The following is a 57,671-nucleotide window of genomic DNA, read 5'->3' as shown; positions in this document are numbered from 1 at the left end:
GCGCCGTCGCCGTGCAGCGATTGAGCCCGCGCGCTACGGGCGATCTTGGCCTGAACTCTTGCGCGCCCGCGGTCCCCGATTTCACCGACGGCACTGCGTGTACCAGGTCGCAGCCGCCGCTTGGGGTCGAGCGCGCTGCGCGCCCGGAACCGTACTGATCTGTCCCAGCCATGCGCGGGATCGGCCCGCGTCCCCATCAGAATATGAAGGAGTTGGATCGATGTCTGCCCCACATAAACCCTCCACGCACGGCGCCCGGAGGCGCAACTCTTGGGTCCCGGTCGCTGCATTGCTCGCCGTCGGCATCGCCGGCTGCAGTCGTTCGGCGCCGCAGCTCCCGGTCGTGCAGGTCTCGGGCAAAGTCAGCGTCGACGGCGAAAAACCCGAGGGTGCGCAAGTCACGCTGCATCCTTTGAGCGGTCCGGCTGCCGACGCTCAAGTGCGGCCCCTGGGCAAGGTCAACTCCGACGGCACTTTTCGCCTGACCACATACAAGTCGGGCGACGGCGCTCCGAGCGGCGAGTATGCCGTGACCGTGCAATGGCAAGTGCTGGAGTACCCCGACGGCGAAGATGCCGACCCGAAACTCGGGCCGAATCTCGTCGACGAAGAATACGCCAATCCGCAACAGACGCCGCTCAGGGTAACCGTGGCCGCAGGCGCCGGCGAACTCGCCCCGATCGAAGTACCGCGTCAACTCGCCTCCGCTCGGCGCTCCAATCGCAGCTACGAGGAATAACCGTTTGGCTGCGTTCATTTCACCGTTTTTTCGCTTTCATCGCCTGCTTTTTTTGAGAAGGAACCGTCCCATGCCCGTTTCCAGGAAAACGCCGAAGCCCGGCTTCACGCTGGTGGAGCTGCTGGTCGTGATGGCCATCATCGCGATCTTGATTGCCTTGCTCTTGCCCGCCGTGCAGCAGGCTCGCGAATCGGCCCGCCGTTCGTCGTGCACGAACAACTTGAAGAACATCGGCCTGGCCGCGCACAACTTCCACGACTCGAAGGGCTATCTCCCGGCCAGCACGCGCCCGCCTGGCCTGACCTCGCTGCCGCGCATCAGCGGAATGACGTTCATGCTCCCCTATATCGAGCAACAGAACGTCTACGACGTTTACGACCAGACGCTGAACTGGAATCACGACGACAACCGCGCCGCCGTGCGAATCCGCATGCCCATTCTGCAATGCCCCTCGGCGCCCAAGCCTGAGCGGCTCGATGGCCTGCCGGAAGCCGACCCGTGGGAAGCGAACATCTCGGTGTGCCTCGACTACTCGCCGACCATCGGCGTCGACAGACGGATGAAAGAAGCCGGGTTGATCGACGTCTACGGCACGGGCATGATTCCGAAGAACATCAAGTCGACGTTTGCCGACGTCATCGATGGCCTGTCGAACACGATCATGTACACGGAATCGGCCGGTCGCCCCTATCTCTACCGCGACGGTAAGCTCGTCGACGAGGACCTGACGAAATATCGCGTCAACGGCGGCGGCTGGCCGCGCCCGGCGAGCGATTTCAGCATCGACGGCTCGTCGAGCGATGGCACCACGTTCCCCGGACCGTGCGTCGTGAACTGCACCAACGGCGAAGATTTCGGGCAGACCGACTTCCCGCATCCGTTCTACGGCACCGAGGGTTCCGGCGAGGTTTATGCCTTTCATCCCAGCGGCGCCAACGCGGCTTTTGGCGACGGCTCGGTGCGGTTCATCCAGGAAAGCGTCGACACGCGCGTCTTTACCGCGATGGTGACCCGCGACAAGGGCGAAGTCCCCCAAGGGACGCCGGCGCCGCAGTAATGCGGCAACCGGCAACCGCCGTGCGTGGCCTCGCCACCACATTTCATGCGGCGGCACTACCAGGCCCGGCGTGGCACGAGTCGACCGCAAATCGACGGACCCACGCCGGGCACCGCCGCTAAATCCGGGCGAGCGTCACTGCGCCTGGCAGGATTCGAACCTGCGACCTGCGGTTTAGGAAACCGCTGCTCGTCGAACCCAAGCAGCATACAACAAAAAGAGTTACGTCGCGACGACGATTATGGTTGCAGTCAGGGTTGCAGGACTGAGTGGCGTGAGGTGTCACCCGGCGTCATTCCGACGTCTGCAGTCGAACTAATCACAATAGCGAGAATCTGGTCGCATCTGACCGACGCCGTAAGGACTGCAATTCTCACATTGGCCCGCGCTTCGGCGGAACCGGGGGCGGGCAGCTAGCTCGCGTTGCGGGGCTCGAACCCATGCATTGTGCCTTTTTCCAGAATCTTGACCGCTAGCAGCGATTAATACACTGGAAGAAGGACCTTCTCCTTTTCGAGCGGCTTTGGCCGCGGGAGAAGTCCGATGTCAGCATTTTGGAATCGGCGCTGGGATTCGCAAGCGGATCGTGCATGCACTGGTGATGGCTCGGGACCGAGGCCGATCGAGCCGGCGCAGCCAGGCGGTGAACCGTCCGCCGAGGTAGATGGCGATCAACAGGCAACCGACGAAGTCGGGGGCTCGGAGTTGGATTCGCCCGAGGAACCCTGGAACGACGAAGACACGTCGGTCGTCAACGGGAATCACCCCGAAGCATTTCCGGCCGAGGATCTTCGGTCAGATGATGACTGGGAGCAGCCGGCACCCACCCCGGCGCCATGGGCCGGTACAAGTGCGCGGGACTTCTCCTCAGGTACGAGTCGTCCCTTGGGCTGGAACGGCCGGCCCCGAGGGCGCTCGCTGGTCAAGCCGGACGAAGTCCGGCAGGCCTTCTCGCCGCACAAGCGATTGCTGATTCCCGATACCTGGCAACGCAGTGGACTTCCGGCGGGAGGCTTGCCCGCTCCTGGGGCTGTCGAAGCACACGTTAAATTTGTGGAGGAAGCGCTTCGGCGAACAGGGGCCGGCCGGGCTGGCCGGGCCACCTCAGGGCGCGAAGACCCGCAGCAAGCTGTTGGAGTTGACCAAGCGCACGATCGTGATGCTCAAACAGGCGCACGCCGAGTGGGGCTGCCAGCGGATCCCCGATGAACTGGTGCGCGGCCCCGCACTGGCGGCAAGCCCGGGTGCGGTCGCCCGGGCACTGCACTTTGCCGGTTATCAACTCGAGGAACAGGTGACACGTCCGCATCCCGACAAGGTGCGGTGCTTCGAACGCGCCCGCCCCAATCAGCTGTAGCAGACCGACCTGTTTACGTTCGTGCTCAAGCGCCAGAACCGGCGACTGCACGTGGTCGGCTTCTTGGACAACCACAGTCGGTTCGTGGTTGGCTATGGCCTGCATACCACGGCCAGTAGTGCCATGGTACTGGAAGTGCAGGGCGCCTGCCCGACGGCAGGCGGCGGTCATCTTGGAGGTACTGGCAGGCGTTCGGCGTCCGAGCGAAGCTGCGCACGTGCTGGGGACCAGCTTGCCGTGGTATTATCAGTTGGAGCGGCGGGCGCTTGTCAGACTGCTGCGAGCCTGTGAACCGGCCCCGCTGATCGTGCTGTGGTTCGGTGCAGGACGGACATCGCAGTTACCGCCCTCTCAACCGCCCGTGGTACTCGACCTAGGCCGAACCCTCGTTCGCCGACATGCTGAGCACTGTGCGGCGTTCGAGCCTTCGCGAACAGGTTTCGTCATCGGGACTCGGCGGCCAGGAAGTCCTCGAACTCCTGGAAAACACGGCCGCCCTGGCGGCATAAAGTGCGAAACTCCAACTAAGTTCTGCTGCTAGGTTCGTTCAAGGCTACCTGAAAGCAGAAGCCCTTCGAGCTCGGCTTCGCTGGTGCGAAGCGTGCGGAGCGATTCCAGGTACGCCAGATTGGCTTGGAAGAACGTCCGCTGCGCCGTCAAGAAGACAATGTAGTCGAACTCACCTTGCTTGATGGCCAATTGGACCATGTCGAGAGCCTCCTTAGCGTTTGGCAAGATGTCTTTGTCGTAGGTCTCGACTTGGTGTTTGGCATTGGCATATCGCTGAAAGACGATCGCCAGGCGTTGTTGCAAGTCAAGCTGGATTCGCGAGACATCGCTTTGTGCTGCGGCAAGTTCCCCCTGCGCCGCGCGTACTCCCCCCTGATTGCGGTTGAGGATTGGCAATGGTATGCCGGCCTGGAGATTGGCGATGTCGTAGCCGCTGGAATTGTCATGTTGCACGCCGGCTTGGACGTCAAGATTGGGGATCTTCTCCACACTTGCGCGAGCAAGGGCCTGCCTGGCTCTAACCACCCGTGCACCGGCCGCTGCCAGCTCGGGACTTGACGTGAGAAGCCGTTGCATCACGCCGTCAAACGTGAACTCCTGTTGCATTGCCTTCAAATCAGCTTCGACGGGCGTCAGTGCCAATTCTGGCATGCCAACCACAGCCGTCAGGCGACGCCACGCGGCTTGGAGATCGTTGTGCGCGTTCTGCGTGACGATCTTTGCCGAGTTGGCCTCGACTTGTGCCTGCAGCAGCTCGTACCGGCTTGCCTGCTGGCCTCGAACGAGCGCATCGGTCGAATAGACGGCACGGTCACCGATGTAGAGCAGCTCTTGTGCGATCTGGACGCGTCTTTGGGCGATCACCACATCGACACAGGCCATGCGCGTGTCGGTGATGACGCGTAATCGCTGAGCCTCGAATTGTCTTTGAGCCTCGGCGACCTCAGCGTCAATCACAGTACGGTTCAGCCGCAACTTACCCCCAGTGACAAATTCCTGGCCGAAGTAGCCGCCTACCTGGCCGGCAGTTCCGTTATTGCCCATCTCGGAACCTGAGAATCCTGCTGTGGGATTCGGCGGCAGGCCGACTTGGACCCAACGACCTCGTGCCGCTTCTACTGTTGCGGCTGAACGAGCCAACGAAGGGTTGCGTTGCAACGCCAGCGCAACCAGCTCCTCAGGTGTGAATTTCCCAACAGGCTGGACGACGGGCTTGCCGACTGGCACGGGTTCGGGTATCCCACCTTGCGCCTGCGCATTGGGCGAGGGCAGCGTGGTCCGCTGGTCGGGTGGCATGATGAACCCTGGTCGCTTGCCTGACTCTTGAGCTGGCAAGCGCGAGCTGAGTACACCCAGCAGTGCGATCGCGATGGTCTTTTTGAGCACTTCCATGGCTCATCTCTCGCATTGAAAATCGTGGGCTGACTGCCGTTGAGTCAGCATTGGTTACATATATTGCGCTTCGGTGGCTACCGCTTGTCCCGGACCAACACCGTTGAGTAATCGCAATCCGTTGAAAATGACGACCAGTGACGCCCCTGTGTCTGCGGCGATCGCTGACCACAGCGATGCCATGCCCAGGAGTGTCAACACCATGAACACCGCCTTCACCGCCAGTGATCCAAAAATGTTCTGCCGGATCACACGCAACGTGCGCCGGGAATGATCGATCAACCAAGGGACAGCCCGCAGATCGTCACCCATGAGCGCTATATCGGCCGTCTCAAGTGCCGCATCGCTACCTGCAGCTCCCATGGCGATGCCGACTGTCGCCCGCGCTAGGGCCGGCGCGTCGTTGACGCCGTCGCCGATCATGGCCACATGCTGAAAGTCGCTGACCAGCTTTTCCACCGCGATGACTTTGTCGTCGGGCAGAAGTTCGGCTCGCACCTCGTCCACGCCAGCTTTCTGGCCGATCACCTCGCCTGTTCCGCGATTGTCGCCGGTAAGCATGACAATGCGTTCAATCCCAGAGCGGCGCAACTCGACAATCGCTTCGCGGCTCTCTGGACGAATCTGGTCTGCCAAGGCGATCAAGCCGCAAACATGATCGTCTTTGCCGATCACGATGACGCTGGCACCCTCCTGTTCAAGCTCCAGCAACCGACTGTGCATCTCGGGCGTTTCTTGACCTCGTTCTTCGAGCAAGCGGTGCGATCCCACCCACACCACACCATGTGAAACGCTCGCGGTCGCACCCTTTCCTTGAACCGCTTGGAAGTTGACCGCGGGCAACGGCTTGATTCCCTTCGCCGCCGCCGCTCTCAGCACAGCATTGGCAAGTGGATGCTCGGAACGAGTCTCGACGGCCGCGGCGATCGCCAAAACTTCCTCTTCCGAATGGCCCGACATTCCAATCACATCGCGAACCTCGGGACGCCCGACTGTCAGTGTGCCGGTTTTGTCGAGGGCGATTGCCCGCAGGTGCGCCGGAGCCTCCATCGCCGGTCCGCCCTTGACGAGCACGCCTTGGCGGGCCGAGGCGGTCAGGGCTGCGACGATGCTAACCGGCGTAGAGATGACGAGTGCGCAGGGACAAGCGATCACCAACAGCACAAGCCCCTCGTAGAACCAGCGCGACCAGGCACCGTCAAACAGTAGTGGCGGCGCCAGCATGATTAGAATTGCGAAGGCCATCACCGCCGGAGTGTAGTACCGGGCAAAGCGCTCGACCCATTGTTCGCTGGGTGAACGCTTGCTCTGGGCGTCGCCCACCATCCGGATAATTCGGGCGAGTGTGGTGTCTCCAGCAGGCTTAGACGTTACGAATTCGACAGCCCCCTCTTGATTGATGGTGCCGGAATAAACATCACTGCCGGGCGATTTTGCGACCGGCACCGATTCGCCGGTAATGGGAGCCTGGTTGACGGTCGTCTCGCCCTTGCTGAGCTTGCCATCCAAGGGGAATTGTTCGCCAGGCAGGACAACCACCGTACTGCCGACGGCTACTTGCGAGGTGTCAACCATGGTCTCGCTGCCGTCGGGCAGCATAATCCGTGCTTGCGTCGGACTCAGCGACATCAGCGCCGCGATCGCCCGCCGCGCCCTTCCGACGCTCCACGCCTCTAAGCTCAACGACAGGGCGAAGAGAAACGCGACCGTGGCCGCCTCCAGGTATTCTTGGATGACGATTGCCCCCAGCACGGCGACCATCATCAGCAGATTCATGTCAGGTCGCAGGCGAGCCAGCGACCGCCATGCCTTGGGCGCAACGAACCAAGAGCCCGCTACGATCGCCGCGACATAGAGCAGTCGTGCCACCCAAGGCACGGCCACGGTTTCGTCAGCGCCTACCACCGCTTGCCAACCCGTGCGAATTGCTTGCACCGAGGCGCCTGCCATGAGCAACGCTCCGCTCGTGGACATCAGCACGGTTCTGAGCGTGCGCTCTTGCGATTCGGCCCCAGGCCGGACGTCCTGCCATGGCTCAGCCTTCAGTCCTGCTCGACCGACCGCTAGTATGAGCTGCTGCGGAGTGACCTGTGCGGGAGAGAACGTCACGGTCATCTTGCCATTGAGTACCTCGAATCCAAGCTTCTCGATTCCCGGCATAGGCGCAAGCTCAGCCTTGAGCGCCGCGACTTCTTCGGCGCAATCCATGCCGTGGATTCTGAGTTCGATCTGCTCTGACATATTCGGCTCAGGCCGCGCGACGCGGCCGTCGTCCCTTCTTACGCTCGATCCCAAATTCATCCGCTATCAAAACGAGAGTCTGCACGGAAACGGACCACGGCGCAACGTCACGAGCTCCTCGAATACCGTGCTCCCGAACTAACTTGGCCAGCAGGGCCCGCCGATCCGGGCCATAAGTCGGAGGGCGTCCGCGCCGGGGCTTTTGCATGGCCATATCTCCTGTCGCTTTCACGAAATGACCTAGGCCGCATTCCTCCTCGGCGCCTGCGAGTCGGCGACAATCGCACCGTCCGCCAGCGTGATCGTTCGGCTAGCTCGCTGGGCCGCGGCGACGTCGTGGGTCACCATGACGAGCGTCCGCCCGTCGCGATGCAGTTCGTCGAAGAAATCCAGCACACACCCACGACTGTGCGGGTCGAGGTTGCCTGTCGGCTCGTCCGCCAGAATCACGGCCGGCTGATTGGCCACCGTGCGGGCAAGTGCCACACGCTGTTGCTGCCCAACACTCAGTTCGCTCGGTTTGTGGTGCAGTCGGTCACCTAAGCCGACTCGCTGCAAGAGGCTCGTTGCCAGCTCTCGCTGCTCGTCTCTGGCCATTCCCGCGAGATAGAGCGGCAACTGCGCGTTCTCCAGGGCGGTCAGATATGGCACCAAATTGAACTGCTGAAACACAAATCCAATGGACCGCTGGCGGAGCTTGGCGCGGTCAGCAGGCGACAAATCGTAGACAGAGGTGTCGTGCAGCATGATCTGACCACCGCACGGTGAGAGCATTCCGCCAAGTATCGACAGCAGCGTGGTCTTGCCGCTGCCGCTCGGTCCAATCATGGCCACGTACTCACCCCTAGCAATCTGGAGAGACTCCAATCGGAGTGCGGTGACTTTGTGGCCGCGACGTTCATAGGTCTTAAGGACATCAGTAAGGACAATCACGGCGTTAGACCTCCCGGAGGCAGAGACAGGGATCGAGATGAGCGGCCCGCCGGGCCGGCCAGTAGGCGGCAACGACAGTCAATGCGACAGCCGCGCCAACAGCAATCAAGATAAGACTAAACAACGGCTGAATCGTGACGCCGGCCCATTGAGGGCCCAGCACCAGCGCCACCGTCATTCCGCTGAGTCCCCCGAGGAGCGATCCCGCTAAGGCAATCCAGACGGCCTTGAGCAAGAACATCTGCGAAACTAGCCGCGGTGACGCGCCCAGAGCGATCAACGTCCCAATCTCACGACGTCGTTCCCGGGCATTGGCGGCAATCGTGCCGGCGACGCTTGCACCGGCGACGAGCGCAAACACGACCAACACAAAGAGCGACAACCGCCCCAAGAGTCGGTTGACCCCGACCTGCGTCTCGACCACTTGCGAAACGGTGACGATCTTAGCCTCGGGCAGCAGCTTTCTTAGCTCCGGGACCAGGTCGCCGGCGGCGTCTTCGCAGCAGCCCATCACTTCGATGGCACTGACCACTTCGCCGGTGTTGGCCAGGCGCTGTATGGTGTGCAGATGGGCAAACAATCGTCCGTCGTCAACGGTCCCTGTTGCAGGCAACAGGGCGACGACGTGAAAGGATTTGCCCAACAACGTGAGCGAATCGCCTGGCTCGACTTGCAACAGTTCCGCGGCATCGCGGCCGGCGACGACGTCGAATTCGCCCAGCTTGTCGATCGACCGCTGTGTGGCCAAGGCTTCGGGACCAGCATGTTGCGACTTAGGGGCACAGTTCGCGCGTTGGCAGCCCTTGGGCTGCTTGCTGAACATCGAGGCCGTTTGCCAGGCCGCTTTGGCCTCAAACTCGGCCTGCGGCAGGATGCCGGTGAGCGTAATCTGGCAGTCGCTGATCGTCACAGGTACGGTCAGCTTCGGAGACAGTCGCTCAACGCCGGTCAGGCCGGAGAGCAGAATCTGCGACGCAAACTCCTCGGGTAACGTGCCCGAGGTCTGATCGGCCGCGTAGTAGTTTTGCAGCATCGAGTCTTTCGGCAATATCAGGACGTTGGCTCCCAGTTCCGAGAGCTGTTTGCCGATCTCCCGCTCCGAAAAGTACGTGATATGCCGAAGGGCGACGATTGCAGCCACGCCCAGCACGATAGCCGTCGCACTCGTGAGGAGTGCAGTCGGCCGTTCGCGCATTTCTTTCCAGACTAGAGTTCTGAGATTCATTGTGTCATCCTTGACATTCGGTGCTATGAATCGCGCTTATTTGTTGTGTTTGCAGTTAGGATCGTCACAACACTTGCCGGCCTTGTGCAGGGCGGCCGCTAGCTGCTCCTTCGTGGTCGTGTTGGCAAACTGCCCCACCAGCATTCCCGGCGGTGCGAGCATGACGATTACGTCCCCGGTCTTGGCAGGCTCAATCTTCATTTGAGCAAGGAACCGCGCCTCAGCCTGGTCGTTGGCATCAAGCAAAATGACGGCCGAGCGATCGGCGTAGAACGCATCCTTCTGGAAGTCGCTCGCACACTGCGGCACGGCGGGCTCGGCCGTCCTATGTACGCACACCAGCACGATCTTTCCCTCCTGCATCGACTTCATGCAGCGGGTCATCACCGGTGTGACGAGAGCATCGACAACCAACTCGGGCGTCAGCTTCGTATTGAAGATGCCCGTGATCGCGCCGTTGGGGGCAACGGCTAGAGTCATCGGCATTGGAGTCCTTTCCAGGCCAAACTTCTTGACCAGCGCCTGCTCCTCAGGCGAAGTCACCTGCGAATATGTGATGACGGCCTCGTTCTCATGACCGGCGAGCCCTTGCTGGACCGTTTTGGTCATCGCTTTGGACGTAGCGTCATACTGCTTGTAGAAGACGACGTAAGTGAATTTGTTGTCTTTGGCGGAACTCGCAAGGACTGCCTCGGCGCGCTGGGCAGGTTCGGCCGCATGGCAGCGACCTGCAACCTGAACCCAAGCGCAGAAGGCCAACAGCATAGTCAACGAGCCATTGCTGACGAAGCGCTTCATCGTATCGACTCCATTCGATGTTGACGGTTGATGCTCAAATCTTGCCGACGAGGCTAGGACTTTTTCTCTTCATGTTCGTGATCGTGCTCGTCTCCGCCTTCGAGCTTCGGCTTAGGCGGCTTCTTACCGTACTTGGCTTCATACTGAGCGGCGAACTGGGTTTCCTTCTCAGGATGGCAGATAAAGCATTGCGAGTCAGGTCGGTCGTGCTCCTTGCACCAATCCCCTTTCGCCTTGAGATCGTTGGCAACTTCGATGCTGCACTGGGCGCAGATCTCCTCAGGTACGCCGTGCTCGTCGCACCACCATTCGCCATGAACGTGGCCGTCCGCCTCGGACGTTTTACCGGCCGGGGCGCCGGTCGGCGCTTGGGTCGAATCCGTCTTGTTGCAGCCGACAGAAACGCCTGTGGCACCACAGGCAACGAGCAAAGCCAACCAATAGTTTTTAGACATCAGGAACACTCCGATGGGATCAGGGGGAACCAGCTTCGACGAACTGCCACTGCTCCTCGGCTCGATGGCGCTCTTGGCGCCGCTCGAAAGGAGAAGCGAAGAGGATATAGAGGACGCGCAGCACCAGGAGCGACATGATCATGGCGCCGATGACGCCACCAATCACGACCGTGGCCAAGGGGCGCTGCACTTCGGCACCCATGCCGGTGCTGAACGCCATGGGCAAGAAGCCCAGGCTGGCAACCAGCGTGGTCATCAAGACCGGGCGCAGTCGCGTGACGGCGGCCTCGGTCACAGCGGCATCTAGCGGCACGCCCTTGCTGCGCAGCTTTCGCACATACGACACGAGGATCATGTCGTCCAGCACGGCCACGCCCGAAAGCGCGATGAAACCGATTGCGGCGGATATTGAAAATGGCATATCGCGCATCCACAGCGCGAAGATGCCGCCGACCCAGCCGAAGGGCACCCCTGTAAACACGCGCAAGGCGTCAACGACGCTCTGATACGTCAAGTACAATAATGTGAAAATCAACACACCGGCCACAGGCACGACGATCATCAACCGCGTTCTGGCCCGCTCCAGATGTTCGAACTGGCCGCCAAATTCGTAGAAGTATCGCCCAGGCGGCAGCTTGAGCTGCCCGCGTAGTTCGCGCTGTGCGTCGGCTACGAAACTGCCGATATCGCGATTGCGCACATTCGCCGAGACGGTGATCCGCCTCTGGCCCGCCTCGCGCGTGATCGTTGACGGGCCTTGAACGACGCGAATCTCGGCCAATCGCTCAAGTGGCAGCCGCTCGCCGCTGGGCGTTGTGATGAGAATCGACCGCACACCGTCCACTCCGTCGACCAGGCTCTCCGGCAAACGGGCCACAAGCGGAAAGCGGAGTTGTCCTTCGATCACATCGCCGATCGGCTTGCCGCTGATCGCCTCGATCACGTCGGTGACAGTTTTGGCAGGCGCGCCATAGCGGGCCAATTCATCCTGTTTGAGCTTGATTTGCAGCACGGGCTGGCCCGTGAGCTGCTCGGACCTGACGTCGGCGCTGCCGGGAATCTGGCGGAGGATGCGCTCGATCTCCATCGCCTTGGCCCCCAGCACGTCGAGGTCGTCACCGTAGAGCTTCACCGCTAAGTCAGAGCGTACGCCCGAGGTCATTTCGTTCATGCGCATCTCAATGGGCTGCAGAAACGCTAGCCGCTGGCCGGGCATTCCGCGCAGCCGTTCCTCGATCAGCGTCGTCAGGTCGGCCTGTGTCTTGGCCTTTGTCCACTGGCCGCGAGGCTTGAGCGTGATGAACATGTCGGTGAGCTCGGTCCCCATCGGATCGGTCGCTATTTCGGCAGTCCCGACGCGGCTCCAGACGTGCGCGACCTCGTCGGGGAACGAGCCGAGGATGGCCTGTTCCATCTTCGTGTTGTAGTTCACCGTATCCGCCAGGTCCGTCCCGGTCAGACGAATTACGTTGATGACGATCGCCCCTTCGGAAAGCCGGGGCACGAACTCGGTCCCCAGATTGGGAGCAATCATGCCGAACGCGATGACCAGCACGCAGGCGGCGAATCCAATGATTGTGGCCTTGTGGTTCATCGAGAACCGCAAGATCGGGTTATGGATGGCATGCGCAATCCGCATCAACAACGGCTGTCGCTCGCTGACACGCTTCGGTAGGAGCAGGCTTGCCAGGACCGGCATCAACGTGAGCGAAAGGATCATCGATCCGATCAAGGCAAAGATGACGGTCAACGCCATTGGCCTGAAAAGTTTCCCCTCGACCCCTTCAAGTGTGAGGATCGGCAGGTAGACGATCATGATGATCAGCTCACCGAACATCGTCGGCTTGCGGACCTCGATCGCCGCTTCGCGGATCACGTCGATCTTCGATCGCCGGCCATCAGATTCAGACAAGCGGCGGACGCAGTTCTCTACCATCACGACCGAGCTGTCGACGATCATGCCAAAATCGATCGCGCCGAGGCTCAATAAGCTAGCCGCGATGCTGAACCGCAGCATGCCCGAAAAAGCAAACAACATTGACAGCGGTATCGCGAGCGCCACGATGAGCGCCGCTCGCAGATTGCCCAAGAAGGCGAAAAGGACCGCAACGACGAGTAGCCCCCCTTCGAACAGATTGTTTTTGACTGTATCGATGACGTGCTCGACGAGCTCAGTCCGGTCGTAAACCGGCTGGACTTTGACGTTCGGCGGCAGCACTGTCTTGATCTGGTCGAGCCGGTTCTTCATGGCCCACGTCACCTCATGAGTGTTTTCGCCCATGAGCATGAAGCCCAGCCCCATGACGACTTCGCCGCGGCCGTCGGCCGTGACGGCGCCTCGGCGGACTTCGGAGCCGATCTTGACGTCAGCAACGTCGCTCACCCGAACCGGAACTCCGTGGACGGCCGTGACAACAATCGAGGCGATCTGCTGTGCGCTCGTGGTCCGGCCGAGCCCTTGGACTAGTAGCGACTGCGAGCCCTCCCGAATGCTCCCGGCGCCGACGTTACGATTGTTCTCCTGCACGGCCCGAACGACGTCGTCGAAAGTGAGCCCGAACTTGATCAACCGGGATAGGTCGATCCGCACCTGGTATTGCTTCTGGAAGCCGCCCCAGCTGTTGACTTCGGCCGTACCTTTGACGGTTTGCATTTTCGGCTTGACGACCCAGTCGTGGATCGTGCGCAGTTCCGTCACGTCGTTGCCGGTCCCCGTGACGACGTAATGGAACACTTCGCCCAGGCCGGTCGAGACCGGCCCCGGCTTGGGGCGGCCAATGCCCTCGGCGAGCTCGACCGTCGCCAGCCGCTCGTTGATGAGCTGGCGGACGAAGTAGATGTCCATGCCGTCTTCGAAGGTAACGACAACCTGGGAAAAGCCGAACTTGGAGACGGAACGGACGTTCTCCAGTCCGGGAAGACTGCCCAGGGCCCGTTCGATCGGGAACGTGATCTGCTGTTCGACCTCTTCGGGCCCGAGCGACGAGGCAACCGTGTTGATCTGGACCTGGACAGGGGTCGTATCGGGGAACGCGTCGATGTCGAGATGGCGGAGCGACACAGCGCCGACGAAGGCGCTGACCAGGACGGCACCAATCACCGCCAAGCGATGCCGCAACGAGATGTCGATGATCCAATTCAGCACGATCGCGCTCCGGCAGCGAACTGTGTTTACTTTTCTTTCTTGGGCGCGCACGCTTCGCAGCACCCTGCACCCAGATTCGCCTTAAGCAGCTGGGCTTCGAGCACGACGCTGTTGCGTGTCGCAATCACTTCGCCCGGCAGCAAACCGGCAATGATCTCCGTCGTGCCCGCCTCCTTCACGCCCAGGCGGACTTTGCGAACGTGGAAGAACTTCGGCGCGTTGGGCTCGAAGTAATCCTTGTCACGCACGAAAACGACGTGGCAACAGCCATCCCAATGGACAGCGTCGTCCGGCACCACGATCGCCGTCGCTTCGTCGCGGAGCACGATTCGGCCAACGCCAAAGGTGTTCGACCTCAGATTGCGATCGGCGTTGGGGATCTCGGCTCTTACTTCGACGGTCCGAGTTTGCTCGTCCGTCTCGGTACTGACCCACCGCACCTGGCCTTTCAGCTCTCCCGCGGAAACGGTCGTTTGGAAAAGCACGCTCTGACCCGGCCGGACGTACTGCGCGTCTTCCTGCCGGACATGCAGGATCAGCCACATCTGGCTGTCATCGGCAACCGTGAACAACTGCGTCGTCGTGTCGATTACTTCGCCAGCGACAACTTCGCGCTCGACGACAGTGCCCGCGATTGGAGAACGCACGGGAAACAAGTTCGACGTCGTCACGCTCGCGCTGATGCGATCCACGGCGTCATCCGGCAGACCCAGGAACTGAATGCGGCGACGGATTTCTGCGGTGTCAGCGTCGCCGAATCCAGGAACATCAACCGGCAAGCCATAGTTGGCCAGAACCTGCTCGGCAGCCTGAAGGTTGATTTCGGACTGCTGCAACTCGGCTTCAGCTTCGCGGAATTTGCCGACAGGGATGATTTGCTGATCGGCAAGCGGCCGCAGGCGATTGATGGTGGCATGCTTCAAGCGGCTCTCCGAGATCGCACGCAGCAATTCTGATTTGGCTCGACCAACATCAGCGGCTTCAACGAGTGCTAGGAGTTCACCCGCGGCAACCCGATCACCGACTTGTTTCTCGACTTGCCATGCCGTACCTGCTACGCGGCTGGAGAGATGAGCCACGCGCGACTGGTCGTAAACGACTTCGCCGTTTGTGCTAATCGCCTCGACGAGCGGCGCCTCTTGCACGACTGCCACTTCAATCCCCAATTGGTCGATGACCTCCGGCGACTCGAATTGAATCCGTCGCTTGTGCGAACCACAACGGCTGTTGTTCTCAGCGCGCGGCTTCGTTGCCAGGGCTCGTGCGGCACGCTCACGCATGGCGTCGGTCGGCTTGACAGGCGAGCTGCTCTGTGCCAGGTCCGCATGTTCGAGCGGGCAATTGGCGATGCCATGGACCTTGCACCAGCCGTGGTCGGCCGCGGCTGACCACAGGTCCGGCTTACACTCGATGCAAGATGCCTCGGGCACGTTATGGTCCTCGCACCAGGGCGTGACAGCCTGCTCAGTCTCGCCGATCAGAGCCGAGAACTTCGGAAGCTTCCAGCCGGTGGAATGCCCCCATGCCGCGACACCGGCTAGTGCCGCGACAACGCCCAGGGTGGGCAGCGTATGCCTTGCGCGCTGTCGCCATCCGCGTCCTGCACTCGACGAGCGGGGCTTCAAATCCGCCGGCTCCGCCGGAGACGCAATGGTTGATCTGGGAATGCTCGCAGACATGGAAGAACTCCGCGCCAACAAACGCGCACGACAATGGAATCGAAGACCAATGGGAATGGTGCCGAGCGCAACAACTCGCCCGCGTCACCAGAGTGGTAGGATGAGCGAAGAGTCGCTCAGCCAATCAAATCAGAAGGATTTGATGAAGAAGATGGAGGCGCAATGGCGGATGTGGGATAGAGCCATCTGTCGCGCGGTCAATCGGCATCGCGGACAATGCCGAATGCGAGAAATCCAGCGTCAGCACAACGTCGAGCGTTGAAACGTGCTGATCGACATCGATTTGGGGTGCCGAGCTCGTAACGTAGACGCAGGCACCTTGACACTGATGTGCATCGTTTCGCGTGGGAGCCGACGGCCCATCACTCTGGACTGGCTGTCTGCAATGCTTGCAGCAACCCGTCGAGGCGACCGAATCGGTCTGCGACGCAGAGAAGGCGCGCGGACCGTGACAGCACCAACCAAAAATGGACAGCGCCAGCATCCAGACCGCCAGCAGATTTGCCGCAAGTGCATTCATCGTGGAGACCGTCAAAGCCTATCGTACTATCTCTCTCATCGACACCGGCGTCAACGGAGCTTACGGAAAAGCCGGGAAAACCCCATCATTCTGCAAAGCAAGCTGACAATACGCTTGGCGCAATGCCGGGCGTGCGCTCAAGTTCCGCGAGATTCGGGCTCGGCTCTCTAACGATCTGCTGCACCCAATGACTTGGGATTGGTCGGCGGGTATCTCGAAGCCAGCTTCGGCAACCAGGCGGAGATCTGCGGTCAGTCGTTCTGCTTCATTCGCATGGTAGAAGACTTTCTCCACGTGTGAGTATCTGAGCCAATCCTTATCATGCGCCGATGGCAGCCCTTTGTAGAGCCAGATTCTACTTCGATTGGGACGCAACGCCCATTTGCTTGCCAAAAGCCAGCCGCTATCATCGACCAGCTCGCAGTATAGAACGATCAAGTCCGGCGAGGAGGATTGGCGTTCGTCTTTTGCCGATTTCGCACTCTTCGCCTTCCGCACTGCGAATCCGGCATCCGCCAGCGTACGCTCCACGGCCAAAGCGAAATATCGCGATGGTCTACGATCAAGACGGACAACGCTCGGCGCGATTGACCAGCTTTCTGACTGATTACGGGCAACATGATCGGATCTTTCTGAATTGCAGATTCCGTGAGTTACCTACAGCGATTGCACCCCGAATCTCGGCAACCAGAAACGCCGGGATTGTCCAGCCGGTAGCCGGCCGGCAATATGTCTCGCGCCTGCTCTTCATTTGACACGGGCACTACCGCAGGCTCGACCGCAGCAGACGGCATCATCACGGCCTCGTTCGTCGCAGGCGCATTTGATGCCAAGCTGGTGGTCGGTACTGGGTACGCGCTTAGCGTGGGGCTCGCCGGACTGCCTCCGCTGCTCGGATACTCCGGTGAGGAAGCGGGTGTTGGTCCGACGGTGCTGACAGACGAACTTTCCCGGTTACGTCCCGAAGCGCACCCAACGCATGCCATCAACATGGTTAGCGACAGCAAGATCAGGGCAGGCCTTGAAGAGTATGCATACAGCGACATTGTAGACCTTCCTATTTCATGAAGACCCAATCGACGTGATCGCGAAACGGCATCGCATCCGCGAAACTCGTGTCCGTCCGCACACGAACAAAACGGTAAGCCATTTTGGTAGAGCCAGGCAATTCACCATCGTCGTCGGGTGATTATCTGATCCGACGCTTAGTTCGGATCTGCCGCGGCATGTGGCGACGGAAGCTGGTTCGATTCAAAGGTTGACAGTTGGGCAATCGCAGCATCAATTTGAGGGCCAATTGTGTCATAGCCTGTGGTTTCATCGCGGTCCAAAGCGTCGTGCAGAGCATCGAGCTGCGTGTCGAGTTCTTTGGCGAGCAAATTGATGTCCTTCCAATGTGTCTTCGGCACACCGCTATCGCGGGCGATCGAGGTGAGCTTACCAGCCAGAACTACAAGCTCGTCTACAGGTGCGTGGGCCTTATGCACGTCACCCAACTTGATCGCAGCTTGAAGGCTTTCGTTGCAGGTCTTGAGCCGAGCGACTGCCGCCGGAAATTCGGCCGGCATTAAAATCTCGGCCTCGGTTAAGTGAGCGTGCTCATGGTCAGTGTCGTCATGGTCATCATGCGCCGCACCGTCTTTGCTGTGATCGTGTCCATCGCCCTCAAAATGCTCACCCTCGTGTTCGTGGCCGTCCCCTTCGTGATGTTCTTCAGCCGGAGTTCCAGTATCGGACTTCGAGCATCCGGCGAATCCACCGATGGCCAAGGCGAGAACGATCAAGGAACCAAACCATAAAATGTGGGTACTCATCAAAATGACTCCTTTAAGGATTTCGAGACAACTCTATCGATTAGTGGTGCGCCGCGACCGGTTCCAGGCGGGCCTGGCCGTTTGCGGGATCGTGGGAGGTTGAGGGCGGATCGGATGATCCGAAATTGTCGTCGCCATCCTCGGTCAACTGCTCGGCCTCATTGCGACCGAACGTCCAGAACAAGGCCGGCCGGACAAAGAAGTCCAACAAGGTGCAGCTCACAAGGCCGCCGAGGATCACCGTCGCTACCGGATAAAGAATCTCTTTGCCCGGCTCACCGGCCGCAAGCACGAGAGGGATTAAGGCGATGCCGGCCGTCAGCGCCGTCATGAGCATCGGGGCCAGCCGTTCCTTGCCTGCCCGCTCAATCATGGCCGGCGTAAACCTCTCGCCCTCGTAGCGTACGAGGTGCAGGTAATGCGCAATGAGCAGAATGCCGTTGCGCGAAGCGATCCCAGCCAGAGAAATGAATCCGACTAGGCTGGCAACCGTCAGCGACTGGCCTGTGATCACCAGCGCGGTTACTGCACCAATCGCTGCCATCGGCAGTGCGGCCAGAACTTGGAGAGCCAGATTCGTCGAGCGAAACAGCGTGTACAGCGTCAGGAACATGCCCGCGATGGAGAACAGGCTCAGGAATCCGATCATTCGCGTGGCCGAGGCCTGAGCTTCGAACTGCCCACCGTACTCGATGAAATACCCGGTAGGTAGCGAGGCCTGGATCGGAGCGAGCCGCTTTTGAATGTCGGTCACCACACTGGCCAAATCGCGATCCGCCGTATTGCACTGAACGATGATCCGGCGGCGGACATTTTCACGATTGATCGTGTTGGGTCCGCTACTGGCGAGCACATCGGCGACCGAACTGAGCGGCACGCGGCCGCCTGTCGGCACGTTGATGGCGAGCCGCTTGATCTTTTCGGGATTCTGTCGATAGGGCTCGTCAAGCCGGACCACCAAATCGAACGTTCGTTGGCCGAGAACTACCTCGGAGACGATCCGGCCGTTCATGGCGGTTTCTATGAACTCATTGACATCGTTGGATCGCAGTCCGTAGTTGGCGAGCCGCTCGCGATTCAAAACGACTTGGAGCTGTGGAATCTCAATTTGCTGTTCGACCATCAGGTCCTTGACGCCCGGCACCCCCTGGATCGCCGCCTTCATCTCGTCGGCCTTGCGCCGCAAGATGTCGAGGTTGTCGCCGTACAGCTTGATCCCGACCTGAGCCTTGACGCCGGAAAGCATGTGCGAGATCAGGTGCGCCAGCGGCTGTTCCGCGGAGACGACAACCCCGGGAACTTGGCTCGCCACTTCTCGAATCTCTTCGAGGATCTCCTCGCGCGAGCGATTTGCCTTCGGGTCGAACGAGACGATGGTCTCTGACACGTTGACCCCCTCGGCATGTTCGTCCAGCTCCGCGCGTCCTGTGCGGCGTCCGATCGCCAGCACGCCGTTCACCTGCTTCAGCTTGTCGTCGACCATGCCAGCCAACTTGTTCGATGTCTCCAGTGAAGTCCCTGGCGGAACAAAGACATTTACTTGGACCACTCCTTCATTAAAGGGCGGCAAGAAATCGCGTCCGAGGCGGGTCACGACAAATCCGCTGACAACGACTGCGGCGCTCACGGCAGTCAGAATCGGCCACGGGTGACGGACGCTCAATCGAATGGCACTCCCCGCGACCCGCTTCAGGATGCGCAACACGAGCCCGTCGCGGTCGTGGCCCATGATTCGGGCGTTGGGCAGCAGCCAATACGATAGGACCGGCGTGACCGTCAGCGATACCACAAGCGAAGCGAGAATCGAGACGATGTAGGCGACGCCTAGCGGCGTGAAGAGCCGACCTTCCATGCCGCCCAAGGCGAACAGCGGCACGAAGACCAAGACAATCAGAATTGTGCTGAAGACGATCGAATTGCGGACCTCAGTGCTCGCCTCATAGACGACTTGCAGGGCCGGCTTCGGCCGGGCCGCATGGCGATTCTCGCGCAGTCGGCGGAAAATGTTCTCGACGTCGACAATCGCGTCATCCACCAGTTCGCCGATGGCCACCGCCAACCCACCCAGCGTCATCGTGTTGATCGACATCCCGAGCCACTTGAACACCAGGCCCGTTACGACGATCGAGAGCGGAATCGCGGTCAGAGTGATGAAGGTCGTGCGAAAGTTAAGGAGGAAGATGAACAGGATGATGACGACCAGAATGCCGCCGTCGCGGAGAGCTTCGATGACGTTGTGGATGCTTAGATCAATGAACGACTTCTGCTGATAAACGGCCGGATTGATGCGAATGTCCGCAGGCAGTGACGGTTTGAGTTCTTCGAGTGCCTTGGTAATCGCAGTCGTCAGGCTCCGTGTGTCGGCGCCCGGCTGCTTGGCGATCGTCAACATAACCGCAGGAGAGCCGTCAACGGCCGCATCGCCGCGCTTGACTTGCGCCGCCTCGGTGATGCGCGCGACCTGACTCAAGACCACGGGGCGGTCGCGATTGGCTTTGACGACGACATTCTCGAGTTCGCGGATGTTCTGGATCCGCCCCAGTGAACGGACCAGGAATTCCTTCGAGCCTTGGTTCAGATACCCGCCTGTGGCGTTGGCATTGCTGGCCCCAACTGCCTTTTCAACATCCTCCAATGTCACGTCGTACTTCAGCAGTTCCTCGGCGTTGACCAGGACTTGATACTGCTTCCGACCGCCGCCCATGGTGACGATTTGCGCAACCCCCGGGATCGTGAGCAGGCGCTGTCGCACCACCCAGTCGGCCAGTGTGCGAACTTCGATTGGATCCGTCTTCCCGCCTTCGCTCCACATGCCGACGTGCAGAATCTGTCCCATGATCGACGCAATCGGAGCCAGCACTGGCCGAACGCCTTCGGGCATTCTGTCGGCTGCAAGCGCAACCTTTTCCGCAACCACTTGCCGGTCGACATAGATGTCGGTTCCCCAGGCAAACTCGACATAGATGACCGAAAGCCCAACGCCCGAAGAGCTGCGTACGGCCTGCACGCCCGTCGCCCCGTTGAGTACCGATTCGAGCGGGAAAGTAATCAGCGTCTCGACTTCTTCCGGAGCGAGCCCAGGCGCTTCAGTCATGATGGTCACGCGTGGGCGGTTTAAGTCCGGGAAGACGTCGATCGGCAGCTGGTAAAGCGTGATGCCGCCGTATACGAGCGCAACCAGGGCCAACGCAATCGTCACCATCCGGTAGCGGAGTGAGAGGCGAATGATGGCGTTCAACATGCGAATGACCTCCTCAAGATCCCTGGAGCGAGCGTCTTAGTGGTTATGCCCAGCGTGGGGATCGATGCCGCCGCCTGCTTTGCTCTTGAGACCTAACTGCAGCTGAGCAGCGCCAGAGATGGCGACTTTGTCGCCCGGCCAGATCTTGTCATTGCTGTCGGACAGCACAACGCCGCGGCCGTCGCGGTACTCGACGTGGACGGGACGACGATCGAAGTGATCGCCGTTCTGCACAAAGACGTACGATTCCGGTCCCTCCTGCACCACGGCTTCGACCGGCAGCACAATTCGTTCTTTCCAGGTTTCGACCGGGACTTCCAACTGTACTCGCTGACCGGGCTTGAGCTTCCAGCCGATCACCCGCCGGCCGTCGGGCATTTGTTCGTTGCGAACAAGCTCGTTGTTCACCTCGGCCTGGACGGTGAAGGTACGCGATTCTGGGTCAACACGATTACCCACCAGCAGAATCTTGAGGCCAGGGATCGTCTCTGTCTGTCCTTCACCGGTTTCTAACGCAGCTCGCACTTCCCAGCCCTTCCGAGTCGCCTCGTTGAGGAGCTTGGCATCCTGTTCAAACGCCTTCCCTTCGATGAACAATTCGCAATGGTCCGCCAATTCGCAGAGAGGATCGCCTGCGGTGACGTGTTGGCCAAGTTCGACGCGCAGGTCTTGTAACTGTAGCAGGCAGGCGTCCGACGCTCCTCCTGGGCTCGTGTGGGCGGATGCAGGGGCAACGACCGTCAAGGTGCCGAGCAACTGGCGATCGCGGCGGATAGATTCGACTTGTTCCTTGGAGAGGCCGTGCAGGACGAGTGCCTGCTCCTGGGCCAAAAGAATCGCTTCCAGCTTCTCTTTCTCATACTGTCTTTCGAGCACGACTTTGCCGGCAACCGCCCCGCCCGCCACGATTTTGTCCAGCCGTGCAATTTCCCGATTGACGACATCGAGCTCTTGGAGAGCCCGCAAGAAATCGCCCTGCGCTTGAACAAGCTCTTCGTGCGTCAACCGCAACTCGAATAACGGATCGCCTGGCCGGACAGCTTGGCCCAGAATCGGGTAGATTCGAGTCACCACGCCGGTCAGAGGCGCCGCGACGTCGATTTGCGATTGCCCAGGACGCTCGACGATGATCGCGGGCAGCGATACGGTGCGCTCAAACTCTTGGAAGTCGACGGGCGCGACTTCCAAGCCGATATTCCGCTGTGCCTCGGCGGACAACTCAATCGATGTGGCTTCATCGTGGCCCGGATGGCCATGTTGGTGGTCGTGACCACCATGGGCGGCATGATCGTGCTCGCCGGCATGTGCCGTTGCCTCTTTGTCCGTTGGGACATTCGCTCCAGGCAAGCGAATGTAGCCAGCGCTCCCGAGCCACGCGCCTGCAGCGCCCGTCAAAAGCACGACGACGATGGCCAACGCAAGCGGCAACCGGGACTTCTTGCTTAGACGCGCAGCAGAGGTTGTTGATGGCGCAACGGTGGACATGATCTTCTCCCAGCAAAGGCCAGCGCGACGGGTGCCTGGATCGCACCCACGAATCGCAACACGTGAAATGGGCGCCGCGACGGCTCCCAATCCACAGGGTGCAAGCGGTATAACTGCGCTACTAGCGCGCAGCTACCGAGAAGAAATCAGATCAGCAGAGTGCTGAAGAGAAGGTGCAGGCGCACCCGCGCTATAGGCCCGGCCTCACCCTGCCAGTCTGCGGTTTGATGAGCCCGGACCACCTCAAGATGTGCGGGCGTCAACGCATCGATGAGCATCGCGCAAAACGCCCAATTCTCCCCCGCGTCCACTCCTCGCTGCGGTGCCATGCGAGTGAACTTGCATTCTTGATCATCGCAGGATGGAGCCGCCGGCGTAGGCAAGCCGTCCTCGCCCCCTGGCGGCCCGTGCTCGTGGCTATGCCCGGAACAGCACCGAGCGACCAGTCCCAAATCCTTTACGGCCTTCATGGATCGGTTCGTATGCTCACAGCCGCCATGCGCGTGGTGCCAGCTGCATCCCACTAGCATGTGGCATGAAAGCAGAACGGCCGTGATCACGGAAACGAACCGGTGCATCGGAGACCCGGAAATTGGAATTAGTGTCCCATTCATCATTTCGGAAACACCGGCCGGGGTCAATCCGAGAAGTTCAATTCAGCGCACCCGAGCAAAAGGGCGGCATTTCTCGGGCTGGATTTGTCGCAGAAAGGCACTTTTGAATTCAACACAACTCCGCTCTCTACGTTCGACCGTCCGCCTTCAAAAGTTGAAGCCAAATAGCAAAGGCTAGTGCACTGTCAATCCATAAGAATTAGTGTTTCCGGTGGACGACCGCTCAACACGTAAGTGGGTCGGCGGCAAGTGATTACTAAGTGCTCTGGCAACTCCGCATAATCCAAGCTTGCGGCGTTGAGAGCCCTTGGCAGCAACGATCCGTCAATAAGAAAGTGCCGCATACCGCTTGAGTTGGCGACAACCAATTGCCTGTCGGCCCTGGCACATTTCTTGGAAATGCCGCTCCCAATTCATCTTGTTCCGTGAACGCCAAATCTCGCTGGGGCCCGGGGCTCACGACGGCCTGCCCCGGTGCTGCTTCGGCTTCCTGCCTCGCGGCCCGTCGCTCGCCGCCCAGCGAGCTTCGGGGAGGAGGGGATTCGCACCCTGGCCGCCCGTTGGGCCTTATGCAACACGCCCAACGACTCCGGCCATAACCCTCGCAACCTGTTGACCTTCGCGCTTGCTGTTTGCAGCGGAAGGGGTCAAGGAGCGGCTTTTACCCGGCTGGCGTATTGGCGCCGGTCGGCTGAGGGTCGCGTGGGCCAGCGTGCGTTGCTGTACGCAAGGCGGCGCAACGTCTCTCGATCCTCGCAGGGGTTTTTTCTGGTTCTTTGGCAGCATTTACTGCCCAGGAGGATTGCCGTGTACTTCGTTCAGTGTCCGCAGTGTGGGGCCAAGGTCGAGATCCCGGATGATGCGGTCGGGCCGGATCGTACCGACCTGTACAACATCGCCGGCTGCCTCGATTGCGACACGGGGTTCGACTATTGGGACGACGAAGTCCAATTCGAGCCCGATCCGACCGAGTCCGCTTGAATCGAAGGTTTTCCAACAACCCAATGCCCGCCGGAAAGGAGCGGGCATTCTTCATCAGGATGATTCCCACCCAAGGGACGCGGCTCGGGGGCGATAGGCGACGCGGAACCCTGAGGACCGCATATCTCTCATCAAGGTGGCGGCGCATCGCGCCGATTCTGAATCAACGACTCGCGCAGGGGAGGGGAGTGCGCTTCCCTGCGGGAGATCGGTGGTGCATGCAAGGTTATCAGGCTCGTAGACGATTCGCTGGAGCAAGAGCGCAGCAGCCGAGACCGACTAGATCGCCGTAGCCACGGCGCCCTGGTCGGTTTCGTGTTGTTTGTTTTCTTAGTCCCAGGAGTTCGGTCATGCAGAACCTGACCCAAGCTCATCGCGAACTCTTCCAACGTTCGCCGGACGAGACGTTCTCGTCCTTGACGGCGTTGCACGAGCATTGTCTCGCGCAGCGCGCTGCGTCCCAGGAACATTGGGTGCCGCCCGTGCGGCTGTCGACGCGTCCCGGTTTGACCCAGCGGCTGCTCTTGGCCACGGGAAACCAGGACGGCAGCGACGGTCCAGGGAGTAGCTCAGGCGTCCTGGAGATGAACGACTGGAGCTTTACCCAGTTGTGCCGGCTGGCCGGTGTCGGCAAGGACACGGTCAATCGGCTCTCGGCCGACACGGCCTGCCGCGTGTTCGGCGAGATGCTGCCTCGTGAGGGCAAACCGTTTCAGTTGTTCACCGCCGGTGACCAACTGCGGTCGATCCACACGACCAGCTACACGCGGCTGTACAACGCCGACGTGCTGTCGATAGTCCGGGAATTCGCCGTGGACTTCCAACCCCCACAGGTTGGCTTCAACGGCGCCACGGGCCTGTATGCCGGGGAGCAGGACATGTTCTGCTTCCTGATCGACCCGACCGGTTGGACCGAGATCGAAGGCCAGGCGTTTGCGCCGGGGTTCTTCGTCTGGAACAGCGAGGTCGGACGACGCACGGTCGGCATTTCGACCTTCTGGTTTCAGGCGGTGTGCCAAAACCACATCGTTTGGGACGCCACGGAGGTTGTTGAGTTCACCCGCAAGCACACCTCGCGGGTCGGGGAGGCGCTCGGAGATATCCGCCGCATCCTTGCCGAGTTGGTGGCCAAGCGGGACGCACGCCGGGACGGGTTCGTCCAGGTCGTGCGGAAGGCGATGCAGACTTCGCTCGGCGACGACGCCGAAGAGGTCGAGCAAGTGCTGGGCAAGCAGGGGATTACCCGGGAGCTGGCCAAGCGTGCGCTCAAGCTCGCCGAAGAACACGGGCGCTTCACCGTGTTCGCTGTGGTCGATGCGCTCACGCGCTTGACCCAGGAACTGAAGCATGCCGGGGATCGCAACGAGGCCGATCAGAAAGCCGCGCGGCTTTTGGCTTTGGTTGCGTAGTTCTGTGACGTTGGAGGAAAGTTCGATGAGTACGACGAAAACGAAGCCTGTCCACGAAGTTCGCTTGGGTCGCATTAAGGCGGCCGTGTGGGCGAACGAGACCGAGAACGGCGTCCGGCACAACGTGACGCTGGCTCGGATCTACAAGGATGGCAACACCTGGAAGTCGACCGAGAGCTTCTCGCGCGACGACCTGCCGTTGGTGTCCAAGGTGGCCGATTTGGCCCACACTTGGATCTTCGAGCAGCAAGGTGCGGCCACATCGGAAGACAAGGCATAGGTTGAGGGGAGGGGACGCGACACGAAGTCGGCATCCCCATCCCCTCCAGAAGGCCCGCTGGTGCACCACCGGGCCTCCTTCTCATCCCGAGCAGTTGCGTCGCGGCACAGCCGGCTAGCGGCGCGGCTCATTCTTCTTCGCCACTTGCTTGGTGGCTGGGGATTTCTTGGGCGCCGGCTTGGTGGTCGGCTTGCGGATCAGGGGAGAATCGTGGTGTCCGTTGGTCATCGCAGTCGCTCCTTTCCGAGCTTTCCAAGGTGCCCAGAAGACGACTCGTCTTCCGGTAATACTTTTGCAGGGTGTCCCGGGCACTGGCGAGCAACACGCCCTCCAGCATCAGAACCCCCACCCAAATCCAAGCGGTTCGCTCCGCGGCGCCTGCCGGTGCAGCGGCCCAGGCCGTCGCCGTCAAGGCCAGGGCGATAAAGCCATTGGCGTAAAACTGGTAATAGCGATAGTGGTTCTCGACCAGCGCCTCGAAGGCCGGCAGGTTGGCTTGGAATCTCGAAAAATCCCACTCGGGGGCCGACAGTCCCGTCCGATGCAGCAGCGTGTCCACCACCAACCACCGCACGGCGCTGACCGTCATGCCCACGGCGAGCGACGCCAGCAGGACAAACAGAAAGCCGCCCACCGACGGGGAGGATGGCTGAGTGGCGGCGATCCACGCCGCGATTGTCGGTGAGAATTGGCCCAAGCCCCAGAGGGCGACGAAGCCCGGGAGGACGTAGGCGATCAGGATGCCAAAGTTTCTGCCGTTGAATGTGTCCAAGGCGCCTTGCGGCCAGCCGGCGGCAGGGCGGCAAGGATCGGGCGGAGCATGCGTTCATCGTCATTTGCGCCAACCGATCGAGCCGGGTCCCGAATAACCTTATATCCGCTTTTCGACTATCCGTTTTTGGAATCTACGATCGGCGGCCCCGGCTGACAAGGGCCACCATGCGAAAAACGACGTTTACCCGTGAATACACCGTCTTGTTGGAGTCGCTGCGGCAACGCCGCGAACAAGCCGGCCTGACTCAAGCCCAACTTGCCAAACGACTTGGGGAGCAGCAGTCGTTTGTCAGTAAGTGCGAGCGGGGCGAACGCCGCTTGGATGTGGTTCAGTTGCGCGTCTTTTGCCGGGCCCTAGGCATGAGCTTGGCCGAGTTTGTCGCGGAATATGAGGCGCGACTGTCCGGACCCAAGCGGCGCTAGACTTATGGATGGCCGTGCTGCCGACTGCGGTTCATGGTACGGCGCCGAGCCATCCTCCTGGCCTCGCTCAGCGCAGCTTGCGCCAGTCGGGTAGGCCGCGTTGCATGGCCTTGGTGGCGGTCGCAGCCGCGAACTTCTCGGGATCGAAGCGGCCGCCAATCCACTCCCGCATCTCTCTATGTTCTTGGTGCTTGGGATTGCGCAGCGCTTCCAGACAGTCCGCGTAGCCCCAGGGGCCGCCGACATCTTCCGGAGGACAAGCCCGGGCCCCATCGACACAGCGCGGATACTTCACGTTCGATTCGGCAGGCAAGGCGCCTTCGTAGACGATCTCGTGCCGCCAGCCGTCACCGAAGTCGTATTCGTAGTAGAAGCGAAAGGATTTTCGCTTCTTGTCCAGTAGCCGGCTCAGACGCAGCTTGGTCGAATCGACGAAGTCATCTTCCTCCCAGCCATTATCCAGCAATTCGGGATCGCCGTAGCGCCGGCCAGCGATCTCGAATTGATGCAGGTGCGAGTTGGTCCAGCCCATCGCGGTTTGAATGTGCTCGTGCAGCTTGTCCAGCGTGCCGTCGGGCACCTGGACCCGCCGCCAGATGAGCGGCTGCACTTCCAACAGCGTGAGCTTGAAATGAAAGACGAGCGCCGATTTATTGGCTTCGGGTTTCGATGCGCGGGGCATGACGAGTTCCTTGCTGGCTCACACCGGACGCAATCCAGACGACCATTTTCTCGGCTTAGGTTCGCATCGCAAGAGCGCGCAATCCGCGCGGTTCGCAAGGACGGATCCGGCCGCCTCATAAAGGACGTTATGCGGCTTTGGGGGCTTGCGGGACGGCGGCAACCGAGACATCGTTCTCAAGTGACGGATCAACCCGAACTGTCGACGATCCCTGGGAATGCAGCCCTGCCGCTGCCACGGTTGATCGCTACGGCCGGACCGGCCGCCATGCGGCGGTTCGTCGAATTCTTTGCCGCTCAGATTCGCAATGCCAACACGCGGGACGCGTATGCCCGAGCGGTGGCCGGCTTTTTAGACTGGGCCGATGCCCGCGGCGTCCAATCGCTCGACCAGGTGCAGCCGATCGTCGTCGCCGGCTACATCGAGGATCTGGCGACGGCCTATGAGCCGCCGACCGTCAAACAGCATTTGGCGGCGATTCGCATGCTGTTTGATTGGCTGGTGGTCGGCCAGATCGTGTCGGCCAATCCGGCCAGCTCGGTCCGCGGTCCCAAACACGTCGTCAAGCGCGGCAAAACGCCCGTGCTCACCGCCGACCAGGCCCGGCAGTTGTTCGAGTCGATTGACTTGGGCACGATTGTTGGCCTGCGCGACCGGGCCTTGATCGGCGTGATGGTTTACAGCTTCGCCCGCGTTTCAGCCGCCGTGTCGATGCGGGTGGAAGACTATTACAGCGAGGGCAAGCGGTGGTGGTTTCGGCTCCACGAAAAAGGCGGCAAGCGGCATGAAGTGCCGGCTCATCACTCGGCCGAGGCCTATCTCGACGCCTACCTGCAAGCCGCAGGCATCGGCGCCGACAAGCGGTCTCCCCTCTTCCGCACCATCGATCGCCATGGTCGGCTCACGCTCCGACCCATGTCACGTGGTGACGCCCTGCGGATGATCAAGCGCCGCTGCCGGGCGATCGGACTACCGGCATCCATCTGCTGTCACTCGTTTCGCGCCACGGGCATCACGGTTTATTTGGGAAACGGCGGGACCATTGAGGGTGCCCAAGCCATCGCGGCTCATGAATCGCCCCGCACAACCAAGCTCTACGATCGCACCAGCGACGAACTGACCCTCGATGAGATCGAGCGGATCGTGATCGGTTAGCGGTGCATGCCTCTTCAGATTCGCCACACCGTCGTCGGGCTTTCTCGGGCAGGCGTCGCCTACGCCGCCTTGTCGAGCGGCCATTCGGCAAACGGCTTCACAATCCGCCGCTTGTAGCGCAGCACCGAGTAACGCAGCTTTTCAAAACCGGCTGCCTGTCGGGCCGTGTTCACGGCTCGCAGGATGTTGAGCAGTTGACGCCGAATCGGCGCATAGGGTTCAAACGGCACCGACCAGAACTCGGCCGCAAGTTTTTCGGCCGTGCGATGGGTGGCCAGGCCCGTGAAATAGTCCTTCAGTTCCCTGTACCGCCGGGTCTCAATTCGTACGTGGGCCCGATACTTCAGGTCAGGGCTGCCGTCTTTGCGGCGCCCGCCGGGTCGATAGCTGATCGAGTACCCGGCATGCTTGATCGGCACCTCGCGCACGTCCTTGATGACGGCCCGCTCCTGTTCAAAGAACGGGTGCCTGCCCGGCGTGGCCAGGATCACAAAGAACCGGCCGTGGCGCAGGTAGCGGAGGTTCGCCTGCCCTTGTTGCTTGCGTCGAGCCCGAGTCCACTTGGTCGCTTGGATTGCGTAGCGCTCCAAGAGCTTGGCGTCGACGGCGCGCGGATCCTTACCGGCCGGGATCGAGCCGGTGACAAAATATCGATAACCGTGCGTGATGTACTGCACCACCTGCTGGACGAAACCTTCCACGCTCGTGGCCTCGACCATCCACCCCTGTCGCACATTGTCTGTTATGGGCCAGCCGGTGGGTTGAGTTGCCTGGCGCACCTTGCGGCTGGCGGCCGCAAGGGGATCGAACTTCCGAATGGCCATTCGGTGTCCTGCATCAACAACAGCCCCGGCGCAGCGAATTCTGGACGCCATGTGGCAGGCTGTGTCAGAATGACACCATGCAGCAACCCGACCCTCGGCCTAAGAGCGTTTCACCGGAGACCCCTGCCATGACCGAAGACGAAGCCCTCACGCGAATCACGGTCGATCCGGCCATCTTTGGGGGCAAGCCGATTATCCGCGGGATGCGGATGGCCGTCGAGCATGTGCTGGGGATGCTGGCCGCCGGCGAGACGCCCGAGAAGCTGTTGCAGGAGTACCCATTTCTGGAACCCGCCGACATCCAGGCCTGCCTGGCCTATGCCCACCGCGCCCTGGCCGGTGAGCAGGTGCATGAGCGGATCGTGAGGGCCAATGCGTCGTGAAGTTCCTGCTCGACGTGTGCGTTTCGTCCCGCTCCCTTGAAGCCTTCTTAATCGGGCGCGCCCACGATGTCGTGTCGGCCCGATCCATCGATCCCCAGGCCAGCGATCAACGGCTTCTGGACCTGGCCCTGGCCGAGGGGCGGATTCTCATCACCGAAGACAAGGATTTTGGCGAACTGGTTTTCGTCCGTCACCTGCCCCACGGGCCGATCGTCCGGCTGGTCGAACTGACGATTGACGACCAGACCCAAGCGCTCGCTGAGTTGCTCGATCGGCATGCCGATGCCCTGACCGGTCCTGTCATCATCACGCTGACCCGCGGCCGCATCCGGATTCGTCTCCGCTCCTAACGCGTCGCGACGAACCAAGGTGTGGGGACTTGTTTCCTGGAACGAGCCAAGTCCCCCAAGCTCACCTTCAAAATCAACATCTTCAACAATCGACGGCCGCGAGCCTCGTGCTCGCCGCCCAGCTACGTCCCATCCTCGCAAAAACGCCTCTGGAAACCCCGCAAAAAACCTCCGCGGATTTAGCTCTGGTTTCACCATCGATCGCAAGCCAATCGGCCTGTAAGCGGACCGCCACGGGCGGCAGCTACTAGATTCCTAGCAAGCTGCCGCCTAATTCATAGGCGGTCCGCTCCTCTAACCTCACGACGAACCCTCCCGGTGTCCAAGTACACCCGTCGGGTGCGTCGTCATTTCGCTGCCATAAGTAGTCCGACCTCCCGATCGGTCCACTTGTGGAGCGAACTCCCTCTTCCAGGACCAAGGATGAATGGCTGCCTGTGCGCAAGCCGGTCCAGCCGTGAGCCTCATGCTCACAACCGGCCGGCCTTCATGCGCCGCGCACACCACCACCCCTGGCACGTCATGCCAGACGAGCAATACCCGTCGCTGCTTTCGTCGTCGCCCTCATCCGGGGAGCCCACTCCCCGGACGCGAACGAGTCGGCCACTGCCTTGCAGCGCGACTCGCGGCCTCCCGGCCTCTCCTACTTGCAGCCCACTCCCCCACTACGGCGTTTGAAGCACCTCATTGACAAGCGAACCAACATGCAGCGGCAAAGTCGGGGAACGCATCCCCTTCCGCGCCGGTCCACGGGGTTCTTCGTTGAGGCACCGGTTACCAGCCGGCGGCCATAGTGGTTCCCACGTTAGCTTCAGTCTTCGCAATGCAGGTCACGTCGGTCAGAGTCGAAACTCAGGCGAATCGTTCCATGTACGGGAGTCCCCTCCCGCCACAGTCGCAGCCGTGCCCATCGGCACGGCCCTTTCTCCGGATCGAATCTAGAAGCGTCCGGTTATCCCTGAACGATCGCTGTTCCCGGTTCGGCAACCCGTCTCCTGCACGGCTCACTGGCAAGCCCTTCTGATGGGCCTTTCATAGTTGAGCTTTTCGCCGTCTGGTGTTTAGCCAGATCGCCGAGGATGGTCAGTCCCCGGTTCCTGATCGTCGCCGATCAGAAAACTCCCTACGCCAGCCAGGTTGAAGGAACCATGTCGAGCATGGCCCGTCATCCCCCTGGACGGGATTTGCACCCGCTTTGAACTGAAACGGCCTCGATTCGCATCAGCGGTCGAGGTTGTTCCGTGTCGCCCAGATTTTTTGGTTCTGCGCCGCGCTGCGCGGGGAAGGTCGCTGGGGGCCGAAGCGGCGGGCTCCGCTGGCCAACGGCCGAGGGGTCCCGGGGCAGGCCGTCGCGAGGCCGGGGTCCCAGCGAGCTTCCCGCGTCACGTGGAGAAACGTCTGTTCTCACGGGCAGCGGCGAAGAACCAAGCTCGATTGGGCTCGCGAAGCGCCAGCGGCTCGGCATTGCAGGGCGTCGTGCGCCCCCCGCAGCGTCGGGCCGGCGTGGATCTGCGAACGCCAATCGCCATGGGATAGAAGTGCTGGATTACTCCATCCGTGGGTCCCTTCTCCCTTACAAGGGGAGCATGGAACCGATGGGATTACTCAGCACAGCCTCCCTCGAACCGGACAAGCACGATCTCCATGCAATCCGGCTCTACGGGCGTGGGCGCAATCATGCGAAGTTGGTGGCTTCGCGGACCCTTAGCCTGGTGGGCACCAGGTTTACCGGGCGCGCCCCGCTGTCTGGCAGACGTCAAGCTCAGCTTTTCTCAAGCGTCCCTGACGACCGCAGGACCTATCCGTGTCCTGCACGGGCGAGCATAGCGCAGGGGGGTGGGGTTACTCAAACGGGCATTGCAAACGCGACCAGCGTTTGCATCGGTCGATGTGACCGGGACGCGTAATAATTCAGCACATTCTGCGTCGAAAGGCTGACGGTATCGCGACGCACGTGTGATTCACGCCGCGAAGTTGGGCTAGAAAGCCGGGAACCGGCGTCGGCACGGTCCTACTCGTCGACCTGCACCTCGATCTCGGCTTCGATCTCGGCTTGCAGCTCTATCACCGCCGTCCGCAGCGGTTCATAGATGGGGATTTCCTGTCCCACGATGTCGAACGTGACCACCAGCGCGTAACGGGCCACGGCATCGGGATCACGGCTCCAGCCCTGATGGCCGCGCACCGCGATGCAAAAGTCCTCTGGAAGGGCGTTCGATTTGACGCTCGCCCAGTCCTTTTGAACGGTGCCGACGTTGCGTCGAATGTCGCGAATCGTTCCCCAGTTGCTACGGGATTCGATGGTCCAGCCGATGGCACCGGGACTTTTCGGCGGATCAACGTCCCGTTTGACGGCGCGATCACGAAAGTCGGAGAAAGGCTCTCCGCGGCCGTTGCTGATCCAGTCGAGCCACGTTGCAAGATACCCCTGCGGGGTGCGACGGGTCCGGCGCGGTGCGGCGGCGTACGAGAGCGTGACATCGATGCGGACGTCGTAGTCCTCCGCAGGCGCGCGGAGCATCGCCGGAATCGGCACCTGGTAGATGTGACAGTCGCCGGGGCCAAGCGTCTGCTCCTGGTGCGTGATGAAAGTCGTCCGAAAGTTGGTATTGGTCGTGGCTCGCTCGATGTCGGGAATTCCGAATCCGATTCGCCGAAGCAGGTTTGTCTGTTCTTCGGCGCTCAGCTCATTCGACCACTCCGGCCAGCGCGCCGATTGGACGATCAAGGCCCGGTAGAGCAGACAGGACTCTTCTGGCAGGATTGACTGCAGGCGGGTGGCAATCCTCGTGACTTTGGGCGCTGCATAGGACGTACCGACCTCGTCGCGATCAAACGCCGGTCCGCCGTGTATGGTCGACCGCACGAGTTCGGGATAGCAGTCGCGGCCGACGGTTGGCGTGTCCACCGTCGGCGGATTGCCACCGCTGATTAGCGAGTCGCCACCATACTCGACGACCTCCGGCTTGATCGAATCCCAGATGCCGAGCCCGGCTCGACTAAAGGCGGACGGCTGACCGTTTTCGGAAGCCAGACTCCGCCAGCCGTTGCCTTCAAAGGCGCCGTACGCGACGGAGCCCACCGTGATGGCCTGGAGACTCTGAGCAGGATTCGCCACCCGGCAGGCGCTCTCGGCAAGATAGGTCGGATAGTGCCTTCCGCTGGCAAGATGTTCGGCGATTCCGGGTCGAGGAACCGGCCGAGACGACTTCAGATTGCCGGAGCTTTGAATGATTAGAACGTCATAGTCGTTGCAAAGCAGATCAATCTCGGCCGCCCACGCTGACATGTGCCGCATGCGGCACGGCGCATCGGCGTTGATGGAGTGGTTAAAAATCCGCGTGTGGCGTTTCCCTTCGTGGTAGCGCCTGACGACTTCCCGCAGGACCGCCGGCGGGAACATGGCTTCGGGCATTCGGCAGCCATTGTCGAGGACACGTGCGTTCTGCACCCAGCATTCCAGCAGCACTTCACCCGATTTCGGAACGCCTTCGCCGTGCAACACAGCACCGGCGACGCGCGTGCCGTGCCCGCCGGGAGGGACGTGGTCGCCGACGTCGGAATCTGAGACGTTGGGGAGGAAACAATGCGAGGTTTCCTTGTCGATGCCGGGTTCCAGCAGGAAGTGTTCTTCTTGAATGCCGCTGTCGACGACGCAGACGGCGGGGGCGGTGGAAGCGGGCGGCAGGATATTGAGCCGTGCCTGGGCAGCCTTGAGTTCGCGGGCCATCTGTTGCGGCGTTTCGATGTCGTCCGGCTCCGCGACCTCAAAGATGTAGGCATAGTTGAGGACGAGGTCTTTGAGGCCCGCGCCCGAAATCCGCAGACGCAGCGTGAAGCTGTCCGGCAGCGTCAGGGCGCTGGCGTCGACGTCGTTCACGTCCATCAGGATTGCGGCCTGGTAGAAATTGACGATTTCACGGACTTCCCGAAGTCGCTGGTCCTTCAGCGCGTCCCACTTCTCGTAGGCTTTGAGGCGGCTGGTTGACCATTCGTTCTCCTTGCGAGCCCACGTCTCGTCTTTCCATCGCGGATTGCGCTTCGGCTTGTTCGAAATCTCCCACGTGCCGACACAGGCGATGCTCACGTCGCAAATGTACTGGCTATCGTCAGCAATCGACGACCATTCCTGGAACAGGACGTCCGTGAGCACCAGCCTCAAGCGATCTTCCTGCGTCAGGTCCACGCGGAGTTCGTGAATCTTCGCGACGTTCGCCGACCCGCTGATCGTGCCGATGAAGTCGGTCAGCTTCTGCTGAAACAGCGTCAGATCGACGTCCTCGGACGCGACGATGACGAAACCATCTTCCTGTTCTGAGACAATCTCGATCTCGAACTGCCGGCGCAAGTCGTCCAGGTCAAGTGACGTGTCGATCTTCAGCAGCAGCGGGATGCCTGTGATGGGAGGTAGTCCGTTTTGAACACGGGCCCGCTGGCGAGCCTGCCAGTCGGCGGTGACGCTGGACGTGTGGGTGCGCAACCCGCCGGCATGGATTGTGCGATTAGCTTTGTTGATGGCGGTCGTCGGGTCTTCCGGCTGGGGCGCCTGCGGAAATCGAGCCGGTCCATGCTCCCGAAGAACGAGCGGGAGGTATTCGAACTGATGAGTTGCGGGCATGGGTCAATCGGATTACCTCTCGCAATTGCCGTGTCTGATTTCGCTGACGGTTTTGAGCAGTAGCGGTTCCGTCACGATTTTTTCACCGTAGAGGACCGCCAACTTGGCAGCATCCTGCGCGGCTTTGACGGCCATCGCCGCAGAGGCACCAGCGAGTTGATGGACGATGGCAGACCAGTTGATCTGGTCCGACACCGTGACCGAGGACAAAGTCATTCGCAAAAGCTTGTCGATTTCGTCGGGGCCTGGCGGCGGTACCTGGAAGACGTCGTCGAACCGCCGAAACAGTGCCGTGTCGAGAGAAGCTTCGACGTTTGTCGTGGCAACTAGCAAACCGGGGGCGTCGTACTCCTCCATCAATTGCAGTAGTGAATTCACGATCCGTGAGGCCTCGCCGATGTCTTTGGAAGTCGTCCGGGAACGCGCGATGAAATCGCATTCGTCCAGCAGCAGAACGCACGGCCGCTCCCCCGCCGCCTCGAAGACCGACCGCAGGTTGGCCGCGGACTCTCCGAAGTACGATGAGAGCAGCGCATCAAAGCGAACCTTGATCAACGGCAGCCCGGTGTTCCACGCCAGGCGTTTCGCTCCGAGCGACTTGCCGCACCCAGGCGGGCCGTAGAGCAGAATCGTTTTCCGGTTTCGCAGGCCATAGGCTCCCAGCCGCTCGCGGGCGGCGTATTCGCGTTCAATCCGGGCGAATCTCTCTTCGACGTCTGGCGGCAGCACCATGTGGTGCTCCAACGCATCCCGCGGGATCACGGTGGCGAGCAATTCGCCATGCCGGCGGCTGAGTGGAAGTTCCTTGAGACTTCGTTCACTGTCCGTCGTTGATCGCACAGCACCCTTCTTCGCACGTGGCTGCCTCAAAATGGTTTCCAGTTGGTCGGCGAGCCGCGTGTGCCCGCTCTTCCGCTCTGACTCAACCACCTTTAGCGCCAGGCGTTCCAGATCGCTCTGCGACCCGTCGGCGATCGCCCGCACGATCCGCTTAATGATGTCAGCATTCATGCGCGTCAGCCCTTTCGCGTTCGTGGCGCTTCATTGTCGGGCTTCCGCCAGTTCGCGCTGGCTAAACGCGGTGTCCGGCTCGTCGAGCACGTAGCTCCAGCCCTCGGACTGCTTCTCCGACCGGATGGAGTGTCCCCGTTCTTTTAGAGCGCAGATTGCCCGTGACACCGTCGGTACGGAGACGCCCAATTCGTCGGCGATCATCGGCGTCGAGTACCCGCCTGCCCGGACCAATGCCAGGACGGCCTCAAGGCGTCTCTCGATCTCCAGCGAACGTTGGTAGAGCATCGCGGAATTCCTCTAATTGTCTCTATCGGATTCTGATAGACTTGCTAATGAATCTTCTCTTGCAAGAGGCAGTCCGTCAACGTCGTTCATCGGAGATTCTAGAACAGCCCCGAATCGGCTGCTGGCAAATCAAAGCCGAGAATTGACTGCATCGAGCCCTGTTCACCAGATTGCCAACTACAGAAGGCCCTCCGAGACCATGTTGGCGACTGTAGTTGATACCTCCCGAGTTTGCCCGGCCAAGTGACCCTACCAAATTGCCTGGGTGGATCTCCTGGCGCATCGTGCCGCACCTTCGCAAAATGCACCGTTCCAACACGCCAAGGCACCGTTAGGCGCGGGCGCGCGTTTGCGCGAAGCTCGCATGCGTCGTGTTGCCTTCCAAGCAAGTCACAATCGCGCTCGCAAGTGCCGTCGGATTGTACCAACTGGCCGCCTGGATTCGTAGCAGCGGGATGGCGGAGACTGCCAGCGCCTCGTCGACAAACGCATCCCGTCGTCGGCGACTGGCTTTTTCGTGGGACCGATCATCCAGTTCGATCGCCGCCAGGACCTCGGTTGTCCGGTAATCGCAGACCACGAAGTCGATATGATGCCGGGCAATCAGGTGCCCAAAGCCGGCCTGCCAGTCCCGATCGGAGCAGGTGATCAGATCGGCTAGCCGGACCTTGAAGGCCACGTGGTACTTTCCGCCAATGGCCAGGCGAAGCACGCGATAGAAGGCCGCCTCCCCTTTGCTCAGCAGGGGTCCGCGACGGCGATAGGGTAGCGCCCTGCCGCACCTGTCCGGCGGTCGCCGACGATGACGATTCTGTTTGCGTCTCATGCCCAGGTTATGGGCACCTTCGTGGCCCACGTCGCCTGGGGCGCTGGTCTCTCGGGTCGGCCGCGGACGTTTCTCCCATCAGCATGGCCCTGAGCAACCGCGTGCCGCTTGGGCGTCACTGGCGATTGCAGGGGGCCAGCGAATTTGGCTGTTGCCGATTGCCGACCCCGGGTCCTCGCGGGGCGGCTTCTGCTCCACCAGACCACGCCGGTGCGTGGAGCAGAACCCGCCCCTTCTTTTGCGAGGACCCACCGATGACCAGCGCCACCGTCGTCCACACGTTCACCGCCGGCACCATCACGGCCCAGGTCGTGCGCACCCCCGGCCGCTGCCAGGATCAGTTCAGCATCGTGCTTCACGGCGAAGGCTCGCCGGTCGATCGCCAGGAGGCGCAGCAACAGGCTGAAATGTACATCGCCTACCAGGTGCAACTGGCCCGCATGGCGTGGTGCCCGTCGTGTGGCGGATAGGGGGGTTTGCTCAGGAGTACGAGCCCGCCGCGGTGAGCGCGACGCGCCGCATCAATGCGGCCAGTGGCCTTCGACGATGATCTCGCCCAGGGTTTCTCCTAATCGTTTCCAGAGCGCTTCGCAGCGGTCGAAGCGTCGTTTCAATTGGCGGAATAGCTTGACCTCCGCGGGCCGCATCACCGACTCCGTTCCCTGTAATCCGCTCAACAAGATGGTGCATTCGATACAGCGCTCGTAGATCTCCGCATCGAGCGATTGCAGTCGTTGCTCTTGTTGCCGGCCGACTTCATTGGCGGGCCCGTTGACGATGGCGGTCGTTGCCACCTGGAGTTTCTCAACGAACAATTCGGCCTTATCCACACACTTGCCGGCGCGCCGAAGCACGCGCCCGATGGTTTTGTTCCACAAGTTGCTCATGGACGGAGCATGGCATGGCGCTGACGAACACCACAACGGGCCTTTTTCATGCGTACGAATCGCCCGGGGGCCCTGGCCTCGCTACGACCTGCCCCCGGGGGTGCCTCGGGTGCGGCGACGACCGACAAGGGCAGTTCGATGTCGGTCGTCTGGACCCTCACCCCTTCTCGCTCGGCCCCCCGGACGCTTCGCGAGCGACAAGAACCGCAGGTCAACGTGCAGGCATTCCACTACAGGTAGGTCACTGTGCCCCGCAAATCCTCGGCCGCATGATCGATGGCCAGGGCATCCAGGGCGGCGATGAGTTGGCCTACCGTGCGTTGCCGTTCGGTCCAAAAGACGATGCCCGCGTGCAGCGTAGGATGCTTCGCGTGGAGCTTGAGGAAGTCCTGATCGCGCGTGATGAGCACGCGGTCCTCGCGCAGCGCGAACGCCAACTGCCGATCGTCGGTTGCTGACAACAGCAAGGCATCGCTGGTCGTGGTGACATCAAATCCACGTGGGACCAGACCTTCGGCCACCGCGTGCGGCATGTTCTCGTCAAGATGGAAGCGAATCGTCATGCGCATCCTTGCCGACGGACGCTCGTTGGGCAGCTTCCGCTTGGCGAGCGTATTGCTCGTCCACCCTCAGGCACTCGCGAACTTCGTCCCGGTGGTCGAAGTAGTACGACAGCGCAGCATGCACCTGCGCCAGACTCAAGTGAGGATATTCGCGGACGATCTGCTCCGGCGAGAGACCGTGCCGTTCGTGGTCGGAGACGATGTCTTGAACGCGAATTCGGGTCCCAGCAATGTAGGGCCGGGGTTGGCCGTCGCGATTGGGACGAATCTCAATGTGACTGTTGATGACGGGCTGCATACTCATTCTTCCAGGATATCACAGAAGACAGAAACGGGCCACGCATGGTTCGGACGGACCCGTAGCAAACCGCCCCGAAAGAGCCGCACGCAACAAGACTTCGAGAGCCTTGGCAGCGGCGCTGGCCGGGCCAACAATTCGGAAGAATCCTCGGATCATGGGCGATCCCTGCCCCGGTTCATCGCCGCCGCCTGGGTCGACGGTTTGTCGTTCCCAATTCCCGCTGTCCGTCGGCCCATTGTCCGCCAATGCGCCGCAATCAGTTCGCGGCGGAAGGAGGCGAACAATTCTCCGCCGCTGGCTCGCAGGCGCTGGAGCGTTGCCGCATGAAATGGGTCCGCGGCTGCGACGGCGGCCTGTTCGTGGGCCGTGCGCGTAGCGTCGTCGAGCGATTGCCAGAACCGATCAAACTCGTCGTCGATCACCGGCGGTGCGTCAGTGGTTATGGCTTGCAATCTCGACGGATTTTTTGATTTCACGGAACGGAGGCGGCAAGCCGGCCGAAGTTCTTTGGGCAGCGGGTAATCCTGCCGAATCGCCTCAATCAAGAAACCGGGCGGATTCTTGGCCACGCGCCGATCGCGCTTGGCAATCAGCCAATCGACGAGTTGCAGTTTTTCGGTAATCCGCTCCGCGGAGAACTCACCACAGATTTCTCGTGAGCGACTCGCCGAGACTCCCCGCTCGATCAGTTGGCTTTCGAGCGGCGCTACGGAGCTTGGTTCGGCTTTGTCGACCGTCTTGTCGGCTGCCGCCCTGCCCAGCGTAATCACCCAGTCCCCTGGCCCGCGCTTGCGGTACCGCCGATCTTCAGTCAACGGCTCCAAAAATCCCACGGCTTCGAGTTCCTCGATCGCCGGCTGCAACCGCCGCTTGAGCTGTGCCGTGTCGTACGACCGCGAAAACCCCACGTGCTCGCACGCAAACGTCCGCAATTCAAACTCCAAATGCCGAGCCCGATAGAACCGCTTGTCGAGAAACCGGTACGCCTGCCGGGCGGCGGCGTTTTGCAGCCGAAAATACAATTCCAGATCGAGCCGCTTGAAGTTGTTGGCCTGCAAGCTGCCAAACAGCACGTCGTTCCAGGTGCAACTCGATAGGGCCTCGTCGTCGGCCTCGCCACGGCCGCGGAGTTCGACCGACTCGATCACGTGAAACGTGCGGCTCCGCCACTTGCGGCCCGAGCGGTCCCACCAGGCGTGGTTGTAGTAGAGGGTCACGCCAGCCCAGCGATTGAGCGACTCATCCAACCGGCGATAGGACCGGCCGCCCTGACCCCAGCCGAGCAGCTTGGCCAGCTCGTAGCGGGTGAACTGGACGGTGCGTTGGGTCAGGCCGTTGCGCAGATTAGTCAGGTACAACAGGACCAACAGCACGTCGCTATCGCGCGGCGTCGGCAGGCCGAAATGATCGCTGGCTGAGATGATCAGTTTTCGTTGGACGGTTTTTTGATGGCCCTCGTCGAAGATCTGGTCCTCAAACGACAGCGTCTTCACGTCGCGATCGACCCGATGCGCGATGGCCGCCAGCGGGAATTCGGCCACGTTGAGTTCGTCGGTCCCCAGCTTGGGCTCGAATCGCAGCAGTTGCGGCTGCGGCTTTTGGACAGTGCTCGGCTTCAAATCTCCTCGTCAAAAATCAAAAAACATCATCCGGCCCGTGTTGTTGATCTTTTATAGATCTTTATTGATCAGATCTTTACCGTCGCGTAAGGGCCCGTCGCGACTGGCGAATCCGAGTGAAAACCTGCCTCAGAACCCGGTACCTTTGGGGCGATTCCTGTCTCGGTGCCCGGTAGTTGCCTGTCTCAGAGCACGGTATCCGCCTGCCTCAAAACCCGGTATGCCTGTCTCGGTTCACGGTACGGCTGCGGGCGAAAACCTGTCTCAAAACCCGGTACCCAGCAGACCTGCCCGCCACCCTACTCTCACGAGTCCCTGAGCGTGAAAGGCCTTACCAAAAAACTTCAACCGAGTTGAACCTAGCCGACGCTAACGCGCTGGTATGCGACCTGGCAAGTCACGATCTTGCGGGCTTGCCGAGCGGCCGGCCTGCAAAGCCGTCTGTTGGTTGGCCAGCATGTCAGCAAGCTGACTGGCTTGCCGAAGCGTAGGTCTGAAATCCGACCGGCAGTCTGACGGACATGCCTGCTTGCCAACATGCCTGCCAAAAAACCTGCTTGTCAGCCGGCAGGTTTTCGCGCTACGGTCCCCAGCATGTTCATCGCGCTAGTCAACGAAAAGGGTGGGGTCGGTAAATCGACGTTGGCCGTGCACCTGGCCGTGTGGCTGTTCGACCGGGGTGCCAAGGTGGCCTTGATCGATTGCGACAAACAACGTTCCAGTTCGCAGTGGCTGGCCGAGTGCGAGCCGGGCGTGACGATCCGGGTCGCCGATACCCCCGAAAATCTGGCCTCAGAGGCCCAAGGTTTGCGCAGGAGCCACGATTTTCTGGTGGGGGATGGTCCGGCCGGGCTGGCGGACATTTCGCGGACTCTACTGCTGTTGGCGGACCTGGCTGTGTTTCCCATTTCGCCGTCGATTTTGGACCTGCGGAGTGTCGCCGAAGCGACGCGCGTGTTGCAGTATGCCCACAGCATCAACCAGGGCCGGCCCGAGGGACGGCTGGTGCTCAACCGGATGCGGACCCGCGACACGATCAGCCGGGAACTCAAAAAAGTCGCGCCCAGTTTGGGACTGGCCGTCGGCAACTCGGTGATCCGCGACCTGCAAGCGTATCGCGATGCGGCCCAGCAGGGGACGGTCGTCACGCGGATGGGAACTCGCGGTGCACACGCCGCGCACGAGTTGACGCAGTTGTTCGTCGAGTTGTTGACCGACAAGCTGGTGTTTTTGGACGGTCGGTCGGTGGACGTTACGGTTGAGAATTTAGAGGAGGGGACAGACCATGACCGCACGAAGATCGCTCGATAACGCGTTGGACATATCGGCCGACAAGCTGGCCTTCATCCGCGGGCAAGCTGCCAAGTCCACAGTCACGTTGAACGCGCCGGTCACGAGTCCTCCAGTGCCGGAAGAAGAAGCGTTTCCCGAGCCCGTCGCCAACGCCTCCAAACCGCCCGCAAGACCCCGTAACCGGCGCGCCGATCCGGCCGCGACGGGCCAAGCTGCCGTGACGGCGGCCTACGCCGACCAGTTCCGTGTGGGCCTGACCGTGCGAATCGCCCCCCAAATCGCCGATGCCCTGCGCCGCGCCCACCTGGAACACAAACTCCGCCGGCAGGCGCCCGACACGCAGCAAGAAATCGTCGAGGTGGCCTTGACCCACTGGCTAAAAGATCACGGTTTTTGGGCCTAATTTGGCTTCGCGACCATGTTCCAAGCTCCGCTAACACGCTATGGACCGGCAGGTACAATAGCCAATTCACCACGACGGTCAGCCCCCAGGCTGTGCCCCACGGTTGCCCTGACGGACACGCGTTGCTTCTGGGCGCTACCGATCCCCCTAAGGTGCGAACACCTTGTCGGATGCAGATCAGTCTTCGAGTGCGATTCCCTGGGAACTTCGTAGTCCCTCGCGCGGCTCCGCTGCGCTCGATCTGACGGAGTTCGATTTCGGGATCGTGGCGCTGTGGTTCCAACTCGACGGCCCCGCGGAGTTGGTGGTCGAGCCCCACGGCCACAGCCAGATCCCCCAAGCCGCGCTTCGCGCGTTTGCCGCGAAACTGCGTCAGGCTTATGCGGCGCATCAGGGCACGCTGGCCGGAGTCCGACCGTGTTGGGTGTTTGCGCACCTGGCGACGACCTTTGATGGCAGCTTTGACTTCTCGGGGCAGCATCAACCGGCTACCGTTGCGCACTTGGTGAGCCAGTTCCACTGGCAACCGGATGCGGCAACGCACGTCTTGCGACCGGCACGCTACGAGTTTTTCGCGACGTTTGCTACGGACGCCGAACGTGCTAGCCTGCAATCCTTGCTGGACGAATCAACTTCACAACACCCAGGGCGTGCACCGCAGAGCGCCACGGCCACGACCGACGTAGACTTGGCGCAATCGTCGCTGGGCGTATCCGAGGCATGGCGGCTGATCGAACAGTTGAAGGACATGGTCCCTGGCCTGATGCAAGCGGATGCCGTACCGGCGTCCCACAAGTCGTCGCTCCAATCGGCACTGGCCGAACTCTATCGGAGCAGCTTCGATGCCCCGGCGGCAAACACCCCGGGGATGAACACGGCCAAAGAACTGCAGCCGCTGATTGAATTGCCCAGCGCGTCATTTTTCACCACATTTGAAACGGCCACACGGGAAATTTCTTCGGCCGCCAAGGTGGCCATCTTTCAGGAATGGCTTGTCCGGCAGGCGGGGACCGATCTGGGATCTTTTGAGGCCAACCGGACGCTTGCTACCCAGATTCAGGAGTTGGCCAAGAAACTGGGGCAACGGTTTCGCTGCCCGGCGCGACGCCGCAGTGCGAGCCCAGGCCCCCTGGCGTCGGCCTGCGGCGTCGCGGCCCATCTGCGGTTTGCACGCTACGGCCGCTACAAGGACGGGGCTTTTGCGTTTGCACACAGCCAGGGGGGCACCGAAAAGACTCACGGCCACGGCCGTAAGCTGCCCCGCCTGGTGTTGATGCCGGCCTCCGAGAATACGCGGGTCGATTGACCCGGAAATTCTTTTAGAACCCCGTAACGTATCAATTTTTCAGAAAATTCAAAGCTACCCGATTGACGAAAACGCCTTTAGCGTTATCATGCCGTTGGCGGCCTGAGGAAGGCCCTGTTTCTCGAAAAAAACTCCGGTTTCTGCGGCAGTGGCTGGTGAACCAGCCCCCTTCAAAAAATCAGACAGAGAAAGATTTTCGGAAATTTTTGGGCTGACTTCCGCCGGCGCGGCGGAGAGCGCTACCTGCCGGCAGGTAGGCGACCGCACATCGCATCCCCAACAAGGAGCTTCCGATGGGGTCGAAAACAACCTCACTCGCGACCGCGATGAACAACGTGCGGGCTGAGCTCGAAGCGAGCGTGCAACCCCGGGTCGTCGAGCAGTCGCAGTCGATACCGACCAACCCGGGGCTCGACGCGCTGCGGAAGCAGATTCTTCAGGCGCTGCTGCGCTCCGCCAAATCTCAAGCCGACTCGCTGCGGCATGCGATCGCCGCGGGTGCGGGGCTGCTGCAAGCGAGGCAGCACGTTTCCCCGGGCCTATGGCTCGATTGGATCCAAGGCAATTTCTCGGCTCAGACGGGTCTGACGGAGCGGACGGCGCAGACGTATATGGCGCTCGCCAAACGTCAGGACGAGTTGGTCCGCTATGCCGATACGAAGCGCGCTTCGCATCGGGGCCGGAAGCTGCTGCACAACCTGTCGATTCGCGCGGCTGTCGGCGTGCTGCGTCAACTCGACCGCGATCAGCAACCCCTCCCCAAAAAACGCCGGGCAGCGCGCCAGGAGTCGAGCTTCGCGTGCGCGGCGCAGAAGAGTCGATTCGCCGACAACCTGGCGATCGGCCAGCCGTTGCCGGGTCAGCGGCGCGTGCTGCTCCAGGCGGCGCTCAACTCGGTCGAGGACACGATCGACGTGGCCGTGGTCGGCCGCGACAAGGGAGACCTCGATTGTGCCGTGCTGATCGTGCCGCTCGATCCGCTGGCTGCATGGTTCGCCAAACTCGCCGACTACCCGCTGGCGCTGTTGAACAAGCCGGTGCGGTTTCCCTGGCGCGCTGCCGATCCGGGCCGGATGGCGCCGCCGCGCCCGGCCCTGTTGGTACTGCTGGGCGAAGCGCGCGATGAGGGACCCTTTGCCCAGTTGTGCCGCCCCCACGGCCACGTCTATGTCCCGCTGCGGTTGTGCTTGAACCAGGAGGAATCCCATGTCGCGCAGTGATCGTTCCCGCCACCGAGAGGTCGCCAAAATCCTCAGCGGCCCAGGTGGTGCCTCGCATCCGGTGCTGGAGTCCGCGGGGCTGCTGGGCATGCAATTGGCGGTGGCTTGCGATACGAGCCAAGAACTGGGCACGTTGAAGCTGGAGTTCGCCGGTGCGCCGATCAAGTCCTGGCCGCTTGCCGACCAAGACACGTTGGCGTCGCTGCTGCAAAACACCCCGAGCGCGCCGGCATTGCGCGAGGCACTAGGCCACCGGGTCGGGATTGGTCTCGGTGCGGGGCTGGGGCAGATCCCCGCGATCGGTCATCTGGCCGGCGTGCGGCTGGTTCGCAGCGCTGAATTTTCTCATTGGCTGCAAAACGACCTGCTCCAGCAATTGTTGAAGGCCTATCCGGCCGGGCTGAAGGCGATCGAGCACTACCAGATCATCGGCGGCTGCGGCGCTACGGCCCAAGGGGCCCACCCGCCGATCGAACAAGAGTTGGTTCACCTGCTGGCTGCCGCGACCGGAGCACGGGTCCACCAGCGCAAGTTCTTGATCGGCCTGCCCGCTTATCTGGGCTTGGGCGAACGCGTGGTCGGCAACGCCGGCAGTGCGACGGCCGAGGCCCTCGATTGGGTCGTCCGCAACGATCGGGCCACCAAGGAAACCCGGCTGCTGGTTTGCATGGACCTGCCCAACTGCGGGCAGAACGATGCTCTCCGCCACATGTACACGAAGCTCACCTTCACGGCTGCCTGGTGCCATGCGGTCGAGACGCTGTTGGACCGCATCACGGCCAATGCTTCGCTGTGCAGCGACATTGGCCCGGTCGTCATCCAGCAGGCCGATTACTTCCGCGCTTTGACCGATGTGGAAATCGCCGCGGAAGTGGCCCAGGCTTACTTGCCCGAGATCGCGCAACTGCGAGGCGCGCCGGTCGATCCCGATCTGGTCCGCGGCCTGAAGGTGGCCTTGCAGACTCAGCGGCGCCCGCGTCCGTCGATCGAAGAACTGGTCGAGGAGATTGCCGAGAAAGCGGTCGATCAGATTGTCGCGGCCGTCTGCGAGCCGGGCGAAACGCTTTCCGCCTCGGTCGTGGCCGAATTGGCCTCGGGTGATTGCGTGGCAGTGGATCGACTCCAGGAAGACTACCTGGGCGTCTGCCGCACGCCGACGGCGCTGCAGCAGCGGCTGACGCTGATGAGATCGCTGACTCGAACCTTGAAGCGCGAGGTGACGTTTGCAAGCGAACGCTGCGCAGAATCCAACGAAGTCTTCATGCAAGCCGAAGCGCGTTTGGAGCGGGCCACGCTGGCGCTGCAATCTCCGCCCTGGTGGGCATTCTGGAAGACGCCCGCACAGGGGGAGTTGGGCTTCCTTGACCGGGCCCGTCAGGCGCGCGAAGCGGCCGACGTGCGGTTGCGGGACACGGCCGAGCATCGCGCGCTGTTGACCGCGGCGGCAGCCGTCGAACAAGAGACTCAGCACCTGTCCGAACAACTGACGCGGCTGGAGGACTCGCTGCAGCGGATCGCCCACGGGGCGGCCATCAGCAAGTCGCCCTGCATCAACCCCATCTCCCTCGACGAGAATTTTTTGCGGCTGCAGGAAGCGATCCGCGATCCGGCGGAGGCGGCCGTGTTTCAGCTGGCGGCGCACTCGGCCGAGTCGCTGACCCTGGACGGCTTGGCCAAGACGCTGGACGCCGCCAGCCCGCGGCTGGCCGACGTGATCGAGGCGATTCGCTGCCCGCACTTCGCCGTCGAGGGACCCGTGTGGGGTTGTCAGCCCGTCTCGGTGGAGGCGCCGCTGCAAATCACCGTATTGCCGCCCGTCTCGGCTCACTTGGCGGCCAACTTGCAGCGCTACCTGCAGGATGTCGATCCGCAACGGTTGGTGGCCATCGCCGACACGGCCCAAACGGGCGTGATTGGCGCGGTTCGATTGAGCTACCGCTTCCCGCGGATCGCCGCGGACGTGCTGACGCCCATCTTGCGGCATGCCGTGGCTCAGGCGCTCGCCGCCCAGCGGGATTTGTTGTTCCCGCGGGGCACCGAGCATTTGCAGCGTCTTGGATTCATCGTTGGCGACGAATCGCAATCCGACGTTTCTTGATCCGCCTGGCGTGCCCACGAGGCCGGCTGAGCACATCCACCTTCAAAACAGAAAGGACCGACCACCATGAATCGCATGGCCTCCTGGCTCACCGGTGTTAGCGTCGTGCTGTGCGTCGCGTACTTGGCCGATTGGCTGCGCGCAGACCGGCTGGCGATCGCCTGGCCGTTGATGTTGCTGGTGCTGGTGCCGCTGTGGTTGGCCGCGCGGCTGGCCACCGCGCGTCGGCGCAAGACTCGCCGCGCCCGATCTGCAACGCCTGAGCCGCTGCTGCGCTTCGTTTGGCTGGGGCTGGTGAAGGGGTTGGCGCTGGTCATGACTCTGGGGCTCGTGTTCGCCGTGGTTGATCGGCTGCCGCTGGAGCGGCAGTGGCTTGATGCGGATCGTGAGGTGCTTGAGCAGCTCATCCGCACGTTGGAAGAAGCTGGTCAATGGAAGGCAGCCGCTGGCGAGTTGCATAAGCGCCTCGAACGCCCCACGTCACCCGGCTGGCGGCGAGTCCTCGCTCGGCACCACTACGATACGCTCGTGCGTGCAGCAAGCGTCCCCGGGGAATCCCAGGCCGAAGCGCTGTTAGCGCAAGCTTGCCAACGCGCACGCAGCGACAAGCTCAACGACACGTCGGCCGTCGCCACGCTCAAGCGGCTCGCCGCTGAACGACAATCGGCCGCCAGGGCAGCAAAGCACGCCGCCGAACTGCTCTCGCTCCGGCAAAGCGCCACGACCCAGGCCGACGCGCTAGCTCAGGCCGCAAATGATGCCCTGCGCCAAACGGAGCAGCAAGCCGCCGAACGGCAGCAGGTCTTCGACGTGTTGCTCACGACGGCCGCTCAGGTCGAAGACCTCGACAAGCGTGCCGAGCAGCTCGCCGATGCGAGCGAGTGGGCAACGCGCTGGGGTCTGGATGCGACTCGGGCTCAAGCGGCTCTGTTAGCGATTACCGAACAGCGACGCAGCCTGGCGCCGATGAACTTATCAGCCGAATGTCGCGCCGAATTCCGTCGCGTCCTCACGTCGCTTGCGCCGCCAGTGGCCATCGTCGATCTGGTCGTCAAAGATCGCGACGGCCAATCCATCGGCGATCTGCGGGCCAAGGATTTTCGGGTTACGATCGGCGACCAGGCCAGCGCGCCTGTGTGGTCTGCTACGTCAGTCGTGCCTACCACCCAGCGGCCCAGCGTGTTCGTTCTGCTGGACGTTTCCGGCAGCATGGCCGGCGAGGCGTTGGCCGCTGCCAAACAGGGCCTGGGACAGTTCTTTCAAGCGACCGACGGAGAAGTTGAAGTTGCCCTGACAACCTTCAACGACCGGATCGTCGATCGATTGTCTTGGACCACGGAGACCACGCAGGGCGCAGCAGTGCTGCGTCATGTCGAAGCTACCGGCGGCACGCTCCTGTATGGCGGTTTGCAACATGGCCACGATCGCATTCAAGCTCGGCTTGCACCACGCATGCTCTTGGTCATCACGGATGGCGGCAATTCGTTGCCAGGTCCCGATCCGGAAAGACTGATCGGCCGATTCCACGCGGCGGGCATTCCGGTGCACGTCGTGGCGCTGGAGACGCCCAAGCTCGATCGCAGCTTCTTGGAGCGACTAACCAGGGGCACGGGTGGCCGCCTGTTTCACGCAACCAGCGTCAATGTGCTGGCGCAACAGATTCTCTCTGCTGCTCGATCGCTGCGCCAGCCCGTGTATCGGCTGGTGTTCTCGTGCAAGTCGGCGACGCCTCAGATTTCGATTCGCATCGGTCAATCTCCTGGAATCGTGGTCGAGACGACTGCCGGAAAGGAGGTGGCGCAGAACCCCTAACGCACCGTGGCACCTTCAGTGCTGAACGTGGATGCACACGCATTCACGACTTTTATGACAAGGAGAAAAAAGTATGAAGACCAATGAAACCAACGCGCCAGCTTATTCGGCCAACGTCGGCCATATTCATCTGTCCGTGTGGGAAAACCGCAGCGAAAACGGCCGCACGTGGTTCAATACTCAGGTGGTTCGGCGCTACAAGGACGGCGACACCTGGAAGGACTCCAATTCCTTCTCGGGCTTGGGCGATTTGGCCTTGCTGGCCGAAGCCGTCCGGCTCGCTCAGAAGTATGTCACGGGTCGTGAGAACTTGCAGGCCATGGATGAGGCCGGCGGGTACTAGTGAGCTTTAGGCCGCCGGGCCGCCTGCGGCCCCCATGGAAGGGGCCTCCGGCGGCATCGGCGGCCGTGGCTGCAATGAACAGCAGAGGAGGGAACAGAACATGGAAGTCATCTCACAGTATTCAAGAAAGCAAGCAATCGACGACGGTGTGCTCGTTGAGCTTCCGCTGGCGTTGGTGCACGAGGCCGGCTTCAAGCACCCCACCGCCGTCACGCGGGCCGTTTACGAGCTTTGTATCCGCGTGCCCAAAGCGTGCGATTGGCAGGATGAGACAGGCAGAACGTGGGACGTGTTGACGATGCTCGGCTGGTCGGTCCGGCGAAGCCTGGACCGCTCCGAGGTCATCTTCACGGTGCTTGTGCAGAACGACGCGACCGGTCCGCAACAGGTGCAATTGAAAGCAGTGATCGGGCCGGGTGATGCCGGCGAACCGGTGATGACAATCTTGCTGCCGGAGGAAGATTGATGTTCCGCAAAACCAGCCGCAAGTTCGCCCAAACGGTCGGCCAGTGGTTCGGCCGTCCGCGGCAATCCGAGCCCGATTGCCCCCTGTGCGGCAGTCTGTCAATCGACGAACTGCGTCCGGTCGACGCGGAACTAGCCGAAGCGGCCGGCTATTGGAGCCCCCTGTATGTCTCGCCCGGCATCGATGCCCGCTGCCTGTCCGTGCCGCCTCGTGACCGCCCTTGGCAGAGTCAGGCCCTGCGGTTGAATCTGCTGCTGGCTGCGTTCTCGTTCCCCTTGCGGCGCGGTACGGGTGAATGCTTCTACCGTTTCGGCGTCCTCTATCCGAACGCAAGCGAGGACGAGCAAGTCGAGCAGATCGTCGCTGTCCGCATGGAAGACGAGCAGGGGCAGCAGGTGTTTGCGTTCTGGTTGGCCGAAGAATGCCCGCAAGTGGTCGCGGAGTTGGTCAAGACCGCGCCGACGACGGGGAAGGCCCCATAGCAGACAGCAAGCTGGAGCGAGTCGTTCCCCTGTAGCATTCCACGGGCATCGACTCGCCGCCGGGCGAGTCAATGCAGCGGAAGGGTGCATCGAATAACTGAGAACACCATGAACAAGACCTTCGACCCCAAAGCCCAAGACCTGATCGAAGTCACCGCGCAAACCATGCCGCTTGGTTGCCCGTTTCGCGTGGCCGTGTCTTGGGACTCAGGCCGGTTGCTTCTGGGCGACGACGTGACCGAGGGCTGGAACTTGCGGCGGTTGGTCCGGGCCGTCGTGACGGCCGTCGGTCGCAATCCGCAGCCCGGGCAATCTTCTGAATTCCTGCTTGATGCCTACGAGGTGATTCCGTTCGCCGAAGACTCCGAAACGCTCGCCGAGATTGCCGGCAGTGTTCCCTTACTGAACGCCAATCGCATGCGGGCAATCGTCGTCGACGATGGGCAAGGCAGGCCGGCGATCGTAGTCGAATTCATCGAGCGGATCGCTGCCCGCTAACTCCCCAAAATCTCCCCGAAAACTCCCTCAAAAAAGACTCTTTACAAATCCAACGCACCATTGCACGGAGTGCGGACGGCTGAGCTTCGACGACCAGGCAAAACGTGAAGCCGACACGACTTAAGTCCGTCCACAACTTGTAGACAAAAAGCCAATGTCACCGCGCAAGCGTACCGCGACCGTCTCTTTTCGTGCTGATGCCGATTTTCTGCGCCTGCTCGACGAAGCGCGCCGGCGGTTCGGCGTGTCGCGTGGGGAGTGGGTGAGGGGAGCAATCCACACCATCCTTTATTCGACGGAGCGGGAGCGACGAGACCAGCAACTGGCCGATCTCCAGCGGGTGCTCGACGAGTTGGCGGAAGGTCAACGCGAACTGCGGACCCATCACGCCCGGGGGTTGTTTGCCGTGCTGACGATCGCCGGGCAGATGCCGGCCGAAGAGGCTCGGCAGTTGATCCGCGAAAACCTGAAGCACTGATCCCGTTCTCCTTGCACACACCTCAGCCAGCCCACCCCACGGATTGAGCCGGTGAGATTATGGTCGTCATCATCAAAGTCCTGGGCTCCGACGTGCCCGGCGGTGGCGCTGCGGACGCGGCTCGTTACTACGCCGAGTCGGCAGCGTATTACGCGGGCGACGGACGGGTGCTTGCACAGTGGGCCGGTCGTGGGGCGAAGACGCTCGGCCTGACCGGCCCGCCCACATTTGAGACGTTGCTTGCGGTTCTGGCCGGCTGCGATCCGCTCTCCGGCCAGCCGCTCGTGCCTGTGCGCAAACGCAAGCCAAAACCCGCAACCCTAGCGACAATCGAGCCGTCACCCTTGAACACGCTTGCCAAACGCAAGCGGCAAGCGCGCGAGCGGTGCCCTGGTGTCGACCTTTGCCTGACGTTGCCGGCCGCATTGAACATCGTCTGGGCCGCGGGGGGTGAACAGGTTCGGAAGGCGATCGAAGCGGCGATCGATGCGGCCGCCAAGCGGCTGCTGGCCTTCATCGAAGCCCAATTCAAGCTGGCCCGGCGTGGGTTTTTGGGTGTCGATCAGTACCACGCCGATCTGGTGGTCGCCATGGTCGATCATGACACGAGCCGTGCCGAAACGCCTCAGCCGCACCGCCATCGCCATCTGGTGATCGCCAACCTGGGGCAGACCGAGGACGGGCGCTGGTCGGCCATCCACACGCGGCTGCTATTCGACTGGGCGAGAACGCTGGGGCCCATCTGGCGGTGCCTGCTATCGAACGAAATTTTGCAGCGTGTCAACCTGCCGCTCGTTCCCGCACAAGACGAGAATCGGCGCATGCGGGGTTGGGCCGAAATCGAGGGCATTCCCCAATCGCTGCGCAAGTTCTGGTCCTCGCGCCACGATGAAATTGAAGAATTCGTCCAGGGCGAATTGCGATTGACCGGCTTAGGCTCGGCCCGGGCCAAGGCAATTGCCCAAGAAAAAACCCGCTTACCCAAACAGCCCACACCTCCGCGCGAGGTGTTGTTTGCCCAGTGGGAGCGTGAGGCACGCGCGCACGGTTTCGGACCCGAACAGATCGAGAAACTGCTTACTCAGCGCGTTGCGCAACCGCTCGATCCCTACCCGGTGGCCCTCCGCGAGGCGGCGGCCGAACTGACGCAAACCGCGGCCAGCTTCACGCGACAAGAATTGATCCAGCGCGTCGCCGAACGGCTCTGCCACACGGGCGCCGACGGATTGCAGATCGTCGCCCGCATCGACCGTGACTTGGAGGTCCATTCGGATCTGGTCCAACTGCGCGATCGGCAAGGCGAGCGGCACTTCACCACCCGTGCCTCCTGGGCCCATGAACAAAAGCTCCTGGCCGATGTGGCCGCCCTCAAGACGGGGCCAGGTGCCACGGTGAACCAGGCGCAGATCGACGCGGCGCTGGGCTCGCATGCGACCGCCACGGCCGAACAACGACGCGCCGTGACCAAAATCCTCCAGTCCACCGCCCAACTGCGAACCCTCACCGGAATCGCCGGCTCGGGCAAGACGTTCGTCGCCGACGCGCTACGACAAGCCTTCGAGGCGGCCGGATATCGGGTCCGCGGCGCGGCCCTTAGTGGAATCGCCAAGGAAGAATTGGCCCAGCAGGCGCAGATCACCAGTCGCACGATTGCCAGCTACGAATACCACCTCGACCGGCCCACGCGGGACCGCATCCAGGATCGGCTTCAGCATGGCCTGCGAGATTTTTGGCGGGCAGCGCGGGGGCTGCCGAGCCAGTCGCGGCGAAGTGAAGTCGCGCTCTCGAAACGGGACGTCTGGATCATCGACGAGGCCGGCATGCTGGACACGCGAACCACGGCCCGTTGCCTGCATCATGCCCGCAAGGTGGGGGCCACCCTGGTGCTGATGGGCGATGACGGGCAACTCTCGCCGATCGGCGCCGGTGGACCGTTCGGTCGGATCGCCGCCGAGGTGGGTGGTCCGACCCTCTTGGAGAACCGCCGCCAACGGCACGATGCGGATCGGCAGGCCGTCCAGTTGATCCGTGAAGGGAAGGGGGACGAGGCACTTGCGATCTACGCCCAGCAAGGCCGGTTGACGATCGGCAAGAACAAGCTCGACACGCTGCACAAGCTGGTCGACGCTTGGGTCGCGGCGGGAGCCATCGAGCGGCCGCAAGATCACCTAATTCTCACCCAGACCCGACGCGAGGCCCAGGCCCTCAATCGGCGCTGCCAACGCGAACGCCAAGCCCAACAGCAAGTCGCCCAACATAACGGCGGGCGGGTTGCCGAAGGCACCATCTACCGCGGCGATCGGGTGCTGTTTCACAAGGCTTACCGCGCCGCGGGCATCGAAAACGGCCATCAGGGTACCGTCGTGTCGGTCGATCCGACCACCGAGCGGTTGGTCGTGCGTCTGGACCACAGCGTCTTGACGGGACGTGGCGACGAGCGAACCCAGCCGGTCGTCGTGGTGCCCCTGCGGGCGCTCGATCGGGACGCCGTGGGCCTGTCGTATGCGGCCACGACTCACAAGATGCAGGGCCGCACGGCCGCCAACGTGTTGATGCTCTTGGGGGGCAAGATGGTCGACCGTGAATTGACCTACGTCCAAGCGAGCCGGGCTCGCGAGTCGACGACGATCTTCGTCGATCAGTTGCACGCCGGCGAGGAACTCAAGGATCTGGCACGAAGCATCTCGCGGTCACGGGCCAAGCGGCTGGCGCACGATCTGGTGGACCCACCCCAGCACAAGCGTCGCGGCCCCAACCTGGAGATCGAGCGATGAACGATCCGCAGCACAAGCCCAAGTCGCAATTCGTGTCGGTTCCGGACTGGGAAGATTACCCGCCTGCACTGCGGCCGTTGGCCCAGGGGATCTTCTTTTTGACCTTTCCGCTCCTCGCCTGTCTACGAATCGGCGCAACCCTCTGGGCAGGTGCTCTGTTCCTCGTGATCGGACTGTCGTTCCTGTTCAGCGTTATCTCGGCGGGCCCGATCGCCATCGTACTGGTGGCCGTCGCGACGATGTTGGCAGCGCGATGGACGTTTGGCTCTCAGGCAACCCCATCCTCGGACCACTTGCGGGGCCGTCCGGTCGAACGGCGCGACACCACGCCGAAGGCAGCTTCCCCGGTACGCGGTCGATCGCTTGTGCGCCGGTCGGTCGAGACCCGCGGTGGTAACAGCAGCCGCCGCTAGAGACGCCGAGCAGGAGACGATCGCTCATGAACTGGCTCCAGAGAATTCGGCAGGCGTTGTTTCGCCCTTCGGAACAACCACTGCCCGACGCAGTCTCCCCCCAAGACGACGCCCTGCGGTTTGGCGTCGAGTCGCTCGATCCGCGCGAAGCGACCGGAGGATTCTTATTGGTCGGTGCGCCCGGCAGCGGTAAGAGCACGCTGCTCAATGCGCTGCTCCGCTCGGCGCTGCGCTGGGTCGGCGTTCGCCCCGATCAACGGGCCATCATTTACGACGCCAAACAGAATATGTTGCCGTTGCTTCATGCGCTCGCACCCCAGGCACGGATTGTGACTCTCAATCCGTGGGATAAGCGTGGAGCGGCGTGGTCAATTTGCGACGACGTGCGCGAGCCGCGGATCGCCGTCGAGATCGCCTTCACCCTGATTCCGTCAATCCACGAAAGCCAGCCGTTCTTTTCGGACGCGGCCCGCCATCTGCTCTACGGTGTGATGCTGAGTTTCATGCTCTCGGAAGTCGATTGGACGCTGGGGGACGTGATTCGCGCTCTGTCGAATCCGCGATTGCTCAAACGCGTGCTCTGCCGCCATCCCCAGACCAAGTCGATCGTGGCGCGGTACTTCTACGACCGCAAACTCGTGGCCAATATCATGTCCACGATCGCCACCAAGTTGTTGCCGCTGGAGCCGGTGGCTGCGGCTTGGGAAGCGGCCACGACGCGGATCTCCATCGACGAGTGGGCCACCAGCGATCTGATCCTCGTGCTGGGCAACTCCGATTCCAGCCGTACGGCCATGAACGCGATCAACCGCTGTATTTCCAAGCGGGCATTCGACCTGACTTTGAACTTGCCGGATTCGTTCGAGCGACGGTCGTACTTCGTCTATGACGAACTCGGCGAGGCCGGCAAGCTCGACGGCATTCTCTCGCTCGCGAAGCGCGGACGGTCCGGGGGCGCAGTGCTGATGGCCTCTGTGCAATCGGTCTGCTCTCTGCGCGATGCCCAGATGTACGGACCCCACCTGGCGGACGAACTGTTGGGCCTGTTCGCCAATCGGTTCATCGGCCGCTTGGAATGTCCGGTCACGGCCGAATGGGCCTCGTCGCTGTTTGGCGACCAGGAGATTGAGCAGACCTCGACCAGCGTCAGCCAATCGCCCCAAGGCCGTAGCCATACCGAGTCCCGCCAAAAGGCGATCCGCAAGAGCGCGTTGCCGTCGGAACTGATGAACACGCCAACCTGTACGCCCGAAGACGGCCTGAGCGGCTACTACATTCTCCGTTCCAAGGGGTGTTTTGTCGCCACGATTCCCGGCGAGGAACTGTTCGGCGACGCGATGGTCCGCCCGGACCCGAGCGTTCCGGAATTCGTCCCGCGCGACCGCTGGTGCCAATTGCTGCGGCCGTGGACCAAGGCAGAGAAAGAGAAATTCGCCGGACCCCAACCCCAGCCGCGCAAGCCGGCGAAGGGGAAGAGGCCGTCGCCCCCGTCGACATTGCGCTTCGATCCGTGGGACCTGGCCGACGACCTGGGCCCGCTCGACGGCCATCCGGACCACGATATGCCCGAGCCTCCGGAATCTTTGCCATGATTCGCCGCCCATCCGACCCACTGAACCAGCCAGCCGATGTTCTCGGCGCCGATTTGCTGATCTGTGCCGACGAACTCGCTACGATCCTCAAAGTGTCGAAGCGGACGCTTTGGCGGCTCCTCAGCGGCGCCAAGCTGCCGCAACCGCTGCACATCGGCCGCAGCCCTCGCTGGCGGCTTACCGAGATCAACGCCTGGATCGCCGCCGGCTGTCCGGACCGCGCGACCTGGCAATTCAACCCTACTCAGCGTCCCGCAGGATGATTCATCATGGCAAGCCTGTTTCGGATGTCGGTGACTCGCTATGTGGATGAGGCGGGCAAGCGTGTCGCCAAGGCGACACCAGGAGCCCAAGCCGTCCGCGAGAAGAGCCGCAAATGGTACGGCGAGTTTCGGGATGCCAGTGGACGCATGCATCGCGTGCCCTTGGCAACCGACAAAACCGCGGCTCGCGCGATGCTTGCTGAGTTGGTGCGCCAGGCCGAGCGCGACTTCGCCGGTCTCGTCGATCCGTGCGAGGCGCACGCCAAGCGTCCGTTGGCCGAGCATCTCGGCGACTATGAACAACATCTCAAGGCGAAGGGGGCTTCGGCCAAGCACGTCAAACAAACCGTCGGACGGATTCGGCGCCTCTGCGACAAATGTGGCTTTTCGCGTATTACGCTCGTTGACGAAACGAAGGTCGAGCGTTGGCTTAGCCAGCAGCGCGATACGTCCCAGCGGTTCTCGGCACAAACGAGCAACTTTTATTTGGATGCGATCAAGTCGTTCTGCAATTGGCTCGTACGCCGCAATCGCCTGCCGCGAAATCCGCTGGCCGAACTGAAGCGGATCAACGTCGATGCCGACCGGCGACACGATCGCCGATCGCTGAGCGAAGATGAGTTTCGCCGGCTGGTTGCCGAAGCCGAGATTGGACCGACGATCGAAGGTCTGAGCGGTCCCGATCGGGCGATGCTCTACGTCTTGGCCGCCTGGACGGGTTACCGGCGCGGAGAGCTTGCGTCATTGACTCTGGCGTCGTGCCACCTTGACGAACCGGCGCCAAAAATCTCCGTTGCTGCCGGTTACAGCAAACGGCGTCGTCACGATGAGATTCCGTTGCATCCCTACGTCGTTGCCCGGCTGCAAAGTTGGATCGACAACCGAAATTTCAAACAGGGCGAGCCCTTGTTTCACCTGCACTCGGCCAAGGGACATTTTCGCAAGACCGCCAAGATGATGCGTCACGACTTGAGCCAAGCCCGAATGCGCTGGCTCACGGAAGCCGTTTCTAGCGACGAACGGTCCAAGCGTGAGCGGAGCGATTTCTTGCTCTATCAAGACGAGCAGGGGTTGTTTGCGGACTTCCATGCCAACCGCCACACGTTCATCAGCAATCTGGGCCGCGCTGGCGTCAGCCTCACCCTGGCCCAAAAGCTGGCCCGGCATTCGGATCCCCGGCTGACGGCCAACCGCTATACCCACTTGGAATTGGCCGACCACGCGGCGGCGATTGCCAGCCTGAATCCGCCGCCGGGTAGCGGTGCGATTGTCGGTTGTACTGTAGAAGTACCGGTTGAGGCGGAAGATTTGGTTGCAGGCCCGGTTGCAGGAACTGATGACGTTTTGTGTCATCAACCGACGCTCAACGACTCGTCAAAGGGTTTACGCGATTCGAACACCGATAGTCATAAGCGCATGCCACAGGGGACGTTCGACGCACAATGTCCTTCAGTGTCGCCGTGTGACTTATTGCGCCTGGCAGGATTCGAACCTGCGACCTGCGGTTTAGGAAACCGCTGCTCTATCCCCTGAGCTACAGGCGCCGGGGTGTGCTTTTTTGCGGGCGTTGCGGCGGGGGAGCCGCTGGTGGCGCTGTCGTAGCCGTTGGTCGATCTGGGGTCAACCGGCAATCGGCGACGGCAGCACTCTT

The 57,671-nt window shown here is 61.7% G+C and carries 49 protein-coding genes, 2 tRNA genes and 1 pseudogene; 28 read left to right on the top strand and 24 right to left on the bottom strand.

Features of this window, described 5'->3' with window-relative positions; genetic code table 11:
- Positions 1 to 220: 220 nt before the first annotated feature.
- Positions 221 to 739 carry a hypothetical protein gene (locus K1X74_06410; protein MBX7165964.1) on the top strand — a complete coding sequence of 173 codons (519 nt, stop codon included), beginning with the start codon at positions 221 to 223 and terminating at the stop codon, positions 737 to 739.
- A 70-nt stretch (positions 740 to 809) separates the two neighbouring features.
- Positions 810 to 1,796 carry a DUF1559 domain-containing protein gene (locus K1X74_06405; protein ID MBX7165963.1) on the top strand — a complete coding sequence of 329 codons (987 nt, stop codon included), beginning with the start codon at positions 810 to 812 and terminating at the stop codon, positions 1,794 to 1,796.
- Positions 1,797 to 1,935: 139 nt separating this feature from the next.
- On the opposite strand, the gene K1X74_06400 is transcribed toward K1X74_06405, so the two are convergent.
- A tRNA-Arg gene (locus K1X74_06400) sits at positions 1,936 to 2,003 on the bottom strand.
- Positions 2,004 to 2,847: 844 nt separating this feature from the next.
- On the opposite strand from K1X74_06400, the gene K1X74_06395 reads away from it, so the two are divergent.
- Positions 2,848 to 3,153, top strand: a complete 306-nt coding sequence (locus K1X74_06395; GenBank protein ID MBX7165962.1) for a hypothetical protein — start codon at positions 2,848 to 2,850, stop codon at positions 3,151 to 3,153.
- Between the two features lie 537 nt (positions 3,154 to 3,690).
- On the opposite strand, the gene K1X74_06390 is transcribed toward K1X74_06395, so the two are convergent.
- The 8 genes from K1X74_06390 to K1X74_06355 form a co-directional block, all read right to left on the bottom strand.
- Positions 3,691 to 5,055: a TolC family protein gene (locus K1X74_06390; GenBank protein ID MBX7165961.1), complete on the bottom strand. Its 1,365-nt coding sequence runs from the start codon at positions 5,053 to 5,055 to the stop codon at positions 3,691 to 3,693.
- A 54-nt stretch (positions 5,056 to 5,109) separates the two neighbouring features.
- On the bottom strand, positions 5,110 to 7,296 hold the full coding sequence (locus K1X74_06385; protein MBX7165960.1) for a cation-translocating P-type ATPase: 2,187 nt from the start codon (positions 7,294 to 7,296) through the stop codon (positions 5,110 to 5,112).
- Positions 7,297 to 7,536: 240 nt separating this feature from the next.
- On the bottom strand, positions 7,537 to 8,124 hold the full coding sequence (locus tag K1X74_06380; protein ID MBX7165959.1) for an ABC transporter ATP-binding protein: 588 nt from the start codon (positions 8,122 to 8,124) through the stop codon (positions 7,537 to 7,539).
- Between the two features lie 109 nt (positions 8,125 to 8,233).
- The gene (locus tag K1X74_06375; GenBank protein MBX7165958.1) at positions 8,234 to 9,454 is read right to left on the bottom strand and encodes an ABC transporter permease; all 1,221 of its coding nucleotides are present in this window, start codon (positions 9,452 to 9,454) and stop codon (positions 8,234 to 8,236) included.
- A 36-nt stretch (positions 9,455 to 9,490) separates the two neighbouring features.
- The gene (locus K1X74_06370) at positions 9,491 to 10,252 is read right to left on the bottom strand and encodes a hypothetical protein (protein ID MBX7165957.1); all 762 of its coding nucleotides are present in this window, start codon (positions 10,250 to 10,252) and stop codon (positions 9,491 to 9,493) included.
- Between the two features lie 53 nt (positions 10,253 to 10,305).
- Positions 10,306 to 10,707: an RND transporter gene (locus tag K1X74_06365; GenBank protein MBX7165956.1), complete on the bottom strand. Its 402-nt coding sequence runs from the start codon at positions 10,705 to 10,707 to the stop codon at positions 10,306 to 10,308.
- A gap of 19 nt (positions 10,708 to 10,726) precedes the next feature.
- Positions 10,727 to 13,852 carry a CusA/CzcA family heavy metal efflux RND transporter gene (locus tag K1X74_06360; GenBank protein MBX7165955.1) on the bottom strand — a complete coding sequence of 1,042 codons (3,126 nt, stop codon included), beginning with the start codon at positions 13,850 to 13,852 and terminating at the stop codon, positions 10,727 to 10,729.
- 26 nt (positions 13,853 to 13,878) lie between these two features.
- Entirely contained in the window at positions 13,879 to 14,997 is a 1,119-nt protein-coding gene (locus K1X74_06355; GenBank protein ID MBX7165954.1) for an efflux RND transporter periplasmic adaptor subunit, read from the bottom strand.
- Positions 14,998 to 16,780: 1,783 nt separating this feature from the next.
- Between K1X74_06355 and K1X74_06350 the strand changes: the two genes are divergently transcribed.
- Entirely contained in the window at positions 16,781 to 17,119 is a 339-nt protein-coding gene (locus K1X74_06350) for a hypothetical protein (GenBank protein MBX7165953.1), read from the top strand.
- Positions 17,120 to 17,256: 137 nt separating this feature from the next.
- Here the strand turns inward: K1X74_06350 and K1X74_06345 are convergent, their stop codons facing one another.
- From K1X74_06345 to K1X74_06335, 3 genes are read right to left on the bottom strand one after another with little or no spacing between them, the layout of a single operon-like run.
- Positions 17,257 to 17,865 (bottom strand): hypothetical protein, encoded by a 609-nt coding sequence (locus tag K1X74_06345; protein MBX7165952.1) that lies wholly within the window; start codon positions 17,863 to 17,865, stop codon positions 17,257 to 17,259.
- Between the two features lie 40 nt (positions 17,866 to 17,905).
- Positions 17,906 to 21,106 carry a CusA/CzcA family heavy metal efflux RND transporter gene (locus K1X74_06340; GenBank protein ID MBX7165951.1) on the bottom strand — a complete coding sequence of 1,067 codons (3,201 nt, stop codon included), beginning with the start codon at positions 21,104 to 21,106 and terminating at the stop codon, positions 17,906 to 17,908.
- 36 nt (positions 21,107 to 21,142) lie between these two features.
- Complete coding sequence (locus tag K1X74_06335; GenBank protein ID MBX7165950.1) at positions 21,143 to 22,591, bottom strand: efflux RND transporter periplasmic adaptor subunit; 1,449 nt, start codon at positions 22,589 to 22,591, stop codon at positions 21,143 to 21,145.
- A 1,421-nt stretch (positions 22,592 to 24,012) separates the two neighbouring features.
- Here K1X74_06335 and K1X74_06330 point away from each other — a divergent pair.
- The 3 genes from K1X74_06330 to K1X74_06320 all read left to right on the top strand — a co-directional run bounded on the left by K1X74_06330 (position 24,013) and on the right by K1X74_06320 (position 25,875).
- Positions 24,013 to 24,186: a hypothetical protein gene (locus K1X74_06330; protein MBX7165949.1), complete on the top strand. Its 174-nt coding sequence runs from the start codon at positions 24,013 to 24,015 to the stop codon at positions 24,184 to 24,186.
- Between the two features lie 350 nt (positions 24,187 to 24,536).
- Entirely contained in the window at positions 24,537 to 25,595 is a 1,059-nt protein-coding gene (locus K1X74_06325) for a DUF932 domain-containing protein (protein ID MBX7165948.1), read from the top strand.
- A gap of 25 nt (positions 25,596 to 25,620) precedes the next feature.
- Positions 25,621 to 25,875 (top strand): hypothetical protein, encoded by a 255-nt coding sequence (locus tag K1X74_06320; protein MBX7165947.1) that lies wholly within the window; start codon positions 25,621 to 25,623, stop codon positions 25,873 to 25,875.
- Between the two features lie 127 nt (positions 25,876 to 26,002).
- On the opposite strand, the gene K1X74_06315 is transcribed toward K1X74_06320, so the two are convergent.
- Entirely contained in the window at positions 26,003 to 26,647 is a 645-nt protein-coding gene (locus K1X74_06315) for a hypothetical protein (GenBank protein MBX7165946.1), read from the bottom strand.
- A 167-nt stretch (positions 26,648 to 26,814) separates the two neighbouring features.
- Here K1X74_06315 and K1X74_06310 point away from each other — a divergent pair, with 167 nt between their 5' ends.
- Positions 26,815 to 27,072 carry a helix-turn-helix domain-containing protein gene (locus K1X74_06310; protein ID MBX7165945.1) on the top strand — a complete coding sequence of 86 codons (258 nt, stop codon included), beginning with the start codon at positions 26,815 to 26,817 and terminating at the stop codon, positions 27,070 to 27,072.
- Positions 27,073 to 27,139: 67 nt separating this feature from the next.
- Here K1X74_06310 and K1X74_06305 read toward each other — a convergent pair whose 3' ends face one another.
- Entirely contained in the window at positions 27,140 to 27,754 is a 615-nt protein-coding gene (locus K1X74_06305) for a plasmid pRiA4b ORF-3 family protein (GenBank protein ID MBX7165944.1), read from the bottom strand.
- Between the two features lie 180 nt (positions 27,755 to 27,934).
- Between K1X74_06305 and K1X74_06300 the strand changes: the two genes are divergently transcribed.
- Entirely contained in the window at positions 27,935 to 28,909 is a 975-nt protein-coding gene (locus K1X74_06300) for a site-specific integrase (protein ID MBX7165943.1), read from the top strand.
- 59 nt (positions 28,910 to 28,968) lie between these two features.
- On the opposite strand, the gene K1X74_06295 is transcribed toward K1X74_06300, so the two are convergent.
- Entirely contained in the window at positions 28,969 to 29,733 is a 765-nt protein-coding gene (locus K1X74_06295; GenBank protein ID MBX7165942.1) for a hypothetical protein, read from the bottom strand.
- 128 nt (positions 29,734 to 29,861) lie between these two features.
- Here K1X74_06295 and K1X74_06290 point away from each other — a divergent pair, with 128 nt between their 5' ends.
- Positions 29,862 to 30,116, top strand: a complete 255-nt coding sequence (locus tag K1X74_06290; protein ID MBX7165941.1) for a DUF433 domain-containing protein — start codon at positions 29,862 to 29,864, stop codon at positions 30,114 to 30,116.
- Positions 30,113 to 30,466: a DUF5615 family PIN-like protein gene (locus K1X74_06285; protein MBX7165940.1), complete on the top strand. Its 354-nt coding sequence runs from the start codon at positions 30,113 to 30,115 to the stop codon at positions 30,464 to 30,466. Before K1X74_06290 ends, K1X74_06285 begins: the two co-directional genes overlap by 4 nt.
- A gap of 2,011 nt (positions 30,467 to 32,477) precedes the next feature.
- On the opposite strand, the gene K1X74_06280 is transcribed toward K1X74_06285, so the two are convergent.
- The 4 genes from K1X74_06280 to K1X74_06265 all read right to left on the bottom strand — a co-directional run bounded on the left by K1X74_06280 (position 32,478) and on the right by K1X74_06265 (position 37,095).
- Entirely contained in the window at positions 32,478 to 35,084 is a 2,607-nt protein-coding gene (locus K1X74_06280) for a S8 family peptidase (GenBank protein MBX7165939.1), read from the bottom strand.
- Between the two features lie 12 nt (positions 35,085 to 35,096).
- Complete coding sequence (locus K1X74_06275) at positions 35,097 to 36,095, bottom strand: ATP-binding protein (GenBank protein ID MBX7165938.1); 999 nt, start codon at positions 36,093 to 36,095, stop codon at positions 35,097 to 35,099.
- Positions 36,096 to 36,125: 30 nt separating this feature from the next.
- Positions 36,126 to 36,383 carry a helix-turn-helix domain-containing protein gene (locus tag K1X74_06270; GenBank protein MBX7165937.1) on the bottom strand — a complete coding sequence of 86 codons (258 nt, stop codon included), beginning with the start codon at positions 36,381 to 36,383 and terminating at the stop codon, positions 36,126 to 36,128.
- Positions 36,384 to 36,714: 331 nt separating this feature from the next.
- Positions 36,715 to 37,095, bottom strand: coding sequence for a DUF2726 domain-containing protein (locus tag K1X74_06265; GenBank protein MBX7165936.1), 381 nt, complete (start codon positions 37,093 to 37,095; stop codon positions 36,715 to 36,717).
- A gap of 368 nt (positions 37,096 to 37,463) precedes the next feature.
- Here K1X74_06265 and K1X74_06260 point away from each other — a divergent pair, with 368 nt between their 5' ends.
- Positions 37,464 to 37,679, top strand: a complete 216-nt coding sequence (locus K1X74_06260; protein ID MBX7165935.1) for a hypothetical protein — start codon at positions 37,464 to 37,466, stop codon at positions 37,677 to 37,679.
- Between the two features lie 51 nt (positions 37,680 to 37,730).
- Here K1X74_06260 and K1X74_06255 read toward each other — a convergent pair whose 3' ends face one another.
- The 4 genes from K1X74_06255 to K1X74_06240 all read right to left on the bottom strand — a co-directional run bounded on the left by K1X74_06255 (position 37,731) and on the right by K1X74_06240 (position 40,579).
- Positions 37,731 to 38,096 carry a hypothetical protein gene (locus K1X74_06255; GenBank protein MBX7165934.1) on the bottom strand — a complete coding sequence of 122 codons (366 nt, stop codon included), beginning with the start codon at positions 38,094 to 38,096 and terminating at the stop codon, positions 37,731 to 37,733.
- 230 nt (positions 38,097 to 38,326) lie between these two features.
- The gene (locus tag K1X74_06250) at positions 38,327 to 38,659 is read right to left on the bottom strand and encodes a DUF5615 family PIN-like protein (protein ID MBX7165933.1); all 333 of its coding nucleotides are present in this window, start codon (positions 38,657 to 38,659) and stop codon (positions 38,327 to 38,329) included.
- The gene (locus K1X74_06245) at positions 38,637 to 38,957 is read right to left on the bottom strand and encodes a DUF433 domain-containing protein (protein ID MBX7165932.1); all 321 of its coding nucleotides are present in this window, start codon (positions 38,955 to 38,957) and stop codon (positions 38,637 to 38,639) included. The genes K1X74_06250 and K1X74_06245 overlap by 23 nt, the downstream gene beginning before the upstream one ends.
- Positions 38,958 to 39,112: 155 nt before the next feature.
- Positions 39,113 to 40,579: a replication initiator protein A gene (locus tag K1X74_06240; GenBank protein ID MBX7165931.1), complete on the bottom strand. Its 1,467-nt coding sequence runs from the start codon at positions 40,577 to 40,579 to the stop codon at positions 39,113 to 39,115.
- Between the two features lie 594 nt (positions 40,580 to 41,173).
- On the opposite strand from K1X74_06240, the gene K1X74_06235 reads away from it, so the two are divergent.
- The 16 genes and pseudogenes from K1X74_06235 to K1X74_06160 all read left to right on the top strand — a co-directional run bounded on the left by K1X74_06235 (position 41,174) and on the right by K1X74_06160 (position 57,226).
- Entirely contained in the window at positions 41,174 to 41,890 is a 717-nt protein-coding gene (locus K1X74_06235; GenBank protein ID MBX7165930.1) for a ParA family protein, read from the top strand.
- Positions 41,865 to 42,275 (top strand): hypothetical protein, encoded by a 411-nt coding sequence (locus tag K1X74_06230; protein MBX7165929.1) that lies wholly within the window; start codon positions 41,865 to 41,867, stop codon positions 42,273 to 42,275. The genes K1X74_06235 and K1X74_06230 overlap by 26 nt, the downstream gene beginning before the upstream one ends.
- Positions 42,276 to 42,438: 163 nt before the next feature.
- Positions 42,439 to 43,581 (top strand): hypothetical protein, encoded by a 1,143-nt coding sequence (locus K1X74_06225; protein MBX7165928.1) that lies wholly within the window; start codon positions 42,439 to 42,441, stop codon positions 43,579 to 43,581.
- 293 nt (positions 43,582 to 43,874) lie between these two features.
- The gene (locus tag K1X74_06220) at positions 43,875 to 44,801 is read left to right on the top strand and encodes a hypothetical protein (GenBank protein MBX7165927.1); all 927 of its coding nucleotides are present in this window, start codon (positions 43,875 to 43,877) and stop codon (positions 44,799 to 44,801) included.
- Positions 44,788 to 46,899 (top strand): hypothetical protein, encoded by a 2,112-nt coding sequence (locus K1X74_06215; protein ID MBX7165926.1) that lies wholly within the window; start codon positions 44,788 to 44,790, stop codon positions 46,897 to 46,899. Before K1X74_06220 ends, K1X74_06215 begins: the two co-directional genes overlap by 14 nt.
- 66 nt (positions 46,900 to 46,965) lie before the next feature.
- The gene (locus K1X74_06210; GenBank protein MBX7165925.1) at positions 46,966 to 48,711 is read left to right on the top strand and encodes a VWA domain-containing protein; all 1,746 of its coding nucleotides are present in this window, start codon (positions 46,966 to 46,968) and stop codon (positions 48,709 to 48,711) included.
- Between the two features lie 73 nt (positions 48,712 to 48,784).
- Positions 48,785 to 49,054 (top strand): hypothetical protein, encoded by a 270-nt coding sequence (locus tag K1X74_06205; protein ID MBX7165924.1) that lies wholly within the window; start codon positions 48,785 to 48,787, stop codon positions 49,052 to 49,054.
- Positions 49,055 to 49,088: 34 nt separating this feature from the next.
- Positions 49,089 to 49,520: a hypothetical protein gene (locus K1X74_06200; protein ID MBX7165923.1), complete on the top strand. Its 432-nt coding sequence runs from the start codon at positions 49,089 to 49,091 to the stop codon at positions 49,518 to 49,520.
- Positions 49,520 to 50,002, top strand: coding sequence for a hypothetical protein (locus K1X74_06195; protein MBX7165922.1), 483 nt, complete (start codon positions 49,520 to 49,522; stop codon positions 50,000 to 50,002). The genes K1X74_06200 and K1X74_06195 overlap by 1 nt, the downstream gene beginning before the upstream one ends.
- 108 nt (positions 50,003 to 50,110) lie before the next feature.
- The gene (locus K1X74_06190; protein MBX7165921.1) at positions 50,111 to 50,500 is read left to right on the top strand and encodes a hypothetical protein; all 390 of its coding nucleotides are present in this window, start codon (positions 50,111 to 50,113) and stop codon (positions 50,498 to 50,500) included.
- Between the two features lie 154 nt (positions 50,501 to 50,654).
- A complete protein-coding gene (locus K1X74_06185; GenBank protein ID MBX7165920.1) occupies positions 50,655 to 50,978 on the top strand; it encodes a hypothetical protein in 324 nt (107 codons plus the stop codon).
- Positions 50,979 to 51,037: 59 nt separating this feature from the next.
- The gene (locus K1X74_06180; GenBank protein ID MBX7165919.1) at positions 51,038 to 53,752 is read left to right on the top strand and encodes a relaxase domain-containing protein; all 2,715 of its coding nucleotides are present in this window, start codon (positions 51,038 to 51,040) and stop codon (positions 53,750 to 53,752) included.
- Positions 53,749 to 54,165, top strand: coding sequence for a hypothetical protein (locus tag K1X74_06175; protein MBX7165918.1), 417 nt, complete (start codon positions 53,749 to 53,751; stop codon positions 54,163 to 54,165). Before K1X74_06180 ends, K1X74_06175 begins: the two co-directional genes overlap by 4 nt.
- A gap of 26 nt (positions 54,166 to 54,191) precedes the next feature.
- Positions 54,192 to 55,757 carry a type IV secretion system DNA-binding domain-containing protein gene (locus tag K1X74_06170; GenBank protein ID MBX7165917.1) on the top strand — a complete coding sequence of 522 codons (1,566 nt, stop codon included), beginning with the start codon at positions 54,192 to 54,194 and terminating at the stop codon, positions 55,755 to 55,757.
- Positions 55,754 to 56,020, top strand: coding sequence for a hypothetical protein (locus tag K1X74_06165; GenBank protein MBX7165916.1), 267 nt, complete (start codon positions 55,754 to 55,756; stop codon positions 56,018 to 56,020). Before K1X74_06170 ends, K1X74_06165 begins: the two co-directional genes overlap by 4 nt.
- A 6-nt stretch (positions 56,021 to 56,026) precedes the next feature.
- Positions 56,027 to 57,226, top strand: a pseudogene (locus tag K1X74_06160) (tyrosine-type recombinase/integrase).
- A 265-nt stretch (positions 57,227 to 57,491) separates the two neighbouring features.
- Here K1X74_06160 and K1X74_06155 read toward each other — a convergent pair.
- Positions 57,492 to 57,564 (bottom strand) — tRNA-Arg (locus K1X74_06155).
- Positions 57,565 to 57,671 lie beyond the last annotated feature (107 nt).

Source organism: Pirellulales bacterium (assembly GCA_019694435.1).
Classification (GTDB): domain Bacteria; phylum Planctomycetota; class Planctomycetia; order Pirellulales; family JAEUIK01; genus JAIBBZ01.
Note: the sequence above shows the minus strand (reverse complement) of the source record. Positions and strands in the feature narration are given on the sequence as shown.

Excerpts from the sequence above, each read along its gene's own strand:
- K1X74_06235 (MBX7165930.1), top strand. The coding sequence starts at position 41,174 with ATGTTCATCGCGCTAGTCAACGAAAAGGGTGGGGTCGGTAAATCGACG.
- K1X74_06375 (MBX7165958.1), bottom strand. The coding sequence starts at position 9,454 with ATGAATCTCAGAACTCTAGTCTGGAAAGAAATGCGCGAACGGCCGACT.
- K1X74_06220 (MBX7165927.1), top strand. The coding sequence starts at position 43,875 with ATGGGGTCGAAAACAACCTCACTCGCGACCGCGATGAACAACGTGCGG.
- K1X74_06340 (MBX7165951.1), bottom strand. The coding sequence starts at position 21,106 with ATGTTGAACGCCATCATTCGCCTCTCACTCCGCTACCGGATGGTGACG.
- K1X74_06370 (MBX7165957.1), bottom strand. The coding sequence starts at position 10,252 with ATGAAGCGCTTCGTCAGCAATGGCTCGTTGACTATGCTGTTGGCCTTC.
- K1X74_06255 (MBX7165934.1), bottom strand. The coding sequence starts at position 38,096 with ATGAGCAACTTGTGGAACAAAACCATCGGGCGCGTGCTTCGGCGCGCC.
- K1X74_06270 (MBX7165937.1), bottom strand. The coding sequence starts at position 36,383 with ATGCTCTACCAACGTTCGCTGGAGATCGAGAGACGCCTTGAGGCCGTC.
- K1X74_06250 (MBX7165933.1), bottom strand. The coding sequence starts at position 38,659 with ATGACGATTCGCTTCCATCTTGACGAGAACATGCCGCACGCGGTGGCC.
- K1X74_06405 (MBX7165963.1), top strand. The coding sequence starts at position 810 with ATGCCCGTTTCCAGGAAAACGCCGAAGCCCGGCTTCACGCTGGTGGAG.
- K1X74_06350 (MBX7165953.1), top strand. The coding sequence starts at position 16,781 with ATGTCTCGCGCCTGCTCTTCATTTGACACGGGCACTACCGCAGGCTCG.
- K1X74_06185 (MBX7165920.1), top strand. The coding sequence starts at position 50,655 with ATGTCACCGCGCAAGCGTACCGCGACCGTCTCTTTTCGTGCTGATGCC.
- K1X74_06380 (MBX7165959.1), bottom strand. The coding sequence starts at position 8,124 with ATGATTGGACCGAGCGGCAGCGGCAAGACCACGCTGCTGTCGATACTT.
- K1X74_06205 (MBX7165924.1), top strand. The coding sequence starts at position 48,785 with ATGAAGACCAATGAAACCAACGCGCCAGCTTATTCGGCCAACGTCGGC.
- K1X74_06310 (MBX7165945.1), top strand. The coding sequence starts at position 26,815 with ATGCGAAAAACGACGTTTACCCGTGAATACACCGTCTTGTTGGAGTCG.
- K1X74_06280 (MBX7165939.1), bottom strand. The coding sequence starts at position 35,084 with ATGCCCGCAACTCATCAGTTCGAATACCTCCCGCTCGTTCTTCGGGAG.
- K1X74_06175 (MBX7165918.1), top strand. The coding sequence starts at position 53,749 with ATGAACGATCCGCAGCACAAGCCCAAGTCGCAATTCGTGTCGGTTCCG.
- K1X74_06165 (MBX7165916.1), top strand. The coding sequence starts at position 55,754 with ATGATTCGCCGCCCATCCGACCCACTGAACCAGCCAGCCGATGTTCTC.
- K1X74_06305 (MBX7165944.1), bottom strand. The coding sequence starts at position 27,754 with ATGCCCCGCGCATCGAAACCCGAAGCCAATAAATCGGCGCTCGTCTTT.
- K1X74_06230 (MBX7165929.1), top strand. The coding sequence starts at position 41,865 with ATGACCGCACGAAGATCGCTCGATAACGCGTTGGACATATCGGCCGAC.
- K1X74_06200 (MBX7165923.1), top strand. The coding sequence starts at position 49,089 with ATGGAAGGGGCCTCCGGCGGCATCGGCGGCCGTGGCTGCAATGAACAG.
- K1X74_06260 (MBX7165935.1), top strand. The coding sequence starts at position 37,464 with ATGACCAGCGCCACCGTCGTCCACACGTTCACCGCCGGCACCATCACG.
- K1X74_06320 (MBX7165947.1), top strand. The coding sequence starts at position 25,621 with ATGAGTACGACGAAAACGAAGCCTGTCCACGAAGTTCGCTTGGGTCGC.
- K1X74_06365 (MBX7165956.1), bottom strand. The coding sequence starts at position 10,707 with ATGTCTAAAAACTATTGGTTGGCTTTGCTCGTTGCCTGTGGTGCCACA.
- K1X74_06295 (MBX7165942.1), bottom strand. The coding sequence starts at position 29,733 with ATGGCCATTCGGAAGTTCGATCCCCTTGCGGCCGCCAGCCGCAAGGTG.
- K1X74_06385 (MBX7165960.1), bottom strand. The coding sequence starts at position 7,296 with ATGTCAGAGCAGATCGAACTCAGAATCCACGGCATGGATTGCGCCGAA.
- K1X74_06215 (MBX7165926.1), top strand. The coding sequence starts at position 44,788 with ATGTCGCGCAGTGATCGTTCCCGCCACCGAGAGGTCGCCAAAATCCTC.
- K1X74_06290 (MBX7165941.1), top strand. The coding sequence starts at position 29,862 with ATGACCGAAGACGAAGCCCTCACGCGAATCACGGTCGATCCGGCCATC.
- K1X74_06325 (MBX7165948.1), top strand. The coding sequence starts at position 24,537 with ATGCAGAACCTGACCCAAGCTCATCGCGAACTCTTCCAACGTTCGCCG.
- K1X74_06245 (MBX7165932.1), bottom strand. The coding sequence starts at position 38,957 with ATGCAGCCCGTCATCAACAGTCACATTGAGATTCGTCCCAATCGCGAC.
- K1X74_06335 (MBX7165950.1), bottom strand. The coding sequence starts at position 22,591 with ATGTCCACCGTTGCGCCATCAACAACCTCTGCTGCGCGTCTAAGCAAG.
- K1X74_06210 (MBX7165925.1), top strand. The coding sequence starts at position 46,966 with ATGAATCGCATGGCCTCCTGGCTCACCGGTGTTAGCGTCGTGCTGTGC.
- K1X74_06410 (MBX7165964.1), top strand. The coding sequence starts at position 221 with ATGTCTGCCCCACATAAACCCTCCACGCACGGCGCCCGGAGGCGCAAC.
- K1X74_06195 (MBX7165922.1), top strand. The coding sequence starts at position 49,520 with ATGTTCCGCAAAACCAGCCGCAAGTTCGCCCAAACGGTCGGCCAGTGG.
- K1X74_06190 (MBX7165921.1), top strand. The coding sequence starts at position 50,111 with ATGAACAAGACCTTCGACCCCAAAGCCCAAGACCTGATCGAAGTCACC.
- K1X74_06180 (MBX7165919.1), top strand. The coding sequence starts at position 51,038 with ATGGTCGTCATCATCAAAGTCCTGGGCTCCGACGTGCCCGGCGGTGGC.
- K1X74_06275 (MBX7165938.1), bottom strand. The coding sequence starts at position 36,095 with ATGAATGCTGACATCATTAAGCGGATCGTGCGGGCGATCGCCGACGGG.
- K1X74_06170 (MBX7165917.1), top strand. The coding sequence starts at position 54,192 with ATGAACTGGCTCCAGAGAATTCGGCAGGCGTTGTTTCGCCCTTCGGAA.
- K1X74_06390 (MBX7165961.1), bottom strand. The coding sequence starts at position 5,055 with ATGGAAGTGCTCAAAAAGACCATCGCGATCGCACTGCTGGGTGTACTC.
- K1X74_06345 (MBX7165952.1), bottom strand. The coding sequence starts at position 17,865 with ATGAGTACCCACATTTTATGGTTTGGTTCCTTGATCGTTCTCGCCTTG.